Source organism: Nostoc sp. UHCC 0870 (assembly GCF_022063185.1).
Lineage (GTDB): Bacteria > Cyanobacteriota > Cyanobacteriia > Cyanobacteriales > Nostocaceae > Trichormus.
In genome coordinates, this window is the sequence record NZ_CP091913.1 from 4,189,045 (window position 1) to 4,246,715 (window position 57,671).

At 41.4% G+C, this 57,671-nt stretch carries 52 protein-coding genes, 1 tRNA gene, 1 pseudogene and 1 other annotated feature (2 of these 55 only partly in view); of the genes and pseudogenes, 33 read left to right on the forward strand and 21 right to left on the reverse strand.

What is annotated here, in order from left to right:
• From topA to L6494_RS17625, 5 genes are all read left to right on the forward strand, one after another.
• Positions 1 to 1,232 carry the 3' portion of a type I DNA topoisomerase gene (topA, locus tag L6494_RS17605; RefSeq protein WP_237988983.1) on the forward strand. 1,417 nt of this gene lie to the left of the window's left edge, so only the last 1,232 of its 2,649 coding nucleotides appear in the window; its start codon lies off the left edge, out of view; its stop codon occupies positions 1,230 to 1,232.
• 274 nt (positions 1,233 to 1,506) lie between these two features.
• Positions 1,507 to 1,644 (forward strand): hypothetical protein, encoded by a 138-nt coding sequence (locus tag L6494_RS17610; RefSeq protein WP_237988984.1) that lies wholly within the window; start codon positions 1,507 to 1,509, stop codon positions 1,642 to 1,644.
• A gap of 19 nt (positions 1,645 to 1,663) precedes the next feature.
• Positions 1,664 to 2,113, forward strand: a complete 450-nt coding sequence (gene aroQ / locus L6494_RS17615; protein ID WP_237988985.1) for a type II 3-dehydroquinate dehydratase — start codon at positions 1,664 to 1,666, stop codon at positions 2,111 to 2,113.
• A gap of 173 nt (positions 2,114 to 2,286) precedes the next feature.
• On the forward strand, positions 2,287 to 3,210 hold the full coding sequence (locus tag L6494_RS17620; RefSeq protein ID WP_237988986.1) for an ADP-ribosylglycohydrolase family protein: 924 nt from the start codon (positions 2,287 to 2,289) through the stop codon (positions 3,208 to 3,210).
• 39 nt (positions 3,211 to 3,249) lie between these two features.
• Positions 3,250 to 5,904 carry an HD family phosphohydrolase gene (locus tag L6494_RS17625; protein WP_237988987.1) on the forward strand — a complete coding sequence of 885 codons (2,655 nt, stop codon included), beginning with the start codon at positions 3,250 to 3,252 and terminating at the stop codon, positions 5,902 to 5,904.
• A 263-nt stretch (positions 5,905 to 6,167) separates the two neighbouring features.
• Here the strand turns inward: L6494_RS17625 and L6494_RS17630 are convergent, their stop codons facing one another.
• Positions 6,168 to 7,403: an LL-diaminopimelate aminotransferase gene (locus tag L6494_RS17630; protein WP_237988988.1), complete on the reverse strand. Its 1,236-nt coding sequence runs from the start codon at positions 7,401 to 7,403 to the stop codon at positions 6,168 to 6,170.
• 222 nt (positions 7,404 to 7,625) lie between these two features.
• Between L6494_RS17630 and L6494_RS17635 the strand changes: the two genes are divergently transcribed.
• Positions 7,626 to 8,216, forward strand: coding sequence for a Uma2 family endonuclease (locus L6494_RS17635; RefSeq protein WP_237988989.1), 591 nt, complete (start codon positions 7,626 to 7,628; stop codon positions 8,214 to 8,216).
• Between the two features lie 29 nt (positions 8,217 to 8,245).
• On the opposite strand, the gene L6494_RS17640 is transcribed toward L6494_RS17635, so the two are convergent.
• A complete protein-coding gene (locus L6494_RS17640) occupies positions 8,246 to 9,256 on the reverse strand; it encodes a sodium:calcium antiporter (protein ID WP_237988990.1) in 1,011 nt (336 codons plus the stop codon).
• Between the two features lie 21 nt (positions 9,257 to 9,277).
• A complete protein-coding gene (gene nrtS / locus L6494_RS17645; RefSeq protein WP_237988991.1) occupies positions 9,278 to 9,502 on the reverse strand; it encodes a nitrate/nitrite transporter NrtS in 225 nt (74 codons plus the stop codon).
• A gap of 155 nt (positions 9,503 to 9,657) precedes the next feature.
• On the opposite strand from nrtS, the gene L6494_RS17650 reads away from it, so the two are divergent.
• From L6494_RS17650 to L6494_RS17665, 4 genes and pseudogenes are all read left to right on the forward strand, one after another.
• Positions 9,658 to 10,374 carry a TIGR04283 family arsenosugar biosynthesis glycosyltransferase gene (locus L6494_RS17650; protein ID WP_237988992.1) on the forward strand — a complete coding sequence of 239 codons (717 nt, stop codon included), beginning with the start codon at positions 9,658 to 9,660 and terminating at the stop codon, positions 10,372 to 10,374.
• A 226-nt stretch (positions 10,375 to 10,600) separates the two neighbouring features.
• On the forward strand, positions 10,601 to 11,341 hold the full coding sequence (locus L6494_RS17655; protein ID WP_237988993.1) for a TVP38/TMEM64 family protein: 741 nt from the start codon (positions 10,601 to 10,603) through the stop codon (positions 11,339 to 11,341).
• A 71-nt stretch (positions 11,342 to 11,412) separates the two neighbouring features.
• Positions 11,413 to 11,688: pseudogene (locus L6494_RS17660) on the forward strand (TVP38/TMEM64 family protein); the annotation flags it as partial.
• Positions 11,689 to 11,897: 209 nt separating this feature from the next.
• Positions 11,898 to 13,448, forward strand: a complete 1,551-nt coding sequence (locus L6494_RS17665; protein ID WP_237988994.1) for a mercuric reductase — start codon at positions 11,898 to 11,900, stop codon at positions 13,446 to 13,448.
• Positions 13,449 to 13,604: 156 nt separating this feature from the next.
• Here L6494_RS17665 and L6494_RS17670 read toward each other — a convergent pair whose 3' ends face one another.
• Both L6494_RS17670 and L6494_RS17675 read right to left on the reverse strand, forming a co-directional pair.
• Complete coding sequence (locus L6494_RS17670) at positions 13,605 to 14,225, reverse strand: hypothetical protein (protein ID WP_237988995.1); 621 nt, start codon at positions 14,223 to 14,225, stop codon at positions 13,605 to 13,607.
• Positions 14,226 to 14,934: 709 nt separating this feature from the next.
• The gene (locus tag L6494_RS17675; protein ID WP_237988996.1) at positions 14,935 to 15,306 is read right to left on the reverse strand and encodes a four-helix bundle copper-binding protein; all 372 of its coding nucleotides are present in this window, start codon (positions 15,304 to 15,306) and stop codon (positions 14,935 to 14,937) included.
• 281 nt (positions 15,307 to 15,587) lie between these two features.
• Between L6494_RS17675 and L6494_RS17680 the strand changes: the two genes are divergently transcribed.
• Entirely contained in the window at positions 15,588 to 16,490 is a 903-nt protein-coding gene (locus L6494_RS17680; protein WP_237988997.1) for an alpha/beta fold hydrolase, read from the forward strand.
• Between the two features lie 59 nt (positions 16,491 to 16,549).
• On the opposite strand, the gene L6494_RS17685 is transcribed toward L6494_RS17680, so the two are convergent.
• Positions 16,550 to 17,620 (reverse strand): anthranilate phosphoribosyltransferase family protein, encoded by a 1,071-nt coding sequence (locus tag L6494_RS17685; RefSeq protein ID WP_237988998.1) that lies wholly within the window; start codon positions 17,618 to 17,620, stop codon positions 16,550 to 16,552.
• Between the two features lie 85 nt (positions 17,621 to 17,705).
• Positions 17,706 to 18,647, reverse strand: coding sequence for a LysR family transcriptional regulator (locus L6494_RS17690; RefSeq protein WP_237988999.1), 942 nt, complete (start codon positions 18,645 to 18,647; stop codon positions 17,706 to 17,708).
• A 406-nt stretch (positions 18,648 to 19,053) separates the two neighbouring features.
• Between L6494_RS17690 and L6494_RS17695 the strand changes: the two genes are divergently transcribed.
• Positions 19,054 to 19,275, forward strand: a complete 222-nt coding sequence (locus tag L6494_RS17695) for a hypothetical protein (RefSeq protein WP_237989000.1) — start codon at positions 19,054 to 19,056, stop codon at positions 19,273 to 19,275.
• A 9-nt stretch (positions 19,276 to 19,284) separates the two neighbouring features.
• Positions 19,285 to 19,845 carry a hypothetical protein gene (locus L6494_RS17700; RefSeq protein ID WP_237989001.1) on the forward strand — a complete coding sequence of 187 codons (561 nt, stop codon included), beginning with the start codon at positions 19,285 to 19,287 and terminating at the stop codon, positions 19,843 to 19,845.
• A 21-nt stretch (positions 19,846 to 19,866) separates the two neighbouring features.
• Here L6494_RS17700 and L6494_RS17705 read toward each other — a convergent pair whose 3' ends face one another.
• Entirely contained in the window at positions 19,867 to 21,069 is a 1,203-nt protein-coding gene (locus L6494_RS17705) for a HEAT repeat domain-containing protein (RefSeq protein WP_237989002.1), read from the reverse strand.
• 165 nt (positions 21,070 to 21,234) lie between these two features.
• The gene (locus L6494_RS17710) at positions 21,235 to 21,645 is read right to left on the reverse strand and encodes a QcrA and Rieske domain-containing protein (protein ID WP_237989003.1); all 411 of its coding nucleotides are present in this window, start codon (positions 21,643 to 21,645) and stop codon (positions 21,235 to 21,237) included.
• 527 nt (positions 21,646 to 22,172) lie between these two features.
• Between L6494_RS17710 and L6494_RS17715 the strand changes: the two genes are divergently transcribed.
• From L6494_RS17715 to L6494_RS17750, 8 genes are all read left to right on the forward strand, one after another.
• Entirely contained in the window at positions 22,173 to 23,762 is a 1,590-nt protein-coding gene (locus L6494_RS17715) for a ferredoxin--nitrite reductase (protein ID WP_237989004.1), read from the forward strand.
• Between the two features lie 143 nt (positions 23,763 to 23,905).
• Positions 23,906 to 25,231, forward strand: a complete 1,326-nt coding sequence (locus L6494_RS17720; protein ID WP_237989005.1) for a CmpA/NrtA family ABC transporter substrate-binding protein — start codon at positions 23,906 to 23,908, stop codon at positions 25,229 to 25,231.
• A gap of 155 nt (positions 25,232 to 25,386) precedes the next feature.
• On the forward strand, positions 25,387 to 26,226 hold the full coding sequence (gene ntrB, locus L6494_RS17725) for a nitrate ABC transporter permease (protein WP_237996119.1): 840 nt from the start codon (positions 25,387 to 25,389) through the stop codon (positions 26,224 to 26,226).
• Between the two features lie 117 nt (positions 26,227 to 26,343).
• On the forward strand, positions 26,344 to 28,320 hold the full coding sequence (locus L6494_RS17730; RefSeq protein ID WP_237989006.1) for an ABC transporter ATP-binding/substrate-binding protein: 1,977 nt from the start codon (positions 26,344 to 26,346) through the stop codon (positions 28,318 to 28,320).
• A gap of 81 nt (positions 28,321 to 28,401) precedes the next feature.
• Entirely contained in the window at positions 28,402 to 29,235 is an 834-nt protein-coding gene (locus L6494_RS17735; protein WP_237989007.1) for a nitrate ABC transporter ATP-binding protein, read from the forward strand.
• Between the two features lie 145 nt (positions 29,236 to 29,380).
• Positions 29,381 to 31,600, forward strand: a complete 2,220-nt coding sequence (locus L6494_RS17740; protein WP_237989008.1) for a molybdopterin oxidoreductase family protein — start codon at positions 29,381 to 29,383, stop codon at positions 31,598 to 31,600.
• A gap of 188 nt (positions 31,601 to 31,788) precedes the next feature.
• The gene (locus L6494_RS17745; RefSeq protein WP_237989009.1) at positions 31,789 to 32,247 is read left to right on the forward strand and encodes a phosphate-starvation-inducible PsiE family protein; all 459 of its coding nucleotides are present in this window, start codon (positions 31,789 to 31,791) and stop codon (positions 32,245 to 32,247) included.
• Positions 32,248 to 32,397: 150 nt separating this feature from the next.
• Positions 32,398 to 32,856: a nitrate reductase associated protein gene (locus L6494_RS17750; RefSeq protein ID WP_237989010.1), complete on the forward strand. Its 459-nt coding sequence runs from the start codon at positions 32,398 to 32,400 to the stop codon at positions 32,854 to 32,856.
• A 329-nt stretch (positions 32,857 to 33,185) separates the two neighbouring features.
• Here L6494_RS17750 and L6494_RS17755 read toward each other — a convergent pair whose 3' ends face one another.
• Positions 33,186 to 33,632, reverse strand: a complete 447-nt coding sequence (locus tag L6494_RS17755) for a hypothetical protein (protein ID WP_237989011.1) — start codon at positions 33,630 to 33,632, stop codon at positions 33,186 to 33,188.
• Positions 33,633 to 34,325: 693 nt separating this feature from the next.
• Between L6494_RS17755 and L6494_RS17760 the strand changes: the two genes are divergently transcribed.
• Entirely contained in the window at positions 34,326 to 35,666 is a 1,341-nt protein-coding gene (locus L6494_RS17760) for a PrsW family glutamic-type intramembrane protease (RefSeq protein ID WP_237989012.1), read from the forward strand.
• A gap of 290 nt (positions 35,667 to 35,956) precedes the next feature.
• On the opposite strand, the gene L6494_RS17765 is transcribed toward L6494_RS17760, so the two are convergent.
• The 4 genes from L6494_RS17765 to L6494_RS17780 form a co-directional block, all read right to left on the reverse strand.
• The gene (locus tag L6494_RS17765) at positions 35,957 to 36,595 is read right to left on the reverse strand and encodes a hypothetical protein (RefSeq protein WP_237989013.1); all 639 of its coding nucleotides are present in this window, start codon (positions 36,593 to 36,595) and stop codon (positions 35,957 to 35,959) included.
• Positions 36,596 to 36,702: 107 nt separating this feature from the next.
• Positions 36,703 to 38,292: a CHAT domain-containing protein gene (locus tag L6494_RS17770; RefSeq protein ID WP_237989014.1), complete on the reverse strand. Its 1,590-nt coding sequence runs from the start codon at positions 38,290 to 38,292 to the stop codon at positions 36,703 to 36,705.
• Between the two features lie 327 nt (positions 38,293 to 38,619).
• Entirely contained in the window at positions 38,620 to 40,806 is a 2,187-nt protein-coding gene (locus tag L6494_RS17775; protein WP_237989015.1) for a PP2C family serine/threonine-protein phosphatase, read from the reverse strand.
• 890 nt (positions 40,807 to 41,696) lie between these two features.
• Positions 41,697 to 42,047 (reverse strand): NAD(P)H-quinone oxidoreductase subunit M, encoded by a 351-nt coding sequence (locus tag L6494_RS17780; RefSeq protein WP_237989016.1) that lies wholly within the window; start codon positions 42,045 to 42,047, stop codon positions 41,697 to 41,699.
• A 724-nt stretch (positions 42,048 to 42,771) separates the two neighbouring features.
• On the opposite strand from L6494_RS17780, the gene L6494_RS17785 reads away from it, so the two are divergent.
• A complete protein-coding gene (locus L6494_RS17785; RefSeq protein ID WP_237989017.1) occupies positions 42,772 to 43,053 on the forward strand; it encodes an Npun_R1517 family heterocyst differentiation transcriptional regulator in 282 nt (93 codons plus the stop codon).
• A gap of 892 nt (positions 43,054 to 43,945) precedes the next feature.
• Here L6494_RS17785 and L6494_RS17790 read toward each other — a convergent pair.
• Entirely contained in the window at positions 43,946 to 44,893 is a 948-nt protein-coding gene (locus L6494_RS17790; RefSeq protein WP_237989018.1) for a glycosyltransferase family 2 protein, read from the reverse strand.
• Positions 44,894 to 45,174: 281 nt separating this feature from the next.
• Between L6494_RS17790 and rplS the strand changes: the two genes are divergently transcribed.
• The 8 genes from rplS (at position 45,175) to rplL (ending at position 49,372) form a co-directional block, all read left to right on the forward strand.
• Positions 45,175 to 45,537: a 50S ribosomal protein L19 gene (gene rplS, locus L6494_RS17795; protein WP_237996121.1), complete on the forward strand. Its 363-nt coding sequence runs from the start codon at positions 45,175 to 45,177 to the stop codon at positions 45,535 to 45,537.
• Positions 45,538 to 45,684: 147 nt separating this feature from the next.
• A tRNA-Trp gene (locus L6494_RS17800) sits at positions 45,685 to 45,757 on the forward strand.
• A 196-nt stretch (positions 45,758 to 45,953) separates the two neighbouring features.
• The gene (gene secE / locus L6494_RS17805) at positions 45,954 to 46,175 is read left to right on the forward strand and encodes a preprotein translocase subunit SecE (protein ID WP_237989019.1); all 222 of its coding nucleotides are present in this window, start codon (positions 45,954 to 45,956) and stop codon (positions 46,173 to 46,175) included.
• Positions 46,175 to 46,807 carry a transcription termination/antitermination protein NusG gene (gene nusG, locus L6494_RS17810; protein WP_237989020.1) on the forward strand — a complete coding sequence of 211 codons (633 nt, stop codon included), beginning with the start codon at positions 46,175 to 46,177 and terminating at the stop codon, positions 46,805 to 46,807. Before secE ends, nusG begins: the two co-directional genes overlap by 1 nt.
• A 6-nt stretch (positions 46,808 to 46,813) precedes the next feature.
• Positions 46,814 to 47,239 carry a 50S ribosomal protein L11 gene (gene rplK, locus L6494_RS17815; protein ID WP_190704514.1) on the forward strand — a complete coding sequence of 142 codons (426 nt, stop codon included), beginning with the start codon at positions 46,814 to 46,816 and terminating at the stop codon, positions 47,237 to 47,239.
• A 116-nt stretch (positions 47,240 to 47,355) separates the two neighbouring features.
• A complete protein-coding gene (rplA, locus tag L6494_RS17820; RefSeq protein WP_190704512.1) occupies positions 47,356 to 48,072 on the forward strand; it encodes a 50S ribosomal protein L1 in 717 nt (238 codons plus the stop codon).
• Between the two features lie 54 nt (positions 48,073 to 48,126).
• Positions 48,127 to 48,291, forward strand: a sequence feature (ribosomal protein L10 leader region).
• A gap of 59 nt (positions 48,292 to 48,350) precedes the next feature.
• Entirely contained in the window at positions 48,351 to 48,902 is a 552-nt protein-coding gene (gene rplJ, locus L6494_RS17825; RefSeq protein WP_237989021.1) for a 50S ribosomal protein L10, read from the forward strand.
• Between the two features lie 83 nt (positions 48,903 to 48,985).
• Positions 48,986 to 49,372: a 50S ribosomal protein L7/L12 gene (gene rplL, locus L6494_RS17830; protein ID WP_237989022.1), complete on the forward strand. Its 387-nt coding sequence runs from the start codon at positions 48,986 to 48,988 to the stop codon at positions 49,370 to 49,372.
• 388 nt (positions 49,373 to 49,760) lie between these two features.
• Here the strand turns inward: rplL and L6494_RS17835 are convergent, their stop codons facing one another.
• From L6494_RS17835 to L6494_RS17845, 3 genes are read right to left on the reverse strand one after another with little or no spacing between them, the layout of a single operon-like run.
• Positions 49,761 to 51,035: a hypothetical protein gene (locus L6494_RS17835; RefSeq protein ID WP_237989023.1), complete on the reverse strand. Its 1,275-nt coding sequence runs from the start codon at positions 51,033 to 51,035 to the stop codon at positions 49,761 to 49,763.
• Positions 51,036 to 51,038: 3 nt separating this feature from the next.
• A complete protein-coding gene (locus tag L6494_RS17840; RefSeq protein WP_237989024.1) occupies positions 51,039 to 51,974 on the reverse strand; it encodes a hypothetical protein in 936 nt (311 codons plus the stop codon).
• Positions 51,971 to 53,929 carry a serine protease gene (locus L6494_RS17845; RefSeq protein ID WP_237989025.1) on the reverse strand — a complete coding sequence of 653 codons (1,959 nt, stop codon included), beginning with the start codon at positions 53,927 to 53,929 and terminating at the stop codon, positions 51,971 to 51,973. The genes L6494_RS17840 and L6494_RS17845 overlap by 4 nt, the downstream gene beginning before the upstream one ends.
• Before the next feature lie 89 nt (positions 53,930 to 54,018).
• Between L6494_RS17845 and L6494_RS17850 the strand changes: the two genes are divergently transcribed.
• Complete coding sequence (locus L6494_RS17850) at positions 54,019 to 54,264, forward strand: hypothetical protein (protein WP_237989026.1); 246 nt, start codon at positions 54,019 to 54,021, stop codon at positions 54,262 to 54,264.
• A gap of 134 nt (positions 54,265 to 54,398) precedes the next feature.
• Positions 54,399 to 54,788: a hypothetical protein gene (locus L6494_RS17855; protein WP_237989027.1), complete on the forward strand. Its 390-nt coding sequence runs from the start codon at positions 54,399 to 54,401 to the stop codon at positions 54,786 to 54,788.
• Here L6494_RS17855 and L6494_RS17860 read toward each other — a convergent pair whose 3' ends face one another.
• The 3 genes from L6494_RS17860 to xth form a co-directional block, all read right to left on the reverse strand.
• Entirely contained in the window at positions 54,789 to 56,285 is a 1,497-nt protein-coding gene (locus tag L6494_RS17860; RefSeq protein ID WP_237989028.1) for an HlyD family efflux transporter periplasmic adaptor subunit, read from the reverse strand. It lies immediately after the preceding gene.
• A gap of 96 nt (positions 56,286 to 56,381) precedes the next feature.
• On the reverse strand, positions 56,382 to 57,257 hold the full coding sequence (locus tag L6494_RS17865; protein WP_237989029.1) for an SDR family oxidoreductase: 876 nt from the start codon (positions 57,255 to 57,257) through the stop codon (positions 56,382 to 56,384).
• 43 nt (positions 57,258 to 57,300) lie between these two features.
• A protein-coding gene (gene xth, locus L6494_RS17870) for an exodeoxyribonuclease III (protein WP_237989030.1) crosses the window boundary here: on the reverse strand, positions 57,301 to 57,671 show its end. Its footprint extends 418 nt past the window's final position; the window shows 371 of its 789 coding nt (coding positions 419-789); its start codon lies beyond the right edge, outside the window; its stop codon occupies positions 57,301 to 57,303.

Consider the following 57,671-nt stretch of genomic DNA (forward strand, 5'->3'; position numbering starts at 1 on the left):
CCGCCGTTGATCACGAAACTCAACCCCCAGCTAGGTATAGTGAAGCTACCCTGGTCAAAACCCTAGAAAGTGAAGGCATTGGTCGTCCTAGTACCTACGCCAGCATTATTGGCACAATCATTGATAAAGGTTACGCCCAACTGGTGAATAATGCCCTGATTCCCACATTCACCGCTTTCGCCGTCACCACCCTCTTGGAAAAACATTTCCCGGATATCGTTGATCCTAGCTTTACCTCCAAAATGGAGCAAACCCTGGATGATATCGCCGAAGGTGAAGCTAAATGGCTTCCCTATTTGCGGGAATTTTATCTCGGTGATCAAGGTCTAGAAACCCTAGTCAGAGAACAAGAAAGTCAAATTGATGCCAGTCAAGCTAGAACAGTAGAACTAGAAAATTTAGCCGCCAAAGTTCGCATTGGTAAATACGGCCCTTATATTGAGGTGGATAACGGTGATGGTGTAATCACCGCTTCAATTCCCAAAGACCTGACTCCAGCTGACCTTGACCCCAAACAGGTCGAAGTCCTGCTACGGCAAAAAACCGTAGGGCCAGATCAACTAGGTCGTCATCCCGAAACTGGCGAACCAATTTACGTCAAAATTGGTGCTTATGGCCCTTACGTCCAGTTAGGCGACAAGTCAGACGAAAACCCCAAACCTAAGCAAGCATCTTTCCCGAAAGGTGTTACGCCAGACAACATCACCCTAGAGACAGCTATTGGTTTGTTGTCACTACCCCGCAACTTGGGAGTACATCCAGTCACCGGCGGCAAAATCCAAACTAGTTTAGGCCGTTTTGGCCCTTATGTCGTCCATGACCAAGGGAAAGAAGGCAAAGATTACCGTTCTTTAAAAGCAAGTGATGATGTCCTGACAATTCCCCTAGAAAGAGCATTGGAATTGTTATCAGAACCGAAAAAGACCCGTGGTTCTGCCAATAGCAAGTCCAAAGCTGCTTTAAAGGAATTGGGTACACACCCAGACGATGATGCACCAGTAAATATCTACGATGGCCCCTATGGCCCTTACATCAAACACAACAAAACCAATGCTGGGCTACCAGAAGGTGTGTCTGTAGAAGATGTCACCCTACCCCAAGCTTTGGAATTGCTAGCGGCTAAAGCCTCGACCAGCAAATCCACCCGCAAAACAACTAAATCAACAACAACTAAATCAAAGTCAACTGCTAAATCAAAAACGGCGACGAAGAAAAAAGCGGTGGAGAGTTAGTGATTAGTGATTAGTCATTAGTCATAGGCTAATGAAATGGTGTCATGGCTTTGAACTATTGGCTAATCCCCAATCACTATTACCGTCCGATCAGTTGCGAATGTGATACTCTAAAAAGTAAGGGAGATAACAACACTGAAAATTTAAGAATGGCTCACGCCCAGAATGAAAAAGTGTGTATCAGCCCGATTGTCCGCCAGAGGTGCAAAATTACGCCAGTTTTTGCGTAGCTTTTAAACACAATTGAGGTAGTATCTCAGGAGCAGTCAGTTTAATGGACTATATAGAAAAGGTACTGGAAAAGCTAAAAGAATTGGCGCGTAAGCTGATAGAGTCCCTACTGGGGCCTGAACTAGAGCCGGAACCAGAACTGATTCCGATCCCTGTAGATCAGCGATCGCGTCGTCGTTAGTAGACTGAAGGTACAATCATTGACAGTACAACCTCTAAATATTTTGGTGCTGCACGGGCCAAACCTGAATCTGCTGGGACAACGAGAACCAGGAGTTTATGGTTCTACTACCTTGTCTGAGATTAACTGCTTATTAGCAGAAGCAGCACTAAATTTACACGCAAAGGTGTTTCCTGTGCAGTCGAATCATGAAGGTGTGTTAGTCGATGCAATTCATGAAGCATTAGGAAAACACCAAGGAATTCTGATTAATGCCGGGGCTTATACTCATACGAGTGTGGCGTTGAGAGATGCGATCGCTGCTGTAAATATACCGACAGTAGAAGTGCATCTTAGTAACATTTACCGCCGAGAAGAATTCCGCCATCATTCTTATATAGCCCCGGTCGTTATTGGACAAATCAGTGGTTTTGGTGTACAAAGTTATATTTTAGGGTTACAAGCTTTAGTGCATCATTTGAATTCGTAATTCGAGAAGACTCAATTTAGTTTATGAAGAAGGTAGGAGACAGGGCAGCAGAAAGCACAAGTTATTCAATTTGGGATTTTGTAGTCGTAAGCCTAGCCGTAAACTATTTTAAATTTATTTTGAATTTTGAATTGATTTATATGCCCCATGCCCAATTAACAATTAGTTAAATCATGCGTTATTTACTTGGGAGTCGGTTCAGGGGCGCATTCCTGGGAGGACTAGTAGGGGAAACTTTAGCTCAAAGTAGTCAGCCGAAACATCCAAGTGCTGGTAACTTTGCTCAAAGTGTAGTTCCTGGTGCTACCAGTTTAATTAAATTAGGAAAACTTGATATAGATGATTGGTTAGAAATTTATCAACAAAAAATTACATATTTAGAACCATCAAAAATAATTTTCGCTACAATTCCTATTTCTCTTTTTTTCCACGAAAACCCGGTAAAACTACACCAGAATTTACTGCGGGTGTTAAAAGATTGGGATAGTGACCTAGAAATCAGGGATAGTACCCTAGCAATAGGATATGCGATCGCGCAATCATTGACCGAAAAACTGCATCCCCAAACCCTCATCCCCCAAATAATTGCTTTTATTGGCGAAACAGACACCTCAATACCACAAAATTTATTAAAAGTAAATAATTTGTTAGAACAAAGGGCTGGGTTAGAAAGAGTAAAAACCGAGTTGGGTAGTCAAGGAAAGTTATCCAATAGAATAGCTATCGCATTTTATTACTTTCTGAGTACCTTAGAAGACTTCTCCTTAGCCGTTTTAAGGTCTATTCGTCATGAAAAAATTGGGCAACAATACTGTGGTAATGTATATTGTCCAAATATCAGTACAATTACTGCTGTTTTATCAGGGACGTATAACGGTACTACGAGTATTCCCGTAACTTGGAGACTTTCGCTAACCAGAGAATTGAGCCAAATTCCGCAAGTGCTAGAATTAGCTGATGCACTAGCGACGACCTGGTCGGGAGTGTATAAACCTGGACTCAATTCCCAGGAGTTCCCAAATGAGGAAAGCTTAATGTCTAACGAAAAGATACCACCTTGCGTCTATGCTGCTCCTCGCGTCATTCGGGCGCGTTAATATTTTGTTTTGATATATCAAAGTAAGCAGCCATAGGTAATGAAAACACCGCGATTTTTGCAGTCCTTGAATCGGCAGTTGACCCATTGGCGGCGACGATATAGAATATTTAGCCGTAAAGGAAAATTACTTGTGGGGGTGAGTCAACAAGGCAAAAACTCCAGGAATGAAGTAACAAGAGTTATCCTCAAGAATATACCCTGGCATTTATTCCCATATAGTGACAACATCGGCCAGAAAAAACGCAAAATCGACCTCAGAGCAATGACAAAATTGGTCAAAAATCAGAGTAGGATTGAGGCAGTAGGTCTGGGTTGGGTACATGAAAGGCGTTCCTCTCTAGTTTTAGCGATCGCAGTTGTATCACTGACTGGTGTAATGGGTCATAGACTATACAACCAGCCTAAATTAAAGGTAGGAACTCTTGCACCGCAGACAATTAAAGCCCCTTACCCTGATAAAATCGAAGACCAACAAAAAACAACAGATAAACGCAAAAACGCCAGTAAAAGTTCCACACCAGTATTAATGGTTGATGCTGAAACGACTGAAGAAATCAACCGAAAATTACAGCAATTACTGGATGAGGGTAACTCAATTCGTAACATTGCTGGTTCTTTTCCGTTCTATGATTCATCAGTATTATCTGTACCTACCCAGCATTATCTCCGCTCTTGCTCTGACGCGGAATGGCAAGTGTTTTTAACTACTATAAAAAATACTACCCCACCACAGCAAAGTAATCGCTTCCGGCAAAATACTGATAAAAAATCTACTAACAGCACCCCAGACACCCAAAACCAAAATGATAGTCTTCAGGGTAATCGACGCATTAATATTTTCGCTAAAAGTGAGCTGACGCAAGCCTTAGCAGAATTATTAGCTTACCGAGTCATGATTGGTGAAAAAAACATCCCCTCGGTGATAGAGCAAATATCCCAAGCTCGCCAAGCATATACCCAAGCTAGCAGTCAACTACTCAGACTCAATAGTGTTACTTCACAGACAATATATAGTGAAACAGTTCTGCTGGAATTATCAGATGATGCGTGGTCAAAAACCCAATCAGGACTTCATCAAAGTGCAGAACGTATTCTCACCCAAGGTATTCCCCCAGGCTTACCAGATAGTATTTTAAATAATGCGGTCAGTTTACAAGTTCAAGCCTTCGTCCCCAGCAATGCGGAAGCTTTAGCTAGCAAAATATTGTTAGCCATCTTAGAAGCTAATTTGAAAAAAGACGAAGAACAAAGCAAGGAACAAGCTCAAAAAGCAGCAGCTGGTGTTACACCTGTGTTTATTGATGTCAAGCAAGGTCAGATCATTGTTAATAAGGGAGACATCATCACCGAATGGCATTTTGAAATATTAGAGCATTATCAACTGATTCGCCGAGAAAATAACTGGCGGGAATTGCTGAAGTTAGCGAGTTTGGTAACTGGTGCAATTGGTGTATTTATTTTAGTAGAACGGCGAATTAAGTACAACTTGCGACAACGCGATCGCCTGTTAGTTTTACTATTAACCTTGAGTACACCAGGAGTATTAGCAGTCGGTGTACCTTATGCTACCTGGGGTGCGGTAGGGTTGCTTTTGGGAAGCTTTTATGGCCCTAGCTTGGGTGTGACAGTGATTGTTTTACTGTTATTTTTGTTACCATTCAGCTTAGAAATCAGTGCGATCGCGCTGTTGACGGGAGCAGTTGGGGGAATTTTAGGTAGTTGTGTAGCGCAAAGATTGCGATCGCGGGAAGAATTAGCACTTTTGGGTGTAGCGATCGCTGTGGCTCAAGGTAGTGTTTACTTAATTATTAAACTCCTGATTGGTGCAGCCTTTGGTGCGGCTTGGTATATTGTGCTGCAAGAAGCCGGATTATTTGCTTTATCTGGTCTAGTCTGGAGTATTGTAGCTTTAGGTTTAAGTCCTTACCTAGAAAAACTCTTTGATTTAGTTACCCCCATTCGGTTAGCAGAGTTAGCCAATCCCAATCGGCCGTTACTCAAGCGACTCGCCACCGAAACACCAGGAACTTTTCAGCACACCTTATCAGTAGCCACATTAGCAGAAGCGGCTGCTAAAAAACTCGGTTGTAATGTGGAATTAGTCAGGGCGGGGACATTATATCATGATATCGGTAAAATGCACGACCCTTTAGGATTTATTGAAAACCAAATGGGCGGGCCGAACAAACACGAAACAGAGATTAAAGACCCTTGGAAGAGTGCAGATATCATCAAAAAGCACGTCAGCGAAGGGTTAGTCATGGCGAGGAAACACCTCTTACCAACAGCAATTCAAGCATTTATCCCCGAACATCAAGGGACAATGCTGATTGCCTATTTTTATCATCAAGCCGAACAGATGGCACAAGCCGACCCCAGCATTATTGTCAATGAAGCCGATTTTCGCTATGCTGGCCCCATTCCCCAATCGCGGGAAACGGGAATTGTCATGTTAGCTGATGCTTGTGAAGCCGCACTGCGATCGCTCAAAGATGTCAATCCTGAACAAGCATTAACCATGTTGAATAATATTCTCCGTGCGAGATGGCAAGATAATCAACTCATTGATTCAGGGTTAACGCGGGAAGAAATGTCACAAATCGCCGAAATCTTTGTAGAAGTTTGGCAACAATTCCATCACAAACGCATTGCTTACCCTAAGTTAAAAACACAAAATAAAATCAATAGTTAAAACAATTCGCAACGATGTCTCTCAGCACTCTTCAAAAGCTGAAAGAATTTTCAGTCGGGGATTTAAACCCCCACTGAAAATATACTATCTGTAGACGTATGGGTTTTAAACCCTTGAATAGACCTCTTGCAAAAGTCCGAAAATGAGATGTATCATTCTGAATGAAATGTAGAATCTTTGCGATGTTTCGCTTTGCTCAACATGACAATTTAAGCATTTATGCAAGAGGTCTAATCTACAAAAATCTGGCTACAACGGAGAAGCTATAATGCAAATTTTTGAATAATACGCTGCATTGCTTCTTCTACATTCTCGCGGCTGTTAAATGCAGAAATACGGAAGTAGCCTTCACCCGCAGCACCAAAACCAGAACCAGGTGTACCAACAACATTGCAGGTATCCAGCAATTTATCAAAGAAATCCCAGCTAGAAAGACCATTGGGAGTCTTCACCCACACATAAGGCGCATTCACGCCACCATATACGGCTAGTCCGGCGGCTGTGAGTTGTTCACGGATAATTTTGGCGTTTTCTAAATAGAAACTCACTAATGCTGTGATTTGTGCTTGTCCAGCTTCAGAGTAGACAGCTTCCGCACCTCGTTGCACAATGTAGGATACACCATTAAATTTCGTAGACTGGCGACGATTCCACAGTTTCCACAGTTCAACATCAGAACCATCGGCGGCTTTACCTGTCAAGGTTTTGGGTACAACAGTCAAGGCGCAACGAGTTCCAGTAAAGCCGGCATTTTTGGAGAAAGAACGAAATTCAATAGCACAATCTCTTGCGCCGGGAATTTCATATATAGAATGAGGTAGGGATGGATCTGTAATATATGCTTCGTAAGCTGCATCAAAGAAAATAATCGAGTTATTTGCTTTAGCATAGTCTACCCACGCCTGGAGGTGTTCTTTAGTGGCTGTTGCACCTGTGGGGTTATTGGGGAAACAGAGATAAATTAAATCGACTTTTTGGGTAGGAATTTCCGCCGTAAAGTTGTTTTCTGCGGTGACAGGGAGGTAAACTAAACCCTCAAACTCCCCTTGTTCGTTGGCAGTTCCAGTATGTCCCGCCATGACGTTTGTATCTACATATACGGGGTAAACGGGGTCAGTAACAGCAATGATATTGTTATCACCAAAGATATCAAGGATATTCCCTGAGTCGCACTTAGAACCATCAGAGATAAAAATTTCTGAAGCATCAATTTCACAACCCCGTGCTTGGAAATCTTGAGCCGCAATCTTTTCCCTTAACCAAGCATACCCTTGTTCTGGGCCATAGCCTTTGAAAGTGGCGCGATCGCCCATTTCTTCCACAGCTTGAATCATTGCAGTTCGACAAGCTTCTGGTAATGGTTCGGTGACATCCCCAATTCCCAGACGAATAATTTTAGCATCAGGATTAGCTTGAGCAAAGGCATTCACCCGCCGCGCAATTTCCGGGAACAAGTAACCAGCTTTGAGTTTTAGGTAGTTGTCGTTAATAGTTGCCATAGTCAAGTTGAAAAAAGACCTAGATAAAATAGCTTACCAGTGCTGAGTCATGAGTGCTGAGTCATGAGTAATGAGTAATGAGTGTTGAGTTTTGTTAGCGGTAACGCGGTGTTTAGCCGGTGCTGAGTTATGAGTAAAAATATTAGTCTCTATTACTGGTAACTTCTGTTAAATACTAAAATTGAGTGAGCATATGATTATTCTTGTTAAGGCAGTGTTGTTATGAGCATCCCACTTGTAGACCAGCCCACAGAAGAAAAATTGGTAACTCTCAAGGATGTTTCTTGGGAACAATTTAAAGGTATTGAGTCACATTTGTTAGGCAATCGCAGTGTCCGACTGTCATATTTGTCAGGAGTTTTAGAGATCATGTCCCCAATTGGAGAAAAACATGAAAAAGTGAAAAGTACCGTTGGCTTGCTGCTAGAAGCTTATATGAGAGTATTGGGTATCAGGTTTTATAGACGTGGTGGCTTCACTCTGGAAGAACAAGGGTACGCTTCTGGTACACCAGATGAGTCTTATAGCATCGGTAAAGAAAGAGAAGTTCCTGACATTGTGATTGAAGTTATTGTTACCAGTGGCACTATTGACAGGAAAGAGTTATTCAAACCCAAAAAAGTACCTGAAGTTTGGTTTTGGAAATCTAATACTATAAAAATCTTCCGTTTAACTGAGAGTGATGAGTACAAGGAAGTAGACAAAAGTGGGTTTTTTCCAGATTTAGACCCTGCTTTGCTGCTGCATTACATTAATATGCCTGACCAATATGATGCTGTGGCAGAATTTGAGCAAACCATGCGTAATTCGTAATTCGTAATTCGTAATTCTTAATTCTTAATTTACGATAAATTACGGTAAACAACATACATTCCGCCAATGTAGAGAAAGATGATCGTTAGTCCATCTAAGGTGATGTACATCCGGGAGCGACTGACGGCATGGTAAATTAAGCCTGCGATCGCCACTGAGGTCATAACCATTGCTACAATAGCTGTGAAAATATGTACCGGACTCATCGTTAACCACAAACTACCCGGCAAATAGGCGAAATCGTAAATACCTAAAATCGCCAAGTTAAACAAATTAGAACCAAAAACGTTAGAAACTGCCAAATCAACAGCATCCAATCGAATAGCTGCCACAGATGCGGCAATTTCCGGTAAAGATGTTGCTGTCGCTAACAAAATCGCACCGATAAAACTCTTCTCTAAGCCAGTCACCTCAGCAACTCGATCACCTAAAAAGGCCAGCCAGATACCTAAAACTACAATTGCAATTGCAAATAAAGTGAACTGTCGATAGGCTTGCTGGATAGTGATGTGTTCGTATTGAAAAATCTCCTCTTCTTCCTCTAGCACTTCCATACGTCGTCTAGATTCAAATTGAGAAATGGCTCTAGCACTAATAAAATAAAGCAAAATGAGTAAAATGCTAGGAATGCCAACCCATCCTAAAGTTAAATTAATTTCCGTTTTTGCTAAAAACATTCCAGCCGCAGCTATACCCAGCATCACACAGCCGAGACTCGCTGCTAATCCGTGACTGATTTGTGCTTGCTTGAGTAAAGGATCGGGGCCTGTAAAGATATCCAGTAGTGCTAAAATCAGCAAATTAAACAAACAACTCCCCAAAATACCACCTACAGCCAAATCGGGGGAATTGAAAATGACAATGGCACTTATCCCTGTAGCTAATTCAGGTAAGGATGTCACGCCTGCTAGCAGGATTGTACCAACCCAAGTCCGGCCTAGTCCGCTTTTCTCTGCGAGGATATCGGCACTCTGTGACAGTTTTGCACCTGTCAGAATCACTAAAATAAAGCACACAAGGACTTGAAGGAAAAGTAGCATGATTATGTAGAGTGACTTTTTTCATTTGTAACGACTAATATATTGACCATGAATATTTACTAAGTAAGGTACTATGTAGGTTAGAGTAGCAGCAATCCAGCGATCGCCAGTCATTTGACCCTTAATCAGTGCTGCACCATGATTAATTGTAAATAAAATAGAACCAACCACCAGCGCAACTTTTACCGCCGTCGGCATCATCTTTTTATTGCCCAAACACAAACAATATTCTCTAATAGCTTTCATTTGTAACCCGTAAAAATTTTCCTCAAAAAATCCCTTTTTAATCTCTTATCTCTGTGTCACCTGTGTCTCTGTGGTTATATAAATGATTTATCAGCCACAGAAGCACACAAAGAAAAGCAGATATTTTATGATTTACCTTGAAAGAGTGACTATTCATGGGTCAAAATATTGACAATACTAAAATTTCTATTATTATTCCGACGCTCAACGAAGCAGCCAATATCAAACAAGCTATTTTCACTACTCAACCTAGTACAAATATAGAAGTAATAGTTGTAGATGCAGGCTCTCAAGATGACACTGTAGCTATAGCTGATTCCCTTGGTGTAAAAGTAATCTCATCTATTCCTGGCCGTGCTATGCAAATGAATGCAGGTGCTATGGTGGCTAGTGGGGAAATTTTGCTGTTTCTCCATGCAGATACACGTTTACCCATTGGTTTTGATGAGATGATTCGGACAGCACTGCAACAGCCTAGGGTAGTTGCTGGTGCGTTTACTTTGCAGATAGATACAACACTTTTAGGTTTAAGATTGGTGGAATGGGGAGTAAAATGGCGATCGCGCCTTTTCCAAATGCCCTACGGTGATCAAGCAATTTTTATTACTACAGAATTATTTAAAGAAATTGGCTGCTTTCCTGAAATCCCTATCATGGAAGACTTTGAACTCATACAACGTTTAAAACGCATAGGTAAAATAGCCATTGTATCTGTATCAGTTATCACTTCATCCCGGAGATGGTTACAAAAGGGTGTCTTTACAACTACTCTGATTAATCAAATCGTGGTTATTGCATATTTATTTGGTGTACCACCAGCGCAACTGCGTAATTTGTATCGTCAGGGTTTCCAACACAACCGTAATTTTTGATTTTCAGTGAATCAAGGGTGAGCTTAAACGCAAATTAGCGCAGAGTTGAGCGGAGAATTTGCTTAAGGATTTATCCTTTTTTAAGCTGTTTTTCATCTAAGTGACATATTCTAGTGAGAATTAGGGATAATAAAGTAAAAAATTCAGGAATGTTGAATTTTTCGGCTGTTTTTATGAATATTACCCCTCAGTGCTTGACAGGAACGGTAAAAACTCAGGTGTTCCCATGATTCCCAAGTATCAATTGCGATTCAATGGCAAACTTAAACTGCTGCTGTTAAGTTTTTCGATAGTTCTATTAATAATCGCTGCAAGACAATTTAATTTCCCAGTAATTCTACAAACATTAGTCACTTGGGTGAATAGTTTGGGGGTTTGGGGAGCGATCGCCTATATAATTATTTACAATTTGGCAACTTTATTATTTATCCCCGGTTCGCTGTTAACCCTGAAAGGTGGGTGTTTGTTTGGGTTGGTTTGGGGTTCGGTTTATGTGTTAATTGCGGCAATTATCGGCGCAACTTTAGCTTTTCTCATCGGACGCTATTTATCACGAGATTGGGTTTGCAAACAACTAGAAAAATATCCTAAATTCAAAGCGATTGATCAAGCTGTAGCGCAAGAAGGGTGGAAAATTGTCCTGTTAACTCGTCTGTCTCCTGTGTTTCCTTTCAATTTATTGAATTATGCCTTTGGAGTGACACAAATATCTCTCAAAGATTATATTTTAGGCTCTTTGGGAATTTTGCCGGGAACTGTGATGTATGTTTACATCGGTTCTTTAGCAAGTGATTTGGCCATGCTAGATACAACTCATCAACCAGTCACACCAGAAACCCAAATGATACAGTGGGTAATGCAAATTGTCGGTTTAATTGCAACTATTGGTATGACCATATATGTCACTAAAATTGCTCAAAAGGCTTTAGCTAAAAGCATGGTTATTGATACAGGAGACAAAAGTTAAAAGGTAAGAAGAATATTCTTAGGACTCAGGACTTAGCACTGAGTGGGGTAAAAGTTAGGAACTTATGAAGAATATATTTCATCACAAGACTCTTAGGTTTATTCAGGTTAACATTGCTGACGGTTGCGATCGCTTTCTTCTTAAACACAGATTTTGCTGCGGCGCAAGCTATAGATAATCCGAGTGATTGGAATCCCCAAACTATTTTACGCAATGCTTTGCTGTGGATTGATAGTTTGGGAACAGTAGGAGCGATCGCTTTTATTGCACTATATATTATTGCGACTGTTGCTTTCTTGCCTGGCTCGATTCTCACTTTGGGTGCTGGTGTAGTGTTTGGTGTAGTTTAGGAAGTTTTGTCAAGGAGACGAGGTACTGGGGACAAATCAAGTCAAAAGTCAAAAGTCAAAATTAATTAAATAACTCCAGTGGACTAGGGATTGGGGACTGGAAGGTAGATTTTACCCCGATCACTTCACTACTCACTACTCACTACTCATTACTCACTACTCAGCACTCTTAGTTAAATTTAAAATTTCTTAGGGAGATAGTATCAATGTCCAATTCCGAGTTAGAGAGAGTCATTGTTCGCCCAGTTGATGAATATAACCAGAAGTTAGTTTCTTATGTACATCCGCCAAATTGGGTGAATCCTCAACCTGCTGATTGTTATGACTTGGTGGTCATTGGTGCTGGAACTGCGGGGTTAGTGGTGGCGGCTGGTGCGGTTGGGTTGGGTTTGGGTTTGAAAGTCGCATTGATTGAAAAGCATCTCATGGGAGGAGACTGCTTAAATGTGGGTTGCGTACCTTCTAAAACTGTGATTCGGTCGGCGCGGGTAGTGGGGGAAATCTGGAATGCGAAAAGGTTGGGGATCAATATTCCCAAACAACAAATCGAAATTGATTTTTCCACTGTGATGCAAAGGATGCGGCGCGTTAGGGCGGGAATTAGTCACCATGACTCGGCGGAACGTTTTTCATCATTGGGGGTGGATGTTTTCTTGGGTAGTGGTCGCTTTGCTAGTAAAGATACAGTGGAAGTTGACGGTAAAATCCTCAAGTTTAAAAAAGCGGTGATTGCAACTGGTGCAAGGGCTGCAAAACCAGTGATTCGGGGAATTGAAACGGTGGGTTATTTGACTAATGAAACGGTCTTTTCTCTCATCCAAAAACCCGAACGGTTAGCGGTGATTGGTGGGGGGCCTATCGGTTGTGAATTAGCTCAAGCATTCCGGCGTTTGGGTTGTGAGGTGGTGCTGTTCCATAGCGGTTCTCATGTTCTCAATAAGGAAGATGGGGATGCGGCGCAAGTCGTACAGCAGGCTTTAATCCGAGATGGCATCCGCTTAGTGTTAAATTGCAAGTTAGAAGAGGTGGTGAATGTCACCGACGGGAAGCGGCTGTATTTTTCTGTGAATGATTATCGAGATTCAGTCACTGTGGATGAGATTTTAGTAGGTGCGGGACGTGCGCCAAATGTGGAAGGACTAAATTTGGAAACGGTCGGGGTAGAGTACGACAAACATCAAGGTGTGAAGGTAAATGATTACCTGCAAACCAAAAACCCTAATATTTATGCTGCTGGAGATATCTGCATGAATTGGAAGTTCACCCATGCGGCAGATGCGGCGGCGCGGATTGTCATTAAGAATACTCTATTTTCTCCCTTTGGTTTAGGACGTTCTAAACTAAGTAGCTTAGTAATGCCTTGGGTGACATATACTGACCCAGAAATTGCCCATGTGGGGATGTATGAACACCAAGCTAAGGCTATGGGGATTGATGTAGTGACAATTAAGATTCCTTTCAGTAGTGTAGATCGAGCGATCGCAGATGCCCAAGAAGAAGGATTCTTAAAAATTCACCACAGAAAAGGTTCTGATGAAATTATCGGTGCAACGATTGTAGCTGCTCACGCCGGCGAGATGATTTCGGAAATAACCACGGCAATTGTCAATAAAATCGGTCTTAGTAAGTTAAGTAATGTGATTCATCCCTATCCCACCCAAGCGGAAGCAATTAAAAAAGCCGCAGATGCTTATCGTCGTACACTGCTGACACCGAAGACAAAAAAACTTTTAGGATTTTTGACCAAGTTTTCTTGATTTAGGCAAAGTAGGGTGTGTCGTCTATCACCATGACTGACTAAGAGACCTCTTGCATAAATGCTGAAGCTGTCATGTTGAGCAAAGCGAAACATCTCAAAGATTCTGCATTTCATTCAGAATGACACAGCTCATTTTCGGACTTTTGCAAGATGTCTAAGGGTTATTCACACTCGTTTGTCTAATTTTGAGTTGAGTTTGTAGTTGTTCGAGTGTTTGTAGGTGTGCTTGCTCTAATTTATGATTTAGCCACAAAAAACTACCACCAAATGAAGTGATTGCCAGTATAAAAATTGTAATCAAGAATCTAACTTGCGAACGAAGATATTTAACTTCTCTATTCTTATCTGCTAATGTTGCTGGTAAATCTTGTTGAAGTTTTACCTGTTCGACAACTATTTGTGGCTGCGGTGTGATTGCTTTGTTAAAACTAACCTGTTCATACAACCAATTAGTAATCAATTGTGGGCAGTTTTTCTTAAACCATCGCCAAGCAATCATCCTAAATACAGGCTTAGACAAGCTAGCAACTTTCTTAACTGTGCCATTCATTAAATATGAATGAAATTTCTGGTTAATTATATTAGTTGCTCCTATATCATATAAGCAATCCAATATCAGCTTAACTGTGGTTTCTTCTCTATATGACAAGTTTTCTAACAAAAGCTTTACATCATGAATACGCTGTTCTTTCATGATTTGTTCTGTTGATTTTGCTGACAAAGCAATTGATTTATTATTGGTGTCCATAACAGTTATATTTGAATATTTTTTCATGTATGTTTTGATGTCTCAAAATTAGTCTCATCAACTATAAAATCTCAATCTATTTAAATCTGAGTTAAGAGGAAATTAGAACTCTAGTATTTATTTAGTTTGTATTTAGACGGCAAGTATCAAAAGTATGATGTTTGTGTACACAAGAGATGTTTAAATTACAATCAGCATTAAATACACCAATTATTTGTAGATTTACTGAGGCTCTTACAATCTCATCATTAACAGGGAACTAGCGTAATGACTACATAGCCACTTCAATCTAGATTTTTCTAGCATTTCAGCATAAATTTGAAGTAGTCAAGGTAATTCATTAAAAACATTACATTTTATCAATGTATACTATTATATAGTATAATATAACAGTATATTTGCTCTTGCCCGATTATTTTTTGTGTGTCATAATTTACTGAAAATCTGATAAATATTACTGACTTTACACTAAAAAATACCCCACATCTCAAAGAAGTCGAGTATCTTGTTGAACATGAATTATTCAGGATGAATACAGGGAAATTCCCGTGCTAATTTATGATGTAAATTGTTAATTTAATTTCTGAAAAAAATAAAGCTCCCCATGATTTCATTAGAAAGCTTTATGTTTTAATCCATATATAGTAGTCCTGTAGTTGATTATTTCACATCTATCTAGGGTAATGAACCCAATTCGCAATAAATCAAAAGTGAAATAATCAATGTTGATGGTGACTTAAGCTCTAGCCATAGACATTCTGCGGCAAGTCTCGGCACAACGGCGACACATATCAGCACAAGCCTTCATTTGTGAATCATTCTCGAAGCGATCGCAATTACGCGCGCATCGTTCACATACTTCAGCACAAATGCCACAGGTACGCACATCCAAATCAGAACCACGCAACATAAAGTTGGCACTGGTTTGACAAATTTCAGCACAATCAAGCATTAATCGTACATGGTCTGGTTCTGTGTGCATACCACCTTTAGTTATGCAGTATGTAGTCACAGTATTTAAACAAATATTAGAGCAGTCTAAACAGTCTTGAATACATTCTTGGTTTTGTTGGTTAACCTTTTGCAAACTCAATTGTTGTATTGCCATTTTACGAATCTCTTTCATGAATTAATGTTTTATCTGAAGTTAAATTACTTCATAGGCTTTAATTTAAAAGATAGGTAAAACTTTAACGTCTAACTATTGGTGTATTAATAAATACTGCTTAAAGAGTATGAGGAAATATTCCTTAGTGGAGGGGTGACAGGTGATAGGAGATAGGTGACAGGTAACAGGTGACAGGGGAGATAAAGTAGATAAGGTAGATAAAGTAAAGAGGAACTAATCCTCAATGTCCAATAACTATTGACTATTAACTACCCAAAACTATGTTTCAACCACAAGGATTTGAGCAACGCTCGATAATTACGTCGCTGGGTAAAATGGTGTACTACACCGCTACTGGATCACTTTGGCAAGAAAACACAACCGCAGCACCAGAACGAGAAACGTTAGTCTTTCTACACGGCTTTGGTGGTGGATCTTCTGCCTATGAGTGGTCAAAAGTTTATCCAGCTTTTGCTGCTAAATACCGGATTCTTGCCCCTGATATGATAGGCTGGGGTGAGTCTGAGCATCCAGCTAGAAATTACACGATTGACGATTATTTAACTACTATTCGGGAGTTTTTGCAGCAGACTTGCACAAGTCCAGTCATAGCGATCGCGTCTTCTTTAACAGCAGCGTTTACAATTCGGGTGGCGATTACCCATCCCAATTTATTTAAATCTTTAATTCTGGTGACACCAGCCGGACTTTCTGACTTCGGCGAAGACTACTCCCGCAGCTTGTTTGCCCAAATCGTTAGTGTTCCTCTTCTTGACCGCTTACTATACAGCACTGGGATTGCTACTAGTGGCGGTATTCGTAGTTTCTTAGAACAACGGCAATTTGCCCAAGCTAACCGCATCTACGAAGAAATTGTTGAAGCTTATCTCCAATCTGCCCAACAACATAATGCTGAGTATGCAGCGTTATCTTTTGTTAGGGGTGATTTATGTTTTGATTTATCACTCTATATTCAACAATTGCTCACTCCTACCGCCATTATGTGGGGTCAAAAGTCCCAATTCACCGGGCCAGAGATTGGCCGCCGCCTAGCAGAGAAAAATCCTCAAGCTATCCGCGTTTTTCAACCCTTGGAAGATGTGGGGTTAACACCACAGTTAGAATTACCAGCAGTCACAATCGGTCTAATTCGCCGATTTTTGACTTTACTGAGTGGGGAATGAGTGGTGAGTAATGAGTAATGAGTAATGAGTGGTGAGTTCAAGCTTCCACTAATTGTGTTTCAATTTTGAATTTTAAATTTTGAATTTTGAATTGGAACGACTTGACTTAGTTCTTGGAGTTTGTTAGCGACTGCGCCAGTAGTTAATAATTCTTGGGCTTTGGCTATACCCGATCGCATATCGGGACAAATCCCACTCCGCCAAAGATAAAATCCTCCATTCCACAAGGCTGTTTGTTGTAACTCGCTAGTATTTCCCGCTAATACTTTCCGCATTTCGGTTAGTAATTCTTCGGGGCTGTTTAAAGCTACATTCTTGGTAGTAAAGCCGTAATCATTGGGAGATAGGAGCAATCTTTCTATTTCTTGGGGTGATTTAGATAAAGCGATGATGGCTGTGCGATCGCGTGGTAAATCACTACTCCCTTCTAATCCTTTGACTAAGGTAAAATTTGTTACTCCTCGCAGCCCCAAAGCTACCTTAAACATGGCTTCTGTTGGCGGATGGACAAACCCGGCTATGACATGAGCATCGCCAGCATAGGGACACCAAATTAGTTCCATTGTGGCTAAGGGTGGACGTTTCCCTATTTGATCGCGGTATTCCCAAATACTTTTAGTTAAGGGAAAATGCTGTGGTGTATAAACAAAGCCGATGCCTGTTTGCTCAAATACAGCTTGGGTTTTTGGTAATGAGAGGGTAGTCCAATCAACTCCTAAACCCTGCCAAATTTCTGCTAAGGGTAATCCATATTTTGTGGGTAAGCGATCGCCGCCGTGCATGATTACCGGTTGTCCGACTGTGGCGAGTATCAGGGCGGTTACAGGGCTAATCGGTGCTGTCCGGGTTCTGCCATCATAAGGTTGACCAAATACTATGACTTGACGTGTAGAGTTGATGGGGTGCAGTTTTGGCCCCAGTTCTTCGTAAGCATCTAACATTCCCGCTAATTCTTCCCCAGTGGGACGTTTGATGCGGTGGGCAATCAAAAATGCACCTATTTGGGCTGGTGTAGCTTCACCTAATAACATCATCTTAGTAGCCTTGGCTGCTTCAGCACGAGTTAGATTCTCGCCCGTATGGTTGCCACTACCTACCTTTTTCAGCAAATCCCTGAATAGAATACTCATATAAGTCAATAGCCAATGGTCAATAGTCAAACAGTCAAGGTTGAGACTGGGGACTTTCGACTGTGAACTTTTGACTAATCATACTTTAAGAGGCCGATCGCTGGTGAGCAAACTGTAACGGGATATTTTCTCGCACTAATTGCCAAAAGTGTTTGATTGGGGGAATTTGCAACCGGTCTTGAGTTGTTACCATTACAACCCGGCGACTCAAACTAGAATTATCAGATAATGAGCCACTACCCGCTAAAGAACGTACTGCTAATGTAGGGTCAAGTCTTGCTTCTACTAATGCAGATGTAGGCAGTAGAGCTATTAATTCACCTTGGCGCACAACTCCCCGAAAAGCATCTAGGGTATTAACTTCTAAAGCTGCTTGCAGGTTAGCTTCTAGTCGTTCAAATTTATCTTGGATGAGGCGTTGCATCCCATAACCATCTTTAAATACTACTTGGGGATAACGCACTAACTCCGACCAAGGGACAAGTTCGTATTGGGCTAGGGGATGATTAGCTGCAATTAAAAGTTCAATGGGTTCATCATAAAGGACTTCTACCACCATCTCCCTACCAGTCGTGAGAAAGCGATTATTCATGACGATCGCTAGATCCACTAAACCATCTTTGAGGACTTTGAGGGCGCGATCGCTCCCCAAAGATGTCACCCGTAGTTGTACATCAGGATAATCACGACAAAATTTTTGTAATACTGGTGGTAGGTAAGAACCACAAACGGAATGAATCGCCGCAATACACAATTCCGGCTGCTTTCCTGCAACTAAATCTGTGATTTCTTGGGTAGCAGTTTCCCATTCTTGACAGATTTTGCGGGCGCGAGGTAACAAACGTTCACCGCCTAAAGTCAGCTTGGACTGATTGGTTCTATGAAATAATTCCACACCTAAATCAGCCTCCAAGGATTGGATTTGGCGGCTGATTGTCGATTGGGTGACACCACATTTCTGGGCTGCTTTTTGGAAACTGCCAGTTTGGGCGATCGCTAGAAACGCTTGCAACTGTTCTAGTCGCATGGGATATGTAGCCTGAATTACATTTATGGCTTTTATTTAAATTAACGGATTTTGATTTTTAATTTGGTAGATTTTGATACAGCTTTTGTTACTAGTTTCTATTATCACTCCCCCCTAATTTTTAATATCCTTGAAGTCATCCCTATTCTGTAGTATAATTGTACTATAATTATTTAAGTTCAAACATAATTCTAGGAACGTCACTTCTTTAAAACGATAAGCCTTGATTTATAAAGCAAAAAGTGACTTTTTACCAACCTTAATTATGTATTACGGAATGCAAAAGGGACGAAATGGGGTAATGTAGGGTTAATGTATAGTCATTCTTTGTCACCTAAAAGATGTCAAAACAGGTGCAATAAATGTTTTAGCATGAACGTTAAGCTAAGTTAAGGAGAGCTATCAAGTGTCTAAGCGTGCTGTAAAAGTCAGCTTAAATGAAAAAGCTTCAGAAGACTTAAAAACTGTTGCTGAAGAATTGGGGATTTCAGAAGCTGAAGTCCTTCGCAAAGGACTAATTGTTATGGGATTATATGCAAAACTAAAAGATAAGGAGAGAAAAAGCGGTGAATCTACCGCAATCTTGTTGAGAGAAGGGAATATAACTAGAGAGTTACTACTAGCCTAGTAAAGCTCCATGTCAGAGATTGAAAATAGTAATCCAGAACTAAATTCTGAGCCATCTTTATCTATAAATGATGGCTCTTCTACTGATGAAAATATTCAAGAGCCGATAACAATTGAGGAAGTAGAAGAACGTCTTAATAATGAGAAATCTGTTGAGAAATCAGAAAAAATTTTTAGCCTTAATAAATCTGTAAGTGAAAAACAAAAAACTGTAACAATTGAAGATGCGTCAAAAGAGATTCAGAGTATTACGCCTAGTAAAAAAAGTATTATAGTTTCTTCGGAAGAACGAAAAACATATAGAACTAGAGTTGCTGGAGAATTAGCACAAAAGTTTTGGGGTTTACTTGCATTTGTAGTAGGATTGCACCTATTGTCAATTATTGTTTTTTCATTTTTTCTAGTTAAAAATTCAGCTTCTAGCGAGAAATATAGTGAAGCAATGAAAAATGCAGTATCTAATGTAAATGAAGCATCTAAAACCCTTTATACTTTTTTAGGACCCTTAGCAACTGCTGTAACTGGATATTACTTTAGTAGTATTGCGGAAAATAACTCAAAAGATGATTAGGCATTGAGCCGATATCCCGGATTATTTTGTTAATTTTTGCAGTGCAGCGATCGCATGGAGTCTGACAAATTCATCAGGATCTGCCACCATATCAGTCAATAGTGGAGTGGCTTCCTCACAACCTAACTGGCCTAGAGACAAAGCGATCGCACTTTTGACACTGATAATTTTTGTTGCTGGATGCTGTAATTGCACTATATCTAACAAAATACCTGTGGCTGGTGAGATTAACTCTGGTTTTTGCACTCTGCCTAAAACTGTGACAATTTCTTGTAAGAGTGTTGCTGAATTTAGATGATTTAGTGCCTTTTGCAAACACTCCAAACCAAATAATGTCTCTACCCAAATTAAGGCGCGGATGATTTCGAGTTGTAGAGTGATTGGTGTATGGGGTGAGATTAAAACTGTAAATAAATGTTGGGTAGCTGCATTACCACCCATCCGCGCTAAGGCGACGGCGGCGTTACAACAAACCTCAATGTGAAAGTCATACAGTCGAGGTTGTAATTTAGTAACCAAATCTAATTCTGTACATAAGTCAGAACGATAACTTAAACCTTGGATTGCGACACATCTGACTGTAGGTGCTACATCCTCTAAAGCATTCAATAGTATAGGTGGGATACGTGGATCGTGAAAACTGCTGAGGGCTTCCAGGGTAGCTGCACGTACTGCCGCTTGGGCATCTTGTACTACACTCAATAGCGGTGTGATAGTTTCTGGACGACGAATATAAGAGAGCGATCGCACTGCTAAAAGTCTGGTATCTTCTTGGGTGAGGAGTTCTGAGAGTACAGGAATAGCCAAATTACCCATTTGTCCCAATGCTGTAGCAGCGATCGCTTTGAGTTCTTCATCTTCACTAGTTTGCAATAATTCGACTAAAGGAGCGATCGCTTCTGGGTGCTGAAACTCCCCGACAATCCGCGCCGCAAACCAGCGTAATTCATCGTCTGCATCGTCATCTTCTAATATGGCAATTAATGATGGGATAGCGATCGTTCCTAATTGATTCAGCACTTTGGCAATATCCCAACGTTGCTGAAAATCCCCCATCTCTAAAATTGTCAGTGCTAATTCCAATAGATATTCTGGATTAGCTATTTCTGAATGTTTTGAGTCATTCGCCAAAATCAACTGATGTAAATCTTGAACTAGCGATGACCAATCAGCCGCATCATGCGCCGCTTGCGCCTGCACCAAAAGTTGCCCGATATTATTCACAACAATTTGCTTAAATTCTCAAATTGAATTAATGCTGATGAAGCACAGCAAAACAAATTAGCTGTGAAAAACAGGCACAATCATCACAACTTTTTGTGTGCTTCTACTAGTACAGGACAGCGTAGACAAAGCCACTATCTTTCTTCTGACTTTTGCTTGTTTGTACTAGCTAGGCTTAACTGCAACTGAATTACCCTCAATCTTGGCGGCGTAAGTTTTGAGTGGTTTCGTAGCAGGGCCTTTTTGTACTGTACCATCAACTCCATATTCTGCACCATGACAAGGACAGGCAAATTTTTTGTTAGCAGCTTCCCATGCAACAGTGCATCCTTTATGGCTACAGGTGGGATTGACAGCAATTAAATTTCCTGATTTTGATGTACCCACCAATAACACAGAACCAACAGGCGAGTTTTCCACCAGTAATTGACCAGTTTTATCTAATTCCGCAGTAGTACCAACATTTTGCCAATCTCCAGATGCAGTTGTTTGTGTAGAACAAGCTGCGATCGCTATAGGTAAGCTACTAGCCAGCCAACCCAAACCCACCCAATTAATAAAATCACGCCGTTTCATAGTTATTAGTCAATAGTTATTACTTATTTAATTATTAGTTATTAGTCAATACACATTGGGAATTAGATTTTTCTCCCCCTGTCCCCTCTCCCCTGTCACCTGTCACCTAAACCCATGTTATGCAGAAAACGCATATTAATGATTTAATTTCAGCATTATTACTAGAATTTTGTAGCTAGTTATACGATTTTATCTTAAATCCCAACATAACCTGAGAAGTATCGAAATTGTTACATAAACATTCACACAAACCTCTTGACAAATTTAGCCAATGTAAAAGATTACAAATTCTCATGCGTTTAGTGAGTAATAGGCGGCCTCCTTCGGGGGAATTAAAAAATAAAGCTCTCTAGAAAGCATTTGAGGACAAGTAATCAGGCATTAATATTGGTTTTTCATGTACCAATACGGTTTATATAGCCGCACTTTTTAGAGTGACGGTTACAGTTAACTGTATTTTTTCATATGGAATTTTAACTTGTTTAGAGGTTCGTACTTGACCAGCAATTTGCAACCAGAGTGAGCTTATGACGGATACAGCAACTACCACCAAAGCCAGTCTGAATAAGTTTGAGAGATTCAAAGCCGAAAAAGATGGGCTAGCCATCAAGGAAGAAATAGAAAAACTTGCCTCTTTGGGTTGGGAAGCAATGGACGAAATCGACCGAGATCATCGCCTCAAGTGGGTGGGTGTATTTTTTCGCCCAGTTACTCCCGGTAAGTTTATGATGCGGCTGCGGATGCCTAATGGGATTGTCAACAGCGAACAGATGCGGGTGTTAGCAGAAGTAGTGCAGCGTTACGGAGATGACGGTAACGCCGATATTACAACTAGACAGAATATTCAACTACGGGGGATCAGAATTGAAGACTTACCAGATATCTTCAAGAGATTTCACGCCGTTGGTTTAACTAGTGTTCAATCAGGGATGGACAACATCCGCAACATTACAGGTGATGCGGTGGCGGGGTTAGATGCAGATGAATTGTATGATACCCGCGAATTGGTGCAACAAATTCAAGATATGTTGACCAACAAAGGACAAGGTAATCCAGAATTTAGCAATCTTCCACGCAAATTTAATATAGCGATCGCCGGCGGACGAGACAATTCTGTTCATGCTGAAATCAATGATTTGGCCTTCGTTCCCGCGTTTAAAGAAGGGACTGGGCAAGATTTTTCCCAATCCCCAGTCTTCGGCTTCAACATCCTAGTCGGGGGCTTCTTTTCAGCTAAACGTTGCGAAGCGGCGATTCCCTTGAATGCTTGGGTAACTCCAGAAGAAGTAGTGGCTGTAAGTCGAGCAATTTTAGAAGTTTATCGAGATAACGGGTTACGGGCTAATCGTCTGAAATCGCGCTTGATGTGGCTGATTGATGAATGGGGTATAGAGAAGTTTCGCCTTGAGGTCGAAAATCGTTTAGGTAAATCCTTGTTACCTGCTGCACCCAAAGACGAAATTGATTGGGAAAAGCGGGATCACATTGGAGTCTATCAACAAAAACAACCAGGGTTAAACTACGTCGGCTTAAACATTCCTGTAGGACGGTTGTATGCCGAGGATATGTTTGAACTGGCACGGTTAGCGGATGTTTACGGCAATGGTGAAATTCGGCTTACCGTTGAGCAGAACGTGATTATTCCCCATATTTCTGACACGCGGTTGAAGACATTTTTAACCGATCCTTTACTGGAGAGGTTTTCTATTGACCCTGGTTTATTGGCGCGATCGCTAGTATCTTGCACAGGTGCAGAGTTTTGCAACTTCGCCCTCATCGAAACCAAAAACCGCGCCCTAGGCATGATTGAAGCCTTGGAAACTGAATTAACATTCACGCGTCCAGTCCGCATTCACTGGACAGGTTGCCCCAACTCCTGCGGACAACCCCAAGTTGCAGACATTGGTCTGATGGGAACTAAAGCCCGTAAAAATGGTAAAGCTGTAGAAGGCGTTGACATCTATATGGGTGGCAAAGTTGGTAAAGATGCACATTTAGGTAGCTGCGTCCAAAAAGGCATACCCTGCGAAGACTTACAGCCAGTATTACGAGATTTACTCATCCAACACTTCGGCGCGAAAGCGAGAGAAGAAGCTTTGGTAAGTGCTGAGTGCTGAGTTAGGAGTGCTGTTAGCGGTAGCGCGGCGTTTAGCCGGTGCTGAGTTAGGGTTTAGGGAAAGTAGAGGAGACTTAAATCACTGATAAATGTTGATCCTCAATGCCCAATGACTAATGACGAATTAACAACATACACAAAAAAATGACCAACTTTTCCAGAAGAAAATTTATTGTTACTACAGGTGCGGCGGCTGCGGCTTCTATCTTGACTCATGCTTGCGCTGCTAATAATTCCAACTCTGCTAGCACAGGCGACCAAGCACCCTCAGCCAATCCAGCTGCTAACGTCTCAACAGTAGCTAACGCACCAAAAGTAGAAACGACCAAAGCCAAACTCGGATTTATCGCCCTCACTGATGCTGCACCCCTAATTATTGCTAAAGAAAAAGGCTTCTTTGCTAAATATGGCATGACCGATGTTGAGGTGATTAAACAAAAATCTTGGCCTGTCACCCGTGACAACCTCAAAATTGGTTCAGGCGGTGGTGGTATTGATGGCGCACACATCCTTAGCCCCATGCCTTATTTAATGACCATCAAAGACAAAACCCCAATGTATCTCTTGGCGCGGTTAAATACTAACGGTCAGGCTATTTCTGTAGCAGAGAAGTATAAAGAACTCAACGTCAATCTAGAAAGCAAGGCACTCAAAGCAGCAGCCACTCAAGCTAAAGCTAATCAAAAATCATTGAAAGCTGGCATTACCTTTCCTGGTGGAACTCACGATTTATGGATGCGCTATTGGCTAGCAGCTGGTGGAATTAATCCCGATCAAGATGTGGTTTTAGAACCTGTTCCGCCCCCACAAATGGTAGCTAACATGAAAGTCGGTACTATCGATACTTTCTGTGTGGGAGAACCTTGGAACGCGCAATTAGTTAGCCAAAAATTGGGTTATTCTGCTTTAGTTACAGGTGAATTGTGGAAAGATCACCCAGAAAAAGCCTTTGCAATGCGGAAAGATTGGGTTGATCAAAATCCCAACGCTGCACAAGCATTGTTAATGGCAGTTTTGGAAGCTCAACAGTGGTGCGAAAAACAAGAAAACAAAGAGGAGATGTGTAAAATCTGCTCTGACCGTAAATACTTTAACGTTGCTGCCGCAGATATTATAGAAAGGTCTAAAGGCAATATTGACTATGGCGATGGACGCACTGAGAAAGAATTTGCTTATCGCATGAAGTTCTGGGCAGATAATGCTTCTTATCCTTACAAAAGCCATGATATTTGGTTCATAACGGAAAATATTCGTTGGGGTTATCTGGCAAAAGATACCAAGATTAAAGAAATTGTTGATCAAGTAAACAGAGAAGATTTATGGAAAAAAGCAGCGAAAGCAATTAGTGTAGCTGATGCTGAAATTCCTACTAGCACTTCTCGCGGTATTGAAACTTTCTTTGATGGCGTGAAATTTGATCCAGAAAAACCCGAAGCATATTTACAAGGCTTGAAAATCAAGAAAGTCTAATTATAGGTGACAGGTGACAGGTGACAGCTAGTAGGTTGGGTTGAACGATAGTGAAACCCAACATAATTAAAGACTATCTCGGAGTTGGGTTTCCTTCAGTCAACCCAAGCTATATCCAATCCATACCATTAAAATATCAGGAAATAATAGAAAATATGGCTGCTGTTTTAGGAAATAGGACGCTCAGAAAGAAGTCTCGAAATAATCTCAATAAATTACTTTTAAATAAAGTTGTACCACCACTGGTAGCGTTAGCAATTTTTCTAGGGCTGTGGGAACTAGTTTGTGCGATGCCTAACTTTGAGTTACCGGGGCCAATCGAAACTTTTTCTGAAACTTGGGACCCGTTTATTGTCCATCCTTTCTTTGATAATGGTGCAAGTGATAAAGGTTTAGGCTGGCAATTACTTAGTAGTTTGGGTAGAGTTGCTTTAGGTTTCTCGTTATCTGCGATCGCTGGCATTGTCTTGGGTATTTTAGTCGGCGCAAATCGACTAGTTTACAATGCTGTAGACCCCATATTTCAAGTATTACGAACTGTCCCGCCTCTAGCATGGCTACCTATTTCTTTAGCAGCATTTCAACAAGCTAATCCTTCAGCAATTTTCGTAATTTTCATTACTTCAATTTGGCCAATTATTATCAATACGACTGTTGGAGTACAACAAATTCCTCAAGACTATATTAATGTAGCTAAAGTTTTAAAACTCAAAGGTGCAAAATATTTCCTGAAAATTGTCTTCCCTGCAACTGTTCCTTACATATTCACTGGATTAAGAATTGGCATTGGTTTATCTTGGTTGGCAATTGTAGCCGCCGAAATGTTAGTTGGTGGTGTAGGTATTGGCTCATTTATTTGGGATGCCTACAACACAACTACAGAAACTAATCTGAGTGAAATTATTTTGGCTCTGATTTATGTCGGTTTAGTTGGCTTATTACTAGATAGATTAGTAGGTTTTGTTGCCAGCAAAGTTGTAGCAGACCAGAAGTAGGGAATAGGAAATTACTTCCCTAAATTAAAACTACGAATTACGTTAGCGTAGCGTTAGCGAGTCTTCGTTCGCGCAGCGTCTCGTAGAGAGCGTCATTACGAATTACGAATTAAAAAAATGACTACTTTTGTTGAAGTTGACCACGTTGATCGGGTGTTTGATTTACCTAATGGTGGTAGATATATTGCCCTGAAAAATATTGAATTGAAAATTAAGCAAGGGGAATTTGTTTCTCTAATTGGACATTCTGGTTGTGGTAAGTCTACGCTGCTCAATATCATTGCAGGTTTAGATCGCGCGAGTATTGGCGGTGTAACTTTGGAAGGGCGGGAAATTAGAGATCCTAGTCCCGATCGCATGGTGGTATTTCAAAACTATTCGTTGCTTCCTTGGTTAACTGTTAGAGAAAATATTGCTCTGGCTGTAGATGAAGTTTATCAGGGTAAGCCCAAGGGTGAACGGCGAGGAATTATTGAAGAACATATTGATATGGTGGGACTGCGCCCAGCAGCTAATAAACGTCCTAGTGAGTTGTCTGGGGGGATGAAACAACGGGTGGCGATCGCCCGCGCTTTGGCTACTCGTCCTAAGTTGTTGTTGTTAGACGAACCATTTGGGGCTTTGGATGCCTTGACACGGGGGAGTTTGCAGGAACAATTGATGAAAATCTGCAATGAGCATAACGTTACCTCTGTGATGGTGACACATGATGTAGATGAAGCATTATTGTTGAGCGATCGCGTCGTCATGCTCACCAACGGGCCAGAAGCCCACATTGGACAAATTCTCGAAGTCCCCATCCCCCGTCCCCGTCAGCGTTTGGAAGTAGTTAAGCATCCCAGTTACTATAATCTGCGGAATGAAATAATTTACTTCCTTAATCAACAAAAACTAGCTAAGAAACGTCAAACCCAGCGTTTAGTAACATCTCCCACAAGCACAGCTAAAGCCATCCTAGAAATTGGCTTTATGCCCTTAACGGACGCTGCACCTTTAATTGTCGCCAAAGAAAAAGGCTTCTTTGCCAAGTACGGCTTAGACAATATCATTCTCAGTAAAGCCAACAGTTGGCAGGAAATCACCAAAGGTTTTGTCACTGGTAGATTAGACGCAGCCCAGATGCTTGCAGGAATGCCCCTTTCCCTGACCTTGGGTGCGGGTGGAAATCCGTCAATCCCCGTAATTAACGCCCTCAACCTCTCGCGCAACGCTAACGCCATCACCTTTAGTAAAAGATTGTATAACCAAGGCGTGCGTAGTCTGTCAGACTTAAAAGCCGTAATTAACGCTACTCCCGACCAGATTTTCACCTTGGGAGTAGTGCATCCAGCATCAATGCAAAACTTAATTCTGCGTTACTGGTTAGCAGCTGGTGGAATAGATCCTGATCAAGATATCAGCCTGAAAGTAATTCCACCCACACAAATGGTTGCTCAACTCGAAGCCGGATACATTGACGGTTATTGTGCAGGAGAACCGTGGAACTATCAAGCTGTACATGAAGGCTTAGGTTTCGTAGCCGCAACCGCTTTAGAAATTTGGTCAGGACAGCCAAAGCAAGTATTAGGAGTCAGAGAAGAATGGGTGCAAAAATACCCAGAAACCAATTTAGCCTTAATTAAAGCACTTCTAGAAGCTTGCCAATACTGTGACGACCCCCGCAACCGTCCAGAAATCCTAGAATTACTCTGTCGTCCTGAGTACCTAGACGTAAACCCTGCATATATTCGTCCCGGTTTCATCGACCCCTACGATCGCGGCGACGGTAAACCAGCCCAAGAACTCACAGCTTACAACCAGTTTTACCTAAATAGAACCAACTACCCCAACCGCACAGAAATCTTGTGGATGCTCACCCAACTAGCACGCTGGAGTATCACACCCTTCCCCAAAAACTGGGTAGAAGTCATCGAAAGAGTTTGTCGCACAGACATATTTGGTGAAGCAGCCCGCGACCTAGGCCTACTAGACATAGGCGAAGACAACCCCATTCACCTATTCGACGGCAAAACCTTCAACCCCTCCGAACCCCTAGACTACCTAAAAAGCCTAGAAATCAAACATCAAATCCGAGTAGAAGAAATCTTCATTTAGCCACTAATTCCTCTTCTCTTCTTCTCTCCCCCTCCGCGCCTCTGCGCCTTTGCGCGAAACAATCCTAAATCCATAAAACCCATGCAAACAGTAAGAACCACCCAACCCAAAAAACCCCCCACACCCAAAGCCGACAACTTCCTAGTAATTGAAGGTGTCAGCAAAATTTACCCCACATCCGAAGGCCCATACACCGTACTAGATGGAATCGACCTCAAAATACGCGAAGGCGAATTCGTATGCTTAATAGGACACTCAGGCTGCGGAAAATCGACCCTACTCAACATGATTTCCGGGTTCAACACCCCCACCGATGGCGTAGTCCTCCTACAAGACCAACCCATCACCGAACCGGGCCCAGACCGGATGATGGTCTTCCAAAACTACTGCTTATTACCTTGGCTAAACGTCTTTGAAAACGTTTACCTAGCAGTAGATGCAGTATTTCCCCACAAACCCCAAGCCGAAAAACGCGCCATAGTCAGAGAACATCTAGCAATGGTGGGCTTAACAGAAGCAGCCGACAAAAAACCCCACCAAATTTCCGGCGGAATGAAACAAAGAGTAGCGATCGCCCGCGCCTTATCCATCCGTCCCAAAGTCTTAATTCTCGATGAACCCTTCGGCGCATTAGACGCAATCACCAAAGAAGAACTACAAGAAGAACTACTACAAATCTGGAGTGATCATCAAGTCACCGTCCTGATGATTACCCATGACATCGATGAAGCTTTATTCCTAGCCGACCGAGTTGTGATGATGACAAACGGCCCAGCCGCCCAAATCGGCGAAATTTTAGATATACCCTTTTCCCGTCCCCGCAACCGCCGCCAAATCATGGAAGACCAAGAATACTACAACCTCCGCAACTACGCCCTAGATTTCTTATTTCGTCGATTTGCTCATGATGAGTAATGAGTAATGAGTGCTGAGTGCTGAGTAATGAGTAATGAGTAATGAGTAATGAGTAATGAGTAATGAGTGGTGAGTGGTGAGTGGTCAATTAACAGTCACCAGTATTTAATTTTGAATTTTGAATTTTGAATTGGAGCGAAGCGACTTGACCGAATCTACCAAAACCCTATGCCCTTACTGTGGTGTCGGCTGCGGCTTAGAAGTTTCACCCCCAGCCCAACCCAATACAGCAACTAATCGAGATAGCCAAGGAAATCCCATTTGGCGAGTGCGCGGCGATAAAGCCCACCCATCTAGTCAGGGTATGGTTTGCGTCAAAGGTGCAACGATCGCCGAATCATTAGATAAAGATAGACTACAATACCCAATGGTGCGCGACTCGTTAGATCAAGAGTTCCGCCGCGTCAGTTGGGATGAAGCGTTTAATCTCATCACCCAACGCATTCAAAACGTGCGCTGTACTCAAGGGGTAGAAGCTATATGTATGTATGGTTCTGGTCAGTTTCAAACTGAGGACTACTACATCGCCCAAAAATTAATCAAAGGTTGTTTGGGGACTAATAATTTCGATGCTAACTCCCGGTTATGTATGTCTAGTGCGGTATCTGGGTACATCCAAAGTTTTGGTTCAGATGGACCTCCCTGCTGTTATGACGACTTGGAATTAACTGATTGTGCATTTTTAATCGGGACAAATACCGCCGAATGTCACCCCATCGTTTTTAACCGGTTGCAGAAATACCACAAAAAAAACCGTCATGTGAAAATGATTGTGGTTGACCCCCGACGCACACCAACAGCCGAAGCTGCTGACTTACATTTGGCGATTCGTCCCGGTACAGATATCGATTTGTTAAATGGGATTGCCCATTTATTAATGCGTTGGCAGATGATAGATGTTAGCTTCATCGATGACTGTACCAGCAACTTTTCTGCTTACGCTGAAGTCATCCGCCACTATTCACCCGAAGTTGTAGCCCGTCAATGTGGAATCAGCATTGAAGATTTAGAAACCGCCGCCCGTTATTGGGGTAAATCGCAGCGTGTATTATCTTTGTGGTCGATGGGTGTAAATCAATCAACTGAAGGGACAGCAAAAGTTAGAACTATTATTAATCTACACCTGATGACCGGACAAGTCGGTAAACCAGGGGCGGGGCCTTTTTCCCTCACCGGTCAACCCAATGCAATGGGAGGACGGGAAGCTGGCGGTTTATCACAGTTGTTACCCGGTTATCGCTTGGTAAAAAATCCCCAACATCGGGCTGAGGTAGAAGAATTTTGGCAATTACAGCCTGGACAAATTTCACCCCATCCTGGTTTAACAGCTTGGGATATGATTACAGGTTTGGAAGATGGGGCTGTAGGGTTGTTGTGGATTGCAGCTACTAACCCAGCTGTAAGTATGCCAGATTTGGAACGGACTAAGAAAGCGTTATTGCGATCGCCTTTCACAATTTACCAAGACGCATATTACCCCACAGAAACCTCAGCTTATGCCCATGTCCTCCTCCCGGCGGCGCAGTGGAGTGAGAAAACTGGCATAATGACAAATTCGGAACGTCGCGTAACTTTGTGTTCAGCATTCCGTCAACCACCACGAGAAGCTAAAGCCGATTGGGAAATCTTTGCAGAAGTTGGGCGTAGATTAGGCTTTGGGGACAAGTTCTCCTTTAATAATTCTGCGGAAGTTTACGCCGAGTTTGTCCAATTAACCAGGGGTCGTATTTGCGATATGACTGGAATTAGTCATGAACAGTTACGGATAGAAGGCGCAACACAATGGCCGCATCCCTTAACCACTCCCCACTCAGCACCCCCCACTCAGCACTCAGCACTCAGCACTCAGCACTCAAAAAGACTTTATACTGATTTACATTTTCCTACACCAGATGGACGCGCCCGATTTGGGGCATATTATTCTAAGGGATTGGCAGAACCGCCAAATCCAGATTATCCTTTTGTGTTAACTACTGGGCGACTTTACGGACATTGGCACACCCAAACCCGCACAGGAAGGATTGAAAAAATCCGCGCTATGCACCCAGAACCATTTATAGAAATTCATCCCCGTGATGCGGCTAAGTTGGGAATTATCGATAATCAAATGGTAGAAGTGCGATCGCGTCGTGGTCAAGCTCAGTTTAAAGCCAAAGTTACCAAAGCAATTTCACCCGGCACAGTATTCGTCCCCATGCACTGGGGTTTTCTCTGGGCTGACAATGCGGAAGCTAACGCCCTCACCCACCCAGAATCTTGTCCTGATTCACTACAACCAGAATTAAAAGCCTGTGCTGTACAACTAATACCTGTTTTTTTAACAAGTAAAACTAAAAGTTCTCAACTCCAGTCCTCACAATGGTAAGCTGCTAGATAGCAAATTTATTACCACAAGATAGTCAATAATTACTATTATAACTTTTGATGTACTGATATTGACTATTACCAAGATAAGATAATTTTAATATGCCGATGATTAATCCTGTAGATAAATCTAGAGGATTTTTATTTTGGTTTTTAATTATCGGGCTTAAGTGAAAATGGGTGCAGCCAATGAAGAAATTAATCAGGCAAATTTTGGGCTTTACTAAAGATGAAAGTTTTATGCACGTCATAGAACATATAGAGGTATTAGTTTCCAAAATTCTATCTATTTTTATGGTGATAGTAATTTTGGTAGCAATTGTAGATTTAGGGACTTATATAGTTAAAGAAGTTTTTACTACACCCTACGGTGCAATTAATACAACACTATTTAAAATTTTCGGCTTATTTTTAAACATCCTAATTGCATTAGAAATACTGGAAAACATTACAGCTTATTTAAAAAGGCACGTTTTTCAAGTAGAATTAGTAATTGTCACATCATTAATTGCTGTAGCTAGAAAAATCATTATTCTGGATTTGGAAAAAGTGAGAGGTCTAGATATTATTGGTTTAGGAACTGCGGTGTTAGCCTTATCAATTAGTTACTTAATAATTCGTTATAGTAATTCTAGCGATAGACATTAAAAAACTACATAAAAATATGAGCTTTTCAGCTAGTGAAATTCCTAGTAATGACCAATAATGTTCGCTTCCGTCCTAGTTGATAAGTATTAAATACAACTTATTACAAAAACAGAGTTGGATGAATTTAAATATAATTTTGGCAATGCGAATATGAATACATTTTTTGAATTTGAAGCAGATTTTGTTGATTCTCTCCGTTGTATACCCATGCAGGTACGCTATAAACTTGATACCTGTGGCATTAAGCTAAAACTATCTGATTGGCATCAAATAACTCAAGCTGAACGTGAAGCTTTAGTTACCTTACCTTGCACAACAGCAGCCGAAATTCAAACTTACCAAGAATATCTCCAGCAATTAATTTTAGAACGCACAGGTACACCTGTTGCCACATTACCTATAGATCCTTATCCCGCATGGTTAGACTCTAATAATTTGCCAGTCACTCTGGCAGAAAAAGCCCAAGAAATAGGCATAACTATCACCTTATCACAGTGGGTAACTCTAACACCATTACAACGTTTTGCTTTGATTAAACTCAGTCGTCCCAGCCACGAAAACAAAAATTTTCCCCGTGCGATCGCAGAATTTAATTTAGTCAATATTTAGACGCTAGGAAAATCTGTCATGTCTAAAAATTGTACTTGGAATTAAAGTTGAGCATCTAGAAGTAGTTAAAGTCTAAATTAAGACTGACGCAACTGACATACATAGGACTTACGCAACTGGCATATTTTTTATGTAGGGTGTGTGACGCTGCGAAAGTATTGGAACGTAGTCATCAGACTTATAGCGTCACGCACCAGCGATCGATTGTGACACTTGCGTAAGTCCTGATACAAAGTCAAGGTTGGGGTTTTTATAAATCAAGCTTCTCAGACTAATGACTATTGACAGCCTCAACCATAAACCTAGGACACTTGCAGAAATCTTGCTTATTAGCCTTTTACAGAAGCTTTTGGTAATCCAACCTGTTCTGGAGTTATTGGTAAGCCATCCTGGGTGAAATCAAATCCCTTTTTACTAACTGGTCCGTGGATAAACAAAGTCCAAGCTTCTTCACTGTCATTAATCCAGATACAATGAAATTTTTTCGCAGAACGAAAGATAATTGAACCAGTTCTATACCACTTTAAGTCTTTCTCTGTTTTCTCCCAGTAGCCACCTTTCAAAATAATACTGATATTAAACCAAGGATGATTATGAAGTAATCCTTTGTACCATTCTGGACGATCCAAAATTTGGTTAAGTGTGATATTAAACCACCTGTTACTGGGAAATAGAATAAAATGTATGTGCTGTCGAGGCTCTTTCTCTTCTAAATCATTAAAGGCAGTTAGGCAAGGTCGAGACTCTAAATACTTGTTGAACCATTTATAAAGCATATTAATGTTTCCTTGCAATTAATTTTTTAAGTGTAGCGATCGCTCACTAGTTAACCACTACCTCCAGAGATAGTTCCAAATGTTTCAGATAACGCCTAGCGACTGTTATAGCAATGTTAGATGATTTGTGAGAGAAGGAAAACCGGGTTTATAAAATCTCGCCAGTCTCACAAATTTTAATTAAACAGGACTTACCCAAGTGTCACAATTGATGGTTGGGGCGTGACGCTATAAGTCTCATAACTACGTTCAAATACTTTCGCAGGGTCACACACATTACATAAAAAATCTGCTTGCTGCGTAAGTCCTATTAAATAAAAAAATGGCTTAAAATCTCTTCACACTTCTCTTTCGTTGTTTCGTTAATTGTCATAAATAATACTACAAATCACTTTTAAATATGTATGTATTTATCTATATCAGTATTATGATAATCTATGAAACATATAATCTCATAGAAACATCTTATCAACAAGGTACAAAGGATACTTTTTCAAGTGGAAATCCTTGCCACAATTGTTGGAAATAACTGGTTGAAAGAATTTTAAATTTTGAGTGAGCTAATTTTGAATTTATTCGCATAGAGTAAAGCTATAGTGTACTTAGCAATGCTGCTATTCGTGTGGCTGAGGTTAAGTCCTACTGCCAAGGTATTTTTTTGTGGATTAGTTTGGAAAGACACTCTCTAACTCGATGACAGGCAAAAACGCAAGGCATAATGCTTTTCTAAGGCTAGTGTCTGGTAATGGAGAAGCATTTGGGTCAGAATCTCGCTACTCGCTTACCAGCAAAGAAGCAGTAATTGGACGTGACCCCAGCTGCCAAGTTGTCTTGGATGCCATGATGTACCGGATGGTATCCCGTCGTCATGCTGTGGTTCGTCCCGTTGCTTCGTCCTTAGATAGCAAATTTAACTGGGTACTTTGTGATTTGAATAGTGCTAATGGCACTTATTTAAATGGACAACGCTTATATGGATGTCAAGAACTGCACGCAGGCGATCGCATTGCATTGGGTGCTGATGGGCCACAATTTATGTTCGAGTATGCAATTGCACCTCAACCCACGGTAATTACCAACCAAGTTGCACCGCTACCATCAGCAAAAAATTCTAGACAATCAAAGCCTGATGCTGTCAGCTTTACCCAACTATTTCCGATTATTTCCACAGGTAAAGATTTAACTCGCAAAGCTTATCTTGTACCGGGAATACTCACAGTGATATTTGTGGTGCTGATGTTTGCTACGGTAGGACAGCCGCAAGCTAATCAGGTAATTGTCGCCTCTTACATCGCACTGGCTGCTTACTATTTCATTTACCAACTGTGTGGTAAACCCAAGCCTTGGTGGATGCTCGTAGGTGCAGCGTTATCGACGATTATTATCTTACTCAGTCCCATATTAAGTTTCTTTATCTTCGTTTTCCGTGAACTTCTCCCTGGTAATGTACCCCCGATAGATCAGCCTGTCAGCAGCCTTACAGAATTATTTGTGCGCTACTTTTTTGGTGCTGGGTTAATGGAGGAATTACTCAAAGCTTTGCCAATACTTGGTGCATATCTAGCAGCTGTAGCACTCCCCTCTCCCTGGCGCGAACGGATAGGAGTATGGGAACCTTTAGATGGCATTCTCTTAGGAACGGCTTCTGCTGTTGGTTTTACCTTAGTAGAAACTTTAGGTCAATATGTACCAGCCGTATCTTTACAAGCAGGTTCAGAGGTAGGCTTACAAGTTCTGATTGCTAGAATTCTCGGTTTACCAGCCGGACACATGGCTTATAGTGGTTATCTGGGATATTTCATCGGGTTAGCTGCACTCAAACCCCGTCATGCTAAACAAATTCTGGCTGTTGGTTATCTTAGCGCGGCTGCACTCCATGCTTTGTGGAATACCGCCGGACACAGTAATAATTTGCTATTAGTTGTTGTTGGTGTGTTGTCTTACGCTTTCTTGATGGCGGCGATTCTCAAGGCGAGGGCATTATCACCCACGCGATCGCAAAATTTTGCTACTCGTTTTCTTGAGCCGAAATAACTCATGACTTCCTTCTGCCTATGTTCTCTCTTAGGATAGATGGCAGAGTTCTGTAATTCTTTTATTGTTATCCTACTGTGGCATATTTTAGTTTAAAACAAATGATCGTTAATCGAAACAATGCCACAAAAGCTTCTTCTGTGAGCCAAATCAGACTAATTTAGGATTTGAGATTAGGGATTTTGCAGAAAAAATTTTGATTTGTTGGCTATTCTAGCAATCGAAACCAGATTTGTGATCATGGTTTGAGATTACTGGTAAAAACATGACAGCAAAAATTAAACTATTAATCAACCTTCAGACTCAGATTCGTTGAGTTCTCTAAGGGCATAGTAGGCGATCGCCATTCCCATTTTTGCTTGTTCTATTTCAGATAGAGCCGTCCAATCTTCTACATTATTAATTGAACCAATCTTGTGTGGCTCACCGCTACGCATCGCATAGGCATAGGGACGAGCTAAAATTGACAGATCATCAGCTTCCCAGGTAGGTAGTACAGCCTGGACACACTCTATCAATTGCTCACCTAAAGATTGTTGAGAAGTGACAATTTCTGTAGCTTTAGCTGCGATCGCATTCAACCAGTTTTGAGGGATGCTAGCCGCAAAAGCTTTTTGTAAATTTTCTTGAAGACTACTCACCGCAGCCGTAATTGTATTACAGTTGTAATATGTTGAATTTTCCACCTGTAACCACAGGTTATCTAATTGATGAAAAAAAGTTTGCGATCGGCTAGTAAATTCTTCCTCTAGCACCTCTGCCATAGCAAACTGTTGTTCTAGCTCGTAAAAATATGCTTCTGATTCATCATCTGTTGGATTCCAAGGATAAGTAGCATCTTCTGGTTCTAACAAAGCTGCTAACAATTCTAATTCCACTTGAGATGTTAGAGAATGGTGAGTGTCTGAACCGTTAATTTGATGAGTCATTGATTCTTTCCTAATGAAGTAGTTTAGGGATATTGACAGCTACACTTGTTAAATTCTATTTTCCGCAAAAAAGAATTTTATTGTCTTGCTGGGGAAACCCTCGTGCTTCAAGAAATTTTCTCCTCTTCAATAATAAACTCCCAAATTTCTCCTCTAGAACTACCAAACTTTAACTGCATTCCTGATTGTAATGATACTTCCTCCCGGAGTATTTGTTGCCAACCATTAGTTCCTAAATACCAAGTTGTACCATAGGTAGAGAAATCTTGGAGGTAATAGGTTCTCACTGGAGTTGTGCCGTTAAAAGTATTGCGACAGAGAATTTCGGCGTGTCGTTTAGAAACCGAGGGTTCGGAGATGACAATATCATTATCTTTAGTACGACCAATGCGGGTGACACCAATTCTTAAAAACCAGGAACGACCGCCGGGAGAAAGCGATCGCAAACAGGCAACAGGTACAGAAGCATCTAAATTAGGAATGATAGTATCTGGTAGTTCTGTCACTCCTTCATCAACACCTTTTATCAATTCTCCATCAAAATCTGGATGCAGATAAAGAACAGGTAAAGTCCAAGCAGGCTGATTGTACTTATACAGTGTTAACAGTTCTTGCCTAGCTTCCGCTACTGCTTCGTCAATTGGTTTACGTGACCTTAAAGCTTTAGCAAAAACCTGGATAAAACTGTGACTTTCACGATCAGCAATTTCATCCCGCATTCCCAACACCGCCGGGACACCATGACGAATCAAAACTTCTGCCAAGCTACTGGCGGGGATAGCTTGATGATTAATTGCTGCTGGTTGCGCTCCCCAGCAGGCGTTAAGCACTGCCAATTTCACCGCACTACGAGTTAAGACTTGGGCTAATTCTATGCCGTTAAGGGTCATACTAGGGCGCAAAAATAACAGTCCGCCGTCAGGATTTGGTAAACCGTGACCAGCGTAGAAAAAGACGTTGTATGCTTTAGTTTCTAACTCTTGAATTAACTCTTGGGGAGTAGGTTGCAGCAGTGTTTTAACTGTGCAAGAAGCATACTTTTGACCATAGCTACCCACCTGACCACCACTTAATAAAGTTTGTTCTAGGATAGATGCTTCTTTTTGCAGTTGCAGGTTTTGATCGTGACCGAGAACCAAGAGGATTTTTAAAGCTTGATCAGTGCGTAAAAGTGGTAGGTGTTCAACTTCGCTGGTGGTGCGGCTAAACAGCAAATCTGGAGAGAGAGACATAGCAGGTTGTCCAGGCTCTCGCTGCATGATTTCCCAAGGTAGAGCGATCAAATCTGGGTCGCGGATTTCCAAGCGAAATTTCAGCCGTGTTTTTTGACCCATCGCCATACCACGACTGCGTTCTAGACTACCGAGAATTGACCCTTCAAACACCCAACGCCAGAGATTAATACCCAAATATTGCATCAAACGACTGCCGTAACCAGTATTTTGCCCACTAGGGGGTGCAACTAAATTCATTGGCAGTTGATTGACTGACCGATGGGTTGAGCTTGTAGAAATATTGATACCGCTATGACCAGCAAACATTTGTTGCCATTCTTGCCAAACTTGAGTGAGTTCAGCCGGCCATCCACAGTCACGCAGAACGTAACCACTGGGATAGGGAGCTTTAACCACCCAAATGGCGAAACTATCATTGCCAGTATTGATGAGACGGGCGATCGCCAGGTTCAGGGATGGCATGGATTCATGACACTAACAGCTAAACACAAATAATTTCTACCAACAATTTATAGGAAAATTTTGATCTTATAAATTTAAGTTTAGTTATTATCTGTATTATTTCAGGTTTTTACAAGTTTATCGATTATTTGTTTGTGTTGCACTAGCCTAACTGAGTGTACTGGTCACAAAACACAAAGCTGTCATCAAACCTTCACGCCCCTCTGTGTGAACCTCCGCGCTCCTTTGCGTTAAATCAATTATGTTGGGTTTCCTTGCGTCAACCCAACCTACTTGCTAATCCAAAATCCAAAATTTAGAATCTAAAATTCGGAGGGTCAAGTCAACCTACTTACTTTCTGTAACAGTTTGGGGCTTTCCGTTGGAAGATGTATCACAGGGGAACTGATCATCCGCTTGTAATACATCTACACCGGATTTTTTCAAATTTAATAGTGTAATGACTTGTGTTTTTGCTACTGAGCCTGGATTCGTACATACATACAAAGACACATCATAATCTTCAGGAGCAAGCTGAGAATTAGGTTTTTTATTCAAAACTTTTAAATATGTGTCGCCGGGTAACTTTCCGCCATCTTTCAAAGAAATTGGATTTTTGGTTCTAATTATCCATCCAGTCTGGAGGTTATCCATTCGCCTCTCCCCTGATATATCAGTTACTGGATTTGTCATCTCTGGACGTGAGTCTGCACGAGGTTTATTTCTGTTTTCCCATATGAACTTAGCCCAGAAGCCTAATGCACCAACGGCGATCGCTAATAATAATGGAACTATTAAATTTAAGGGTAGATTTCTGAAGTTAGTTTTTTGACGCAGGACTTTTGTCGGTTGCCCGGGGTCACTTTCTAGTAATGTTGGTGATGTTGGACTTGCAGTCGCATTCACGGTTGGTATGCTGACACTATCAGGTATGACGACTTGAATAGTTGACTCTGGTTCAGAGTATTTGACTTGATAGTGTACTAAAGCAATGGTGACATTATCATGTCCATTTTTAGTATTGGCAATTTCTATCAAGCGATCGCTAACATCAACTAAATTCTTGCCACCATTGAGAATTGGTAAAATTTCTTTTTCCCAATATTCTTCCACCCGGTCAAAGTCACTCAATCCATCGGATGTGAGCAGAAATACTGTATCTTCGTCGCAAATAAATCTCTGTGCTGTCGGATGTAAAGAAGTGCTGGGACTCATCCCCAAAGCCTGGACTAGAGAACCTGCACCACCTTGCTGTACTGCTTCCCGATAGATAGCGTAGCCTAATCTAACTTCCCGTGAGGCTACATCGTCATCCAGGGTAACTTGATAACAACCTTGGGGGGTAATCCAGTAGGCGCGACTATCACCCACATGAGTAATGTACATCTCATGGGCAAGAGGTAGTGCCATCACCAAGGTTGTCCCCATGCGTTTTCTACCCTGGCGATTTTCGCTGTCATTGCGCTGACTAATTTTGTCGTTAGCAACTGCTACTGCTTTTTCTAAGTCGGCCAGCACAATTGAGGGATCTATATGATCAATAGGTAATCTTGTCAAGTCCTGGACTTGCTGCTGAATAGTTTCAATAGCTAAATTAGAAGCTACATTTCCGCCCTCATGTCCACCAATACCATCACAGACAATAGCTAAGGCTGTCTGAGGTGGTTTACTCAACAGTGTTCCACTAGATGGATAACAGGCATCTTCATTCCGTTCACGCCTAGTTCCCGTGTCTGTTTTGGTAATAATTTGAATAGTGGGTGTTTGGGTTCGCCCTAAATCTCTTAAACCTTGGTCTAAAACGCCAATGAGCAATTCTGGTGAATCAATTTCGCCGACAATCAATAAATTACTAACTTGATCAACAAAATCAGCGATCGCTGGTTTGGCACTGCTGGCTAATTGCTGCCAAAATTCGCCTAATTGAGGTAATTCTGGGGTTTTAGCATGGTCAAAATGCAATTCCAACAACCGTACTAATGTCCCTTCTACCCGTAATAAGTAAGGGTCTAGTAAGCTCGAAACAACACCTTCACTCTTTAAAGGTTGCCAAAGCTGGGCAATTTGCCATAACCAGTTGAGTTGGCGCATGGATGTAGCATGACTCCAAGCATCAGTTAATTGGCTGCATAAACTGATTTGTTGTCCTGTACTGTCAATTACTATTGGCGGTTTTTCTAACAGCAGGATTTCACTGGGGCTGTCTCCTTCAAATAGCTGTAAGACTCCATAGACCTGGGGAACGTTTAAGCGATAGGGAATTAGCCTGAGATAAGGTCTAATGGGCTGTGAATTTTCTACCTCTGGTGCTTGGGGAGGTAGACCAGGGTGAGTGTCGAAAACAACAGATTTATGAATGATTAAATAGCGATCGGCTAATAATTCACCAGGACTGCCTACAGCTAGACCGTTTCCTCCAACCCACAAGTAACGTTGAGGTAAGGGTGTGGAGCATTGCTGGCAAAACTTGTTAGTCAGGGAATTTGTCGCCTGACAATTTGGGCAGTGGAGGAGCGTTGCCGCATCATTTGTCATAGTGTTCGCACCGATCAGCGATTGGCAATTTCTTCAACAATATAAACCGCTCATTTCTCTTCAATTGGACTTGTCCAACTTGGGATGATGATTTTAGCTGGTAGATACCAGAAAATACTAATACGTAATTTACAATCTATGCAAAGAACAGACTCATCTGTCAACCATACAGCCTCATCATAGCTTCTATTCCTGTGCAACTTCCTATAACTAGAGCAACTTACTTTCACCCTGTTCTGCAAGCATAACTACAACTAAATATTTCCTGTTTCCTGGTAGTATATGGCTTTTTGAGTAAGTACCTGAGAACCTAGGCATTTTTCTAGGTGATAATTTGCTGCACCGCTATGAACTTTAATTAAGAATTAAGATGGCTGCTGTCTAGACAAATTTTGCTTTGTTCATCTGTTCTGGTGTACGCAGTTCCTGAAAGCTAATTAGGCATTAAAAGCGACTAAGTAAAAGAAGGTTACAAAAATTAACTTGTTAAGGTTAACAAATTTCAACGAAAGATAGTTCTGCACTATGCTGATGTAAAGAGGGAACGTAAGTCTTTTGAAGTGAGACAATCTCACAATTCAAGATTGCATTACCCATCGCTATAAAATAAAATTCTCTTATTTCATAACGTGAAAGTATTATTGCTATTTTATTAGCAAATTTTTGTATCAGAATCTACTATATATTCCTTAGCAATTATTTATTTAGTAAAGTTAAAACTTAGCACCTGGGACTATTATCAACAATACCTAAAAAACGGGCTTCGGAATGAATAATCGAGAGCTTCAGCCTCAAATATTCTCAAGAAACCCGTTTTTAACCCAAGTGCAAGATGTCAGTCTCCCAAAGGGCGCAGCTACGCACTAGCACAAAATCAAGACTATTTACTTCTATTCAACTGCAACTTGAGGGAGTCCCATACTATAGTTAGTGACCCGCGCAGAGAGATTGTAGCTGATTTCACCTGTTTGTAGGAGCGATCGCAAATAATGCTCCAAATCAGAACCAATCCGACGTAAGTTGTAGTCTGTGAGGTCTACACCACTTGATGCTTCCACTAGTTCATCAAATTTACGATAAATCTTTTGCAAAGCATCTTCATTCCAGTTGAATTCGTTGTCTGGGTCAACATCCAATGTTAAGACCTGATGACTGGGAACTAGTTCGCCTTCCCGGTCAATTTCTCCTGCAAAAATGCGTATATGACGGGTTGTAGACTTGAGCAGCGTCGGGTTGTCCATAGCTAGGATGAGAGATTTATGTTGATGATACTGAAATTATTGTAGACGCTAGACCAGGGACTAATAAAGGGAATTGGGGACTGGGGGATTGAGAAGAAGTAGAGGGGTAGGGTAGACAAGGGAGAATTTTCCTTCAATTCCAAATTTCCAATTCCTTCGTATTCACAAACTGGAGTGACTAAATACAGGTTAATTTAGCTTTTAGTCTATGCTATGGTTTAAAACCAAGATTTTACACTTGATAAAATTATTTATTTTACTCTCCTGAATTTTATGTTGAAAAAAACGTACATCAAGTAATTTTACGTAGTGACGATAAAAATGCCTCTAGCTCTAATTAAAGCTCAAAAAACTAGCGGATTTACTTACGTGTAAACACGAAAAGTTCAGTAAAAAGTCTAACTATTATTGACTTAAAAATAAAGTTGATGTAAAAAGCTTTAAAAAGCTAGAACAACTTCTTACAGAAACTTTATTGTATAGAATCTCAAAAACTGAATAATAGTTATGGCTTGCTTTAAAAGCATCTAACACAGGTAGATGACAAGATAAAGGCTACCAGTCTGTCTAAAAATACACAAGAGAGTGCAATGGAAAATAAATGCTATGACTTGAAAAAAACATTCTTAATTCCAGCAGAGTAGATTCAAAAAGATATAAAGAATTTTTTCTGGAGATATAAGTCCTTACCTCGTAACCACCAAGTACAGGAATCCTCAAAACTATGAACTCTAAAGCATTACCACGGCAAATAAATAATATCGAAGTAGGTGTTTATGATTGCGAAATACATCTGAAATTCCGGCTGATTGAGGAAAAAAGTTTATTAGGCGATCGCGAAGAACTGTTGCAAGTGCTACTAGACGCTTTAACAGAAGGTTCTGATGATTTCTTAGAGATGCTACAAGCATCTGTTAAAGCGCAGGAGATTTCTGAATTTAAGGCTTCACCTCAAATGCGTCGTCAACTCATGCGACTGCGTAATGCTGTTGATAATACTCAGTAATCAAAAATATAGCTGTCATGGGAGTAGCGGTAAATTTAAAATTAGGCAAATAATCTTAATTTTTTTATTGATTTTCATTTGCCTATTTGCTCTCAGTAATTAAGTTAATACTTGTATAATTAATTTTCTGGATAAGAGCAATTCCCCCTACTCTTTGAAAAGCTAGACTGGGTATTTATTAAGTAGGCATTAATTATGTTACTAAGTAAATATCTTAGTGTTTACTAATGCAAATACACTAAGATTTCAGTGATTTTCAAAAGAAGTTGATAAGCTAATCGTCATTCATTTTTCCAGAATGATTCGCTTGTAGTCAGGGTTTCAGACCTACCTTCCTGTAAATTAAATGCTGATTAGCTTATTACCACGATTTTAATTGAGGTTCTCAGTATTAATTTAGTCATGCAACATATCGGAAATAATCAATAGATTCAAAACTCAGTTAAATCAATTTGCAATGCGCTTGCGCCCCACTACTCTCTAAGAGCGTGGTTGAAAAATCTGAAAGAGTACAATTTTGTCATTCTGACCGAAGGGAAGAATCCAGAGTTTCCTTGATTTAAGCCCCATACTGATATATTTCACTCCAGTTCCTACCCTACGGGAACGCTGGCGCGAACCCTTGGCTCAGGACTGCGTACTCTTAGGTCGTTCGCGATAGCGTTGCGTAGCAAAGCAAGCTACAAGATGACATAAAAAGACCCTTTTCAAACATCCTCATAAGTACAGCTTTCCGCCGGCTTTACTCAGTTACGTTTTGTAACCGGGATTTACGCCAACAAAACACCTGCTGCTGATAGATGTATGGGACTTGAAACCCTAACTTTGGTTAAATATAGCTAAATTTATAAATTTTCAAATTTCCCTCATGAATTTGATATTTATTGCATTTTTAGAAATTCTCAATTAATACAAACTTTTTAACATGGGAGCTATACATTTTTGACCGCCGCGAGTAAAGCACAGTCAATAAAAATTTCCAATTAGCAAAAGAGCATACAGACGTATCTAATAATCCTAAACAACCTTGCAAATCTTTCTTCTTTAAAGCAACTACAGTCCAGTGTAATTTTAAATAATTTTTGATATCTTCCAGTTCAGGTAAGTAATCACGGTGTTTTTCATCAACTAATGAGTATATCTTTTCCTTCATCAAAATGTTGGTATTTAAACGCTGAATAAAAGAAAATTTTTGATTATAAGCACCAGGCCAAATTGTCCGGTAAGCAAGACACTGATTGAGGAAAATGCCGTGGCCAAACTGAGCAATGCGAATCCAAGAATCTATATCATCACAGTTGGTGTTTAATTGAGAATCCCAACCACCAGTTTTCAAAAAAGCATCACGGCGACAAGCAACTTGAACAGGTGTACCAAAGGGGATTAATTCCAAGAGCATTCCGTAGTGAATATCAGCTTGGGGAATATAAAAAGCTAAACCGGGTCCAAATTGAGGAGTACGGCTGAGTTCTACCTCATTTGTATCGACTTGCGCCGCAATACAAGAGCAAATCGCAGCATCAGGACAAAGTGCGATCGCCTGGGACATCTGTTCAATACAATTAACATCTAAATAGTCATCATCATCTAAAAACTTGATCCAATCACCCCTAGCTTTCTCTACGCCAGCATTAACTGTTGCTGCATGACCTTGATTGACTTGGTTGCGATGATAAACTACAGCACTACCCAAACTTCTGACATATCTTTCTGTATCCTCAGATGAGCAGTCATCAGCAACAACTACCTCACAAGGAATAGTCTGTTTTAGTGCAGAGTCAATCGCACGACGCAGCAAGTTTAGGCGGTTATAGGTAGAGATGACAATACTAAATTTCATAAATCTCACACCTGGAGCAAGAGTTTGTACAATATAACCGCCCTTCCTCCCAGATCGTATTGGGGATATAACCTAGATACGGAGGAATTTCTGGAAAATACTAGGTTGGAGGCTACAGACTAGCATCGCAAGACGAAAGTCAACAGTCAAAATATCTTTCCCCCATACCCTTAAACCTCAATCCCCATTCCCAATTTTTAAGACATTTACTTCAAATAGTGGACTGAAAGATGATTCTCCATTTATGATGAATGATCGTGAGATTTTTAATCAGACCAGCCATGAATGCTCAAGAAATTATCCGTTCCATTGAAGCGGAACATCTAAAATCAAACCTCCCCCAAATTTACGTGGGCGACACTGTAAAAGTCGGCGTAAAGATTAAAGAAGGCGAAAAATACCGCGTGCAACCCTACGAAGGTGTGGTAATTGCTATGCGTAACGGTGGTATTAACGAAACCATTACAGTTCGCAAAGTTTTCCAAGGTGTAGGCGTGGAGCGAGTATTTCTCCTCCATTCTCCTCGGATTGATAGCATCAAAATTATCCGTCGAGGTAAAGTCAGACGTGCCAAACTCTACTACCTCAGAGGCCGTGTTGGTAAAGCTACCCGGATTCAGCAACGCTTTGACCGGGCTTTATAACTTTATGGCTCTTGAGTATGCCAGAAATTTTTAGCTAACAGGCGGCATCTGCCGCTAGTTTGTTTCTTCAATAAAAATGTGTTATCATAATGATTGTGCGTTAAACTGAAAAAGTTCAACGTAGCAAACAAACCCAACCCAGCTTGTGCGCTCTTAGTTCAGTTGGTAGAACGCAGGTCTCCAAAACCTGATGTCGGGGGTTCAAGTCCTCCAGGGCGCGCTCGAAAGTAAAAACACAGCCCGAAGCAGTAGCACACCTGCTAACATAGCAGAAGGTGCTATTGATTTCGGGTGTAGTTGTTTTATACTTGCAGCTTTTTTGCTTCCAGTTAATATTTGATGGAGTTAAAGCTGTCAACCTGGATGAAAATTAGCAGAGTATAGCTGTATTGAAAAAGATGGGGGGATAAACGACCGTGGCCAAAAAGAATGAAGCAGAAATAGCAGAAACTCCAAGTGGGTTTAACTTCCTCAACTTCTTCCAAGGAACAAGAGAAGAACTAGAGAAAGTAGTTTGGCCCAGTCGCAAGCAACTAGTCAGCGAATCAGCTGCCGTGTTGTTAATGGTGACACTCTCAGCTTCTTTAATATATTTGGTTGATGGATTGTTTGCTTGGGCAGCAAAGCAGGTATTCTGATGACTTCTGCAACAGACGAACCAATGAACTCGGCGTTGCAGTCAGAGGAAACAGCAGAAGCAGCGTCAAAAGAAGCACGCTGGTATGCAGTACAAGTAGCCTCAGGCTGCGAAAAACGGGTTAAAACTAACTTGGAGCAGCGCATCCAAACTTTTGATGTGGGCGATAAAATTGTCCAAGTAGAAATCCCTCATACACCATCAGTGAAAATTCGCAAAGATGGTAGCCGTCATCATACAGAGGAAAAAGTATTTCCTGGCTATGTGTTAGTACGGATGATGTTGGATGATGATACTTGGCAAGTAGTACGCAATACATCCCATGTAATTAACTTTGTGGGAGCGGAACAAAAACGTGGCACAGGCAAAAGTCGTGGTCACGTTAAGCCATTACCCTTAAGCCACTCAGAAGTAGAACGCATATTCAAACAAACCACCGAACAAGAGCCAGTAGTCAAAATTGACATGGCCACAGGTGATAAGATAGTTGTGCTTTCTGGCCCATTTAAGGACTTTGAAGGTGAGGTAATTGAGGTTAGTCCAGAACGGAGTAAACTAAAAGCCTTACTATCGATTTTCGGGCGAGATACACCAGTAGAACTGGAATTTAATCAGGTAGAAAAACAGAGCTAAATACAAATGGCGAAGAAAGTAGTAGCGGTCATTAAACTGGCCCTGAATGCTGGAAAAGCCAACCCAGCACCCCCAGTTGGCCCTGCATTGGGTCAACATGGTGTGAACATCATGATGTTCTGCAAAGAGTACAACGCCAAAACAGCAGACCAAGCTGGTATGGTAATTCCTGTAGAAATTTCGGTTTATGAAGACCGGAGTTTTACATTTGTACTCAAAACCCCACCAGCATCCGTACTGATTCGCAAGGCAGCGAAAATTGAAAGAGGTTCTAACGAACCCAACAAAAAGAAAGTTGGCTCAATCACCACCGCCCAGTTGCGGGAGATTGCCCAAACAAAACTACCTGACCTCAACGCCAATGATATAGATGCGGCGATGAACATTGTGGCAGGGACAGCTAAAAATATGGGTGTCACCATCACAGATTGATGATGATGCGTTTTGAGCTAAAAATTCAGCTCAATCGAAAATCAATCCAAAATCTAAAATCCACGCATTGAATCGGGGGAGAAGCAAAGCTTCGCAAGTTACCCCAGGAGATAAAAATGACAAAAAAAGTATCCCGACGCTTGCAAGGACTGCAAGCCAAGGTAGAAGATAGAGAATATACACCTTTAGACGCTTTATTACTTCTGAAAGAAACTGCCACAGCTAAATTTGCGGAAGCAGCAGAAGCTCATATTCGCCTAGGTATTGATCCAAAATATACAGACCAACAATTACGTACCACAGTCGCACTACCCAAAGGTACAGGGCAAATTGTCCGAGTAGCTGTGATTTCTCGTGGTGAAAAAGTTTCCGAAGCCTCCAATGCTGGTGCTGACATAGTTGGTTCTGAAGAACTAATTGACGAAATCCAAAAAGGGCGCATGGATTTTGACAAATTGATCGCTACACCAGATGTAATGCCACAGGTGGCAAAACTGGGTAAATTGTTAGGTCCTCGTGGTTTGATGCCATCACCAAAAGGTGGTACAGTCACATTTGACGTAGCAAGTGCGATCGCGGAATTTAAAGCAGGTAAATTAGAATTCCGGGCTGACCGTACAGGCATAGTTCATGTTATGTTTGGTAAGGCAACCTTCGCGCCTGAAGATTTATTGATTAACCTGAAGGCGTTGCAAGAGACGATTGACCGTAACCGTCCTTCAGGAGCAAAAGGCCGCTACTGGCGTTCAATTTATGTGTCTGCCACGATGGGACCATCAATTAAACTCGATATTGCTGCTTTACGAGATTATAAACTGACTGAAGCTGCTTAATTAGCAAGTAGGAAGTGGGAAGTAGGAGATTACCCCCCACTCACCACTCTCCCCAAAATTTAATAAGCAAAGCCGGAGACAGCAGGTGCTAATCGCTTAATATCCTGCCTAGGTAAAGCTCTATTGCCAAAAATGAGACTCATAATTGTGTCTTATCATGGCAGCCAGAGTATTAATCCTCAACCCCGGCTAACATAGCTGGGGTTTGTTGTTATGCCCTAGTCAGATAAAAATCATCACAGAGAAATCGACAATTATTTTCGGGAGGTGAAACCGACATGGGTAGAACACTAGAAAACAAAAAAGAGATAGTAGCTGATCTCAAACAAACTTTGAGTCAGTCAACTTTGGCACTGGTAATTGACTACCAAGGGCTGACAGTTGCCGAAATTACCGACTTACGGCGGCGGTTGCGTCCCACTGGCACTAGCTGCAAAGTGACTAAGAACACTTTTATGGGTATTGCCATTCAAGACGATGAAAAATGGCAACCCCTGTCGGAGTTGTTGAAAGGTGCTTCTGCCTTTTTATTAGTTGAAGAAGATTTTTCTTCTGCAATTAAAGCTTATCAAGACTTCCAAAAAGCCTCTAAGAAGACAGAACTTCGCGGTGGTGTAATGGATGGTCGCCTGCTCCAAGCACCGGATGTCAAGGCTTTAGGAGACTTGCCATCTAAAGAAGAACTCATGGCTCAAATTGCTGGAGCTATCAACGCTTTGGCAACAAAAGTCGCCGTGGGTATCAACGAAGTTCCCAGTGGGCTGGCGCGTGCTTTGCAGGCTGTCGCTGATAAAGAAAATAGTGGCGATGAGAGTGCTAGTGAGGAATAGATAAAGGGTGATATAAACCCAATTACCTATTACACACTCAACAATTACCAAAAAAAACAATCAAAATTACGGGAGTAATATAAATGTCTGCAACAACCGATCAAATTCTAGAACAATTGAAATCTTTGACCTTGTTGGAAGCTTCCGAGCTAGTTAAGCAAATTGAAGAAGCTTTTGGCGTAAGTGCTGCTGCACCTGCTGGTGGAATGATGATGATGGCTGCTCCTAGTGCTGCTGCTGAACCAGTAGAAGAGAAGACCGAGTTTGATGTAATTTTAGAATCTGTACCAGCTGATAAGAAAATTGCTGTACTGAAAGTTGTACGGGAAATCACTGGTCTGGGTCTGAAAGAAGCGAAAGACTTGGTAGAAGCTGCACCTAAAGCAGTTAAAGAAGCGATCGCTAAGGATGCTGCTGAAGATGCTAAGAAGCGGATTGAAGAAGCTGGCGGTAAGGTAGCAGTTAAGTAATTAAGGCAGAAAGTAGAAGATATTTACATTTTACTTTCGTCATCAATTACTTAAATATTCTTGAATAAAAAAAGGGGTCTAATTAGACTCCTTTTTTGTTGCTAATCCAACGATATTAAACACGTTGTCATCTGGAAGCACGTAGATAGGGCGATCGCTCTTTTCCCCCTTTAGGGAGTTACAAGAACCCCACCCCCAACCCCCTCCCCGCAAGCAAGGAGGGGGCTATGATATACCTCATGTGATGAGGAAACGCTATAAGGAATGAAATGCTACTAACCCTGAAATGTCATTCTGAGTGGAGTCCTGAGCGAAGCGAAGGAACTGGAAGGAAGAATCTCGGACTGTCACCTGTCACCTGTCACCTGTCACCTGTCACCTATCATTTTTAATTGCTATTCTTTGCATCTGATTTAGGCGCGTTACTAAATAACCAAGAAAGCAGATTGGCAATTGTAGCGACACCAAAGGAGAATAGGGCAATAATCGCATCACGGGGTAAAAAGCTATCTAACCAACTACTTTGGATTCTAGAAACGGGAAAATCTTGGTCTAGTCCGATTTGAATTTGTTTAGTTCTGCCAGAGAAACGCGCCTCTATACCTTTTTTATCGGGAATAAGTTGTAAATGGCGGATGAGTTGAATATTTAGTGGCACATTAGGATCTTCTCCCATAAGAAATTGGTTATCTTGAATTTCTCTTTCCTGTTCTGCCATGCGAATTTTGCCTTCGATAATGGTAGAAACTTCTAAATCATCTCTGATGTCGCGGCTATTTCTATCTACACGGGAAAATCTCACATCTTTAGTGGCTATTTTTCCCCTAAACCATTGCTCTGATTGAGGTTTGGGAGGTTGGGATAGGGTAATGTAAATGTTGGTATTTTGTGCCAGTTCTAAATTAAATTCTTTATTGTTTGGGTTGACAATAAAATCTAATTGTGTTTGTTGATCTTGTTGTTGGGGTAAGTTTAAATCAGGTAATTTATAATTTTCTAAAATAACTTTGACTGGTTGTTCACCTAGGTAGATTTTTAAGGTGTTGAAGTTATTTTGATTTATTTGAGGGTTGGTTAAAAGAGAAAAAGCTAGTTGCTGACGATAAAAGTCATAATTTAATCCGGCTACTTTGGTTTGGGGTTGGATTCGCAGTTCTTCTAGGGTGATTTCGCTGGTTGTATCGGGATTAGCTGGAGTAATAATTAATTTACTCTTTCTGTCGGTAAGCTGGATTTTTAAAGAGTTTAATTGATTGAGTTGGGGCAATGATTCACTTTGAAAGCTACCAGTAAAAGTTAGTGTTTGGCTGCCTTCATTTTCTAGTTCTTTAATGTTTTTAATATTGCCAAGAAATAATTTAGGTTGCAGATCATTATAGGTAAAAGTCATTTCTTGAAAAATGAGATTACCTTCAAATATGTGTGTTCCTGGTAAAATGGCGGCAACGGTAACAACACTAAAAGCCAAAAGTGACAGCAACCCAAAAATAAAGGTTCTTCTTTGGGCTAGGTAGGTTTTAAGTTTTGGTAGCTGTTGGTTAATTTTTTTAGTATTGACACGCAAAAAATTGACTAATTTAGTGAGGTTAATTTTACTGATCAGACTCCGTATGATGTTGATGAAATTGCGAGATTGTTGTCTGGCTTTGTGCCGAGATGCCATGTTTTATTTCAACCAATTGGGGTTATGTTCAAATATAATTCGTCTTTCCAGGCGATCGCTAGGTTGATTTCTGCGTTCAATATTAGCAATATAGTGCAGTTCGTAGCGACCGGCTGGGGCTTTTTGTCCATCCCATGTGAACATAATTTCACCGCTTTTGGCGTTGGGGCTGGATGTGCTGTAAATTGGTTTTTTGCCTACTGGGCTGATTCTAAAGCTGGTGAATCTGACTCGATTTTCGGAATAAAAGACAAATTCATATTTACCAGAAGTTTGCCCCAAAATCACGGGAACATACACATTTTGAGAACCAAGGTTATAGGCAGCTACAGCACGAAGTTTGTTAGCTGGGATTTTTGCTTCTCTGAGAACGTAAGTATTCCAGCTAAAGCGGAAATTTGCACCTTTGTTAGATAATGACAAGTCATCTAATTGATAGTGATAATTGTCTCCTAATGATTTAACTATGACTTGGGGATTGTTACCGCCACGGATGCGGGGAACTTGTAATGTCAGGTTTTTGCCGAAGCTGGTAAGGTTGCGGGTGGCGATGGAAATTAGGTTCAAGCTATTGCCGCTTAGGGGTTCGAGTTTGATGCCTTCACAACGGTTGGGGGGTTGGCGACGGATGTAATCGGTAGAACGGGGGTTGCCGGTGGGGCAAGTAGCAGTTGCCGGGAGATGGCTGAGGCTGAGGATAAATAGGGTAGCAAAGGCGATGTGTAGTTGATGTTGGAAACCCCTCTCCAAAGACGCGGAGCGGCTTCTCGCTAGAGTACCTCTCCCCTGCAAGGAGAGAGGCTTTGATTCCTGCTCCCCTCTCCCCTGCCAGGAGAGAAGCTTTGATTCTTGCTCCCCTTCCCTTGTAGGGAAGGGGTTGGGGGTTAGGTTTGAGAGAAAGTTACACATAGCGTTAGTAAGAATAGTTTGATAATTCATAGTTGGTTGAAAGTAATATTCCAGGTGGATAGTAGTTGTTTAACTTCGGAGATGGGGTAGGCGAAACTTCGCGTTTCTCCTTTTTTGCGGCTAATGATGATGCCTACTAGGCGATTTTGGGAGTCGAGTACAGGACTGCCAGAGTAACCGGGTTTGAGTTCGGCTTGGGAGATTTCTAGTTTTTGGTTTTCATGGCTGCTAATTGTTCCTGGTACTATTGACCATGACCTATCTTCATTTCGTTGAGCAGAATGCCCAATAATTTGAATGGGTGTTTTGGGTTTGATGGCGGTTGCAGAGATGGCTAGAGGTTGGATATCTTCTGGCAAGTTACCGCTAACTTCTAAAACAGCTAGATCAAGTCCATTTAGAGGGGTCATTTTGAACAGTTGGGCATTTCGACGCATTCGCACACGGTTTTGTGGCGGGGAACTGAAAAATTCCACTTGCATATTTTTACCTTGTTCATTGCCATCAAAAATCACATGACGATTGGTGAGGATTAATGTCCGGTTGGCTTCTCTGTGAATGACTACGCCAGTACCAATCTCTGTTCCTTGACGTTCTAGGCTGAAAAACTCGGCAGTGATGAGTACCACAGAACGCTTAATGGGTAATGTGGGGTCATTTTTGGGCAACCATTGGCGATCGTCTTCTACGCTGGCTAGTTTATTTTGTTGTTCAGTCCATAATCGCCGTGCTTCTCTATTGTTGTTACTGGCATAGATAAAATTGGGGTCAATTGCTTCTGATTTGTCGAAATGTTCTATGGCTTTTTGAAGTTTCCCCTGTTGTTGGAATACTAACCCCAAACCATTGTTAGCACCAGTATGAGCAGTAGTAAGAGTTGCAAAAGTATCTTCTGGTAATGTTAGGGCTTTTTGGTAGGCGGCGATCGCTTGGTCTAATTTGTTTTGTTCACTCAGGGTATAGCCGAGAGCGTAGTAAGCATCGGCATTGTTAGGGTTGAGTTGAATCGCTTTTTCGTAGGCGGCGATCGCTTGGTCTAATTTGTTTTGGTTTCTCAGGGCAATGCCGAGATTGTTGTAAGCATCGGCATAGTTAGGGTTGAGTTGAATCGCTTTTTCGTAGGCGGCGATCGCTTGGTCTAATTTGTTTTGGTCATACAGGGTATTGCCGAGATTGTTGTAAGCTATGGCAAAGTTAGGGTTGAGTTGAATCGCTTTTTCGTAGGCGGCGATCGCTTGGTCTAATTTGTTTTGGTTTCTCAGGGCAATGCCGAGATTGTTGTAAGCATCGGCATAGTTAGGGTTGAGTTGAATCGCTTTTTGGTAGGCGGCGATCGCTTGGTCTAATTTGTTTTGGTCATACAGGGTATTGCCGAGATTGTAGTAAGCAGTGGCATCGTTAGGGTTGAGTTGAATCGCTTTTTGGAAGGCGGCGATCGCTTGGTCTAATTTGTTTTGGTTATATAGGGCATTGCCGAGATTGTTGTAAGCTTTGGCATAGTTAGGGTTGAGTTGAATCGCTTTTTCGTAGGCGGCGATCGCTTGGTCTAATTTGTTTTGGTTATATAGGGAATTTCCCAAGCCGTTGTAAGCAGTAGCTAAGTTAGGGTTGATTTGCAATGCTTTCTTGTGCTGTGCTAATGCCTCCTCTGGTTTCCCTTGAGCATTTAGCACATTACCTATGCCTGCGTAAGCTTCCGCATCATTGGGATTAAGTTGTAAAGCTTTTTGGTGCGCTGCTAATGCCGCATCTAATTTTCTTTGTCGCCGCAAAGCATTACCCAAATTGTTATAGGCTTTGCCATTATTAGGTTCGAGTTGCAAAACTCTACGCCAAATTCTCTCGGCTTGGGAGTGATTAAATAACGTTTCTGCGGCTTCACCTTGTTTAAATAGTTGTTCAATAGTGTTTTGAGCAACTACAAGCTGGGGTGTGGATGCTAAAGATAAAATTAAGAATAAATTAGTAAATATACGATAGCGCATAAGAATACTAATGCTTTCTCAAATTTTATCAGTACCTACGTGAATATTGCCATATCAGTTATCAGCCTTTGATACTCGTGAATGAGGATGTGAACTCCGTCGATGAGGATATTTTGCTGACGGATGAGGATATTTTGCTGACGGACGAGGATATTTTGCTGATTGATGAGGATATTTTGCTGATTGATGAGGATATTTTGCTGACGGATGAGGATATTTTGCTGGCGGATGAGGATATTTTGCTGATTGATGAGGATATTTTGCTGATTGATGAGGATATTTTGCTGGCGGATGAGGATATTTTGCTGGCGGATGTGCTTGGCAATTTAATCTAGGACAGACCTAACCCCCAGCCCCTTCCCTACAAGGGAAGGGGAGCAAGAATCAAAGCCTCTCTCCTTGTAGGAGAGAGGTTTGGAGAGAGGTCAGAGTACATCAATACAAAAGCGATCGCCTCAAATTATCTTAATTGGGCGATCGTTTTGTTTTTGCTGAAGTTGGGTTTAGCGATCGTATGAACAATCTGCATCAGGCGATCGCTTTGTTTTTGCTGAAGTTGGGTTTGGCGATCGCATTAACAATCTGCATCAGGCGATCGTTCTTTTTTCCCTTTAGTGAGGTACGGTGTACACACAAGTGCTACCCACATACATTTCAGAACCTTGAGAAAATTCTCAACTGTCATGTTGAATGTAGCGACAGCGAAATGAAACATCTAGAGACTACGGTGCAAGTCCGAGATTCTTCCTTCCGCTCCGCTCCACTCAGAATGACATTGAAGGGCTATAAAGCAAGTCGTGAATGGGATTTTAAGACTTGTGTGTACACGGTAGCTTTAGTGAGTTACTACCAAAGTTGATTATCTGACAGAGAATGCTTCACTGAATCGACGAGTTACAGGTTCTATGATAAAAGTCAAAATTGATTTTTTACGCGTCACAATTTCACCTGTAGCTGCCATTCCTGGGGTAAATGCTACCTCCTCTCCTCGAACATTGAGAGAGTGTTTTTTCAGTTTGATTCTAGTAGGAAAAACTAAACCTAAATCTTTATCAACAGTAGCGTTGGGACTGACTTGGACAACTTCACCATCAATAGTCCCAAATTCTTGGAAGGGGAAGGTGGCGATTTTTACTTTTGCTTTCATTCCTTTTTGGATAAAGCCAATATCGCGGTTGAGGACTTTCACTTCTAACTGAATTTCTTCCCCTTCCGGTAAGATTGACAGCAATTCTTCCCCTGCTTGTACTGGCCCTTTAGTGGCTTTAATTTTATAGATAGTACCTGCTACTGGAGCTTTGATAGTTTCTCCATCTTTTTCTTTTCTGGCTTGCTCCAACTGACCAGATATATTAGTGAGTTCTTCTTGACGCTGATTTATCTGAGTTAAAATTTCGCTCTTGCGTTCTGATGCTACACGTTGTGCTTGACTACGGGCGGCTTGGTAGGCTTCTTCGACTTGGCGAATTTCTTGAACTTGAGCTGCTATATCTTTTTGTAGGGATGTAACTCTGTCTTGAGCTTCTGTTAATCTATTTTGGGCATTTGTTACTTCGTCTTTAGCCCTGGTAATATCTGTCTGGGCGCGAGTTAATCTTTCTTTTGCTTCTAGATAATCGACTCTAGGAACAGCACCAGGCGTAATCAGAGTACGAAGATTTTCTTCGCGGCTTTGGGAAATTTCTAGATTACTTTCTACCTTGACACGGATGTTTTCGGCATTGACAAGGTTTGTTTTAGCATTAATAACGCTGGTTTTGGCACTGGCGAGATTATCTTGCAATCGTGTAAAGCGGACTTTTGCTTGGTCGATAAGTGCTTTTTGACGATTAGCTTCTGCTTCGGCGGAGGCTTGGCGTGCTTGATAGTCACGCAGACGAGATTTTAATAGTTCATCTTGGATGTCTGTAGTGGTAGTTTGACCGCCGGTGCGTTCTGCTTGCAAACGCTGCAAGTCTTCTTGAATTAATTTGGTGCTTTGAGCTAGGCGTGTGACATCAGTTTGTTTGAGGTCTGGGTCGCGCTGAATCAGGATTTGTTCTTTGGTGACGCGATCGCCTTCTTTCACCTTGATAGAAACAATATCCCCATTACCTAGAGATGTAACTGGGCGTACTTGGGTGGAAGCGATTAATTCCCCTTGTCCAACAGCCACTTCGTCGATTTCCGATAAACCAGCCCAGGCGATCGCGCCAAATACTACTAAGCTAATTGTTCCTGCTAATAATCTGGTGTAAAGCGGCGGTAATTCCTTAATGGCTTTACCCAGTTCGTAGGATAGTTGGTCTTCTGGTCTAGCAAATTGCTCTTTGGTTTGACGTGCTTGAGCAGCATTGGCTGCTAGGGAATTTTTCATAATTAGTGGGGGTATAGGGGTGTAGGGGTGTAGGGGTATAGGGGATTGGTATTTTGTTATATCCTATGACCCATTCCCTAGGCCCCATAAGTAAACTTAAACTGCTAAATATCGCCGTAAAAAACTTTCTAGGGTTTCTAAAGAGAAATTGAAAGTTTGCTCTATGTTAGCTATTTCCTCTTTTCTACAGAAAAACTCATTGGACAGTAATGTCCGAAAAGTTCCTAAAGCCTGTTGTGCTTTCGGGTTAATTAATCCCAAAACACCCCTTAAACCATCCACTACCAATAATGGGGAGTGAATCACGATTGGCTCTTTATTAAAGATGCGACTAAAAATTTGGGGAATATCTTCACGGAATAAAATCTCTGAACCTCCGACTGGAAATATTTGATTCAGTGCGCCTGGAACGCTTACAGAATCTACTATTATCCTGGCTAAATCATCCGTACTGACGATGGAAGTTCGATTTTTGGGATCGCCAATCAATAGATATAACCCTGTTTCGCGGAATCTTTCTGCCAAGGGGAGCAAGTTAGATGCTAATCCAGCCGGACGTAAAATAGTGTAATTGATGCCACTAGCCGCTAAATAGCGTTCTACAGCCCGTTTAGCTTTGAACACGGGAGCATCTTCATACCCTCGTTCAGCTCCTAGTACAGAAATAAAGACGAAGTGTTGCACTCTATTGGCTTTTGCCTGATCAATAAGTTCAATATTAGCCCGGTAATCTAGGGCAAGAGCATCACTATCAGAACCGTGAGTGCTGATTACATATTGAACACCCTGACAAGCTTTGGCAATATCTTTTTCATACCTTAAATCACCGATGAAGATGTCTGCGCCTCGGTGTTCTAATTCGCCATAACGCGACGTGAGGCGGACAAATGCCCGCACAGACTGCTCCCGTTGGCGTAGGAGTCGCACAACTCGACGACCAATATCTCCCGTTGCTCCAGTTACCAAAAACATAATTATTAGGGATTGGGGATTGGGCAATATCTAATCTAAAATCTCAACTTGAAAATTCCACAATTACCGGCGTATGGTCGCTGGGTTGGGGTAGTTTTCTAGGGGTGATGTCAATAGTGCAGCTTTTTGCTTGCTCGTATAATACAGATGTCAGATAGTGATGATCAATGCGCCAACCCAAGTTGCGACGGAAGGCGGCGGTGCGATAGTCCCACCAACTGAAGTTTCCGCCTTCATTAGTAAATTTACGAAAGGCATCAGCAAAGCCTAGTTCTAGAACATCTCGTAAGGCTTGACGCTCTGCTTCAGAGGCCATGATGTGATTTTCGGCTTTGACTTGTTCGTGAATATCTCTGGCTTCTAGGGCAATATTAAAGTCGCCACACATACAGATGCTAGGTTCAGATTGCAGAA

Bases quoted from the DNA above. Each gene is read 5' to 3' on its own strand.
- L6494_RS17610 (WP_237988984.1), top strand. From the start codon at position 1,507: ATGGACTATATAGAAAAGGTACTGGAAAAGCTAAAAGAATTGGCGCGT.
- L6494_RS17620 (WP_237988986.1), top strand. From the start codon at position 2,287: ATGCGTTATTTACTTGGGAGTCGGTTCAGGGGCGCATTCCTGGGAGGA.
- L6494_RS17625 (WP_237988987.1), top strand. From the start codon at position 3,250: ATGAAAACACCGCGATTTTTGCAGTCCTTGAATCGGCAGTTGACCCAT.
- L6494_RS17630 (WP_237988988.1), bottom strand. From the start codon at position 7,403: ATGGCAACTATTAACGACAACTACCTAAAACTCAAAGCTGGTTACTTG.
- L6494_RS17635 (WP_237988989.1), top strand. From the start codon at position 7,626: ATGAGCATCCCACTTGTAGACCAGCCCACAGAAGAAAAATTGGTAACT.
- L6494_RS17640 (WP_237988990.1), bottom strand. From the start codon at position 9,256: ATGCTACTTTTCCTTCAAGTCCTTGTGTGCTTTATTTTAGTGATTCTG.
- nrtS (WP_237988991.1), bottom strand. From the start codon at position 9,502: ATGAAAGCTATTAGAGAATATTGTTTGTGTTTGGGCAATAAAAAGATG.
- L6494_RS17650 (WP_237988992.1), top strand. From the start codon at position 9,658: ATGGGTCAAAATATTGACAATACTAAAATTTCTATTATTATTCCGACG.
- L6494_RS17655 (WP_237988993.1), top strand. From the start codon at position 10,601: ATGATTCCCAAGTATCAATTGCGATTCAATGGCAAACTTAAACTGCTG.
- L6494_RS17665 (WP_237988994.1), top strand. From the start codon at position 11,898: ATGTCCAATTCCGAGTTAGAGAGAGTCATTGTTCGCCCAGTTGATGAA.
- L6494_RS17670 (WP_237988995.1), bottom strand. From the start codon at position 14,225: ATGAAAAAATATTCAAATATAACTGTTATGGACACCAATAATAAATCA.
- L6494_RS17675 (WP_237988996.1), bottom strand. From the start codon at position 15,306: ATGGCAATACAACAATTGAGTTTGCAAAAGGTTAACCAACAAAACCAA.
- L6494_RS17680 (WP_237988997.1), top strand. From the start codon at position 15,588: ATGTTTCAACCACAAGGATTTGAGCAACGCTCGATAATTACGTCGCTG.
- L6494_RS17685 (WP_237988998.1), bottom strand. From the start codon at position 17,620: ATGAGTATTCTATTCAGGGATTTGCTGAAAAAGGTAGGTAGTGGCAAC.
- L6494_RS17690 (WP_237988999.1), bottom strand. From the start codon at position 18,647: ATGCGACTAGAACAGTTGCAAGCGTTTCTAGCGATCGCCCAAACTGGC.
- L6494_RS17700 (WP_237989001.1), top strand. From the start codon at position 19,285: ATGTCAGAGATTGAAAATAGTAATCCAGAACTAAATTCTGAGCCATCT.
- L6494_RS17710 (WP_237989003.1), bottom strand. From the start codon at position 21,645: ATGAAACGGCGTGATTTTATTAATTGGGTGGGTTTGGGTTGGCTGGCT.
- L6494_RS17715 (WP_237989004.1), top strand. From the start codon at position 22,173: ATGACGGATACAGCAACTACCACCAAAGCCAGTCTGAATAAGTTTGAG.
- L6494_RS17720 (WP_237989005.1), top strand. From the start codon at position 23,906: ATGACCAACTTTTCCAGAAGAAAATTTATTGTTACTACAGGTGCGGCG.
- ntrB (WP_237996119.1), top strand. From the start codon at position 25,387: ATGGCTGCTGTTTTAGGAAATAGGACGCTCAGAAAGAAGTCTCGAAAT.
- L6494_RS17730 (WP_237989006.1), top strand. From the start codon at position 26,344: ATGACTACTTTTGTTGAAGTTGACCACGTTGATCGGGTGTTTGATTTA.
- L6494_RS17735 (WP_237989007.1), top strand. From the start codon at position 28,402: ATGCAAACAGTAAGAACCACCCAACCCAAAAAACCCCCCACACCCAAA.
- L6494_RS17745 (WP_237989009.1), top strand. From the start codon at position 31,789: ATGAAGAAATTAATCAGGCAAATTTTGGGCTTTACTAAAGATGAAAGT.
- L6494_RS17750 (WP_237989010.1), top strand. From the start codon at position 32,398: ATGAATACATTTTTTGAATTTGAAGCAGATTTTGTTGATTCTCTCCGT.
- L6494_RS17755 (WP_237989011.1), bottom strand. From the start codon at position 33,632: ATGCTTTATAAATGGTTCAACAAGTATTTAGAGTCTCGACCTTGCCTA.
- L6494_RS17760 (WP_237989012.1), top strand. From the start codon at position 34,326: ATGACAGGCAAAAACGCAAGGCATAATGCTTTTCTAAGGCTAGTGTCT.
- L6494_RS17765 (WP_237989013.1), bottom strand. From the start codon at position 36,595: ATGACTCATCAAATTAACGGTTCAGACACTCACCATTCTCTAACATCT.
- L6494_RS17770 (WP_237989014.1), bottom strand. From the start codon at position 38,292: ATGCCATCCCTGAACCTGGCGATCGCCCGTCTCATCAATACTGGCAAT.
- L6494_RS17775 (WP_237989015.1), bottom strand. From the start codon at position 40,806: ATGACAAATGATGCGGCAACGCTCCTCCACTGCCCAAATTGTCAGGCG.
- L6494_RS17780 (WP_237989016.1), bottom strand. From the start codon at position 42,047: ATGGACAACCCGACGCTGCTCAAGTCTACAACCCGTCATATACGCATT.
- L6494_RS17785 (WP_237989017.1), top strand. From the start codon at position 42,772: ATGAACTCTAAAGCATTACCACGGCAAATAAATAATATCGAAGTAGGT.
- L6494_RS17790 (WP_237989018.1), bottom strand. From the start codon at position 44,893: ATGAAATTTAGTATTGTCATCTCTACCTATAACCGCCTAAACTTGCTG.
- rplS (WP_237996121.1), top strand. From the start codon at position 45,175: ATGAATGCTCAAGAAATTATCCGTTCCATTGAAGCGGAACATCTAAAA.
- nusG (WP_237989020.1), top strand. From the start codon at position 46,175: ATGACTTCTGCAACAGACGAACCAATGAACTCGGCGTTGCAGTCAGAG.
- rplK (WP_190704514.1), top strand. From the start codon at position 46,814: ATGGCGAAGAAAGTAGTAGCGGTCATTAAACTGGCCCTGAATGCTGGA.
- rplA (WP_190704512.1), top strand. From the start codon at position 47,356: ATGACAAAAAAAGTATCCCGACGCTTGCAAGGACTGCAAGCCAAGGTA.
- rplJ (WP_237989021.1), top strand. From the start codon at position 48,351: ATGGGTAGAACACTAGAAAACAAAAAAGAGATAGTAGCTGATCTCAAA.
- rplL (WP_237989022.1), top strand. From the start codon at position 48,986: ATGTCTGCAACAACCGATCAAATTCTAGAACAATTGAAATCTTTGACC.
- L6494_RS17835 (WP_237989023.1), bottom strand. From the start codon at position 51,035: ATGGCATCTCGGCACAAAGCCAGACAACAATCTCGCAATTTCATCAAC.
- L6494_RS17840 (WP_237989024.1), bottom strand. From the start codon at position 51,974: ATGAATTATCAAACTATTCTTACTAACGCTATGTGTAACTTTCTCTCA.
- L6494_RS17845 (WP_237989025.1), bottom strand. From the start codon at position 53,929: ATGCGCTATCGTATATTTACTAATTTATTCTTAATTTTATCTTTAGCA.
- L6494_RS17860 (WP_237989028.1), bottom strand. From the start codon at position 56,285: ATGAAAAATTCCCTAGCAGCCAATGCTGCTCAAGCACGTCAAACCAAA.
- L6494_RS17865 (WP_237989029.1), bottom strand. From the start codon at position 57,257: ATGTTTTTGGTAACTGGAGCAACGGGAGATATTGGTCGTCGAGTTGTG.